Annotated in this window: 55 protein-coding genes (2 of these 55 cut by a window edge); 18 read left to right on the top strand and 37 right to left on the bottom strand. The window is 66.8% G+C overall.

What is annotated here, in order from left to right:
• Positions 1-1,792 carry the 3' portion of an EAL domain-containing protein gene (locus ACQY46_RS05080; RefSeq protein ID WP_428699203.1) on the top strand. Its footprint begins 971 nt before the window's first position, so only the last 1,792 of its 2,763 coding nucleotides appear in the window; its start codon lies beyond the left edge, outside the window; it ends in the stop codon at positions 1,790-1,792.
• Between the two features lie 146 nt (positions 1,793-1,938).
• On the opposite strand, the gene pnp is transcribed toward ACQY46_RS05080, so the two are convergent.
• The 28 genes from pnp to ACQY46_RS04940 form a co-directional block, all read right to left on the bottom strand.
• Complete coding sequence (gene pnp / locus ACQY46_RS05075) at positions 1,939-4,056, bottom strand: polyribonucleotide nucleotidyltransferase (protein ID WP_428699202.1); 2,118 nt, start codon at positions 4,054-4,056, stop codon at positions 1,939-1,941.
• A 259-nt stretch (positions 4,057-4,315) separates the two neighbouring features.
• A complete protein-coding gene (gene rpsO, locus ACQY46_RS05070) occupies positions 4,316-4,585 on the bottom strand; it encodes a 30S ribosomal protein S15 (RefSeq protein WP_306028098.1) in 270 nt (89 codons plus the stop codon).
• Positions 4,569-5,561, bottom strand: a complete 993-nt coding sequence (gene truB / locus ACQY46_RS05065) for a tRNA pseudouridine(55) synthase TruB (RefSeq protein ID WP_428699201.1) — start codon at positions 5,559-5,561, stop codon at positions 4,569-4,571. The genes rpsO and truB overlap by 17 nt, the downstream gene beginning before the upstream one ends.
• A gap of 4 nt (positions 5,562-5,565) precedes the next feature.
• Positions 5,566-5,988 (bottom strand): 30S ribosome-binding factor RbfA, encoded by a 423-nt coding sequence (gene rbfA / locus ACQY46_RS05060; RefSeq protein WP_428699200.1) that lies wholly within the window; start codon positions 5,986-5,988, stop codon positions 5,566-5,568.
• Between the two features lie 132 nt (positions 5,989-6,120).
• Complete coding sequence (infB, locus tag ACQY46_RS05055) at positions 6,121-8,802, bottom strand: translation initiation factor IF-2 (RefSeq protein WP_428699199.1); 2,682 nt, start codon at positions 8,800-8,802, stop codon at positions 6,121-6,123.
• A gap of 7 nt (positions 8,803-8,809) precedes the next feature.
• Positions 8,810-9,490, bottom strand: coding sequence for an RNA-binding protein (locus tag ACQY46_RS05050; RefSeq protein ID WP_428700416.1), 681 nt, complete (start codon positions 9,488-9,490; stop codon positions 8,810-8,812).
• A gap of 43 nt (positions 9,491-9,533) precedes the next feature.
• On the bottom strand, positions 9,534-11,180 hold the full coding sequence (nusA, locus tag ACQY46_RS05045; RefSeq protein ID WP_428699198.1) for a transcription termination factor NusA: 1,647 nt from the start codon (positions 11,178-11,180) through the stop codon (positions 9,534-9,536).
• A 102-nt stretch (positions 11,181-11,282) separates the two neighbouring features.
• Positions 11,283-11,870 carry a ribosome maturation factor RimP gene (rimP, locus tag ACQY46_RS05040; RefSeq protein ID WP_428699197.1) on the bottom strand — a complete coding sequence of 196 codons (588 nt, stop codon included), beginning with the start codon at positions 11,868-11,870 and terminating at the stop codon, positions 11,283-11,285.
• Between the two features lie 220 nt (positions 11,871-12,090).
• Positions 12,091-12,777, bottom strand: coding sequence for a tRNA (guanine(46)-N(7))-methyltransferase TrmB (trmB, locus tag ACQY46_RS05035; protein WP_428699196.1), 687 nt, complete (start codon positions 12,775-12,777; stop codon positions 12,091-12,093).
• A 120-nt stretch (positions 12,778-12,897) separates the two neighbouring features.
• Entirely contained in the window at positions 12,898-14,070 is a 1,173-nt protein-coding gene (metK, locus tag ACQY46_RS05030; RefSeq protein ID WP_428699195.1) for a methionine adenosyltransferase, read from the bottom strand.
• 230 nt (positions 14,071-14,300) lie between these two features.
• Positions 14,301-14,708: a helix-turn-helix domain-containing protein gene (locus ACQY46_RS05025; protein ID WP_417770042.1), complete on the bottom strand. Its 408-nt coding sequence runs from the start codon at positions 14,706-14,708 to the stop codon at positions 14,301-14,303.
• Positions 14,709-14,916: 208 nt separating this feature from the next.
• The gene (gene lnt, locus ACQY46_RS05020; RefSeq protein ID WP_428699194.1) at positions 14,917-16,512 is read right to left on the bottom strand and encodes an apolipoprotein N-acyltransferase; all 1,596 of its coding nucleotides are present in this window, start codon (positions 16,510-16,512) and stop codon (positions 14,917-14,919) included.
• Between the two features lie 141 nt (positions 16,513-16,653).
• The gene (locus ACQY46_RS05015) at positions 16,654-17,832 is read right to left on the bottom strand and encodes a transporter associated domain-containing protein (RefSeq protein ID WP_428699193.1); all 1,179 of its coding nucleotides are present in this window, start codon (positions 17,830-17,832) and stop codon (positions 16,654-16,656) included.
• A 212-nt stretch (positions 17,833-18,044) separates the two neighbouring features.
• Positions 18,045-18,545 (bottom strand): rRNA maturation RNase YbeY, encoded by a 501-nt coding sequence (gene ybeY / locus ACQY46_RS05010; protein WP_428699192.1) that lies wholly within the window; start codon positions 18,543-18,545, stop codon positions 18,045-18,047.
• Entirely contained in the window at positions 18,542-19,579 is a 1,038-nt protein-coding gene (locus ACQY46_RS05005) for a PhoH family protein (protein WP_428699191.1), read from the bottom strand. The genes ybeY and ACQY46_RS05005 overlap by 4 nt, the downstream gene beginning before the upstream one ends.
• A gap of 109 nt (positions 19,580-19,688) precedes the next feature.
• Complete coding sequence (gene miaB / locus ACQY46_RS05000) at positions 19,689-21,167, bottom strand: tRNA (N6-isopentenyl adenosine(37)-C2)-methylthiotransferase MiaB (protein WP_428699190.1); 1,479 nt, start codon at positions 21,165-21,167, stop codon at positions 19,689-19,691.
• Positions 21,168-21,322: 155 nt separating this feature from the next.
• The gene (locus ACQY46_RS04995; RefSeq protein ID WP_428699189.1) at positions 21,323-22,177 is read right to left on the bottom strand and encodes a lysophospholipid acyltransferase family protein; all 855 of its coding nucleotides are present in this window, start codon (positions 22,175-22,177) and stop codon (positions 21,323-21,325) included.
• Positions 22,178-22,181: 4 nt separating this feature from the next.
• Positions 22,182-22,565, bottom strand: coding sequence for a Fur family transcriptional regulator (locus ACQY46_RS04990; RefSeq protein ID WP_428700415.1), 384 nt, complete (start codon positions 22,563-22,565; stop codon positions 22,182-22,184).
• Between the two features lie 165 nt (positions 22,566-22,730).
• On the bottom strand, positions 22,731-23,219 hold the full coding sequence (gene rimI, locus ACQY46_RS04985) for a ribosomal protein S18-alanine N-acetyltransferase (protein WP_428699188.1): 489 nt from the start codon (positions 23,217-23,219) through the stop codon (positions 22,731-22,733).
• Positions 23,216-23,896: a tRNA (adenosine(37)-N6)-threonylcarbamoyltransferase complex dimerization subunit type 1 TsaB gene (tsaB, locus tag ACQY46_RS04980; protein ID WP_428700414.1), complete on the bottom strand. Its 681-nt coding sequence runs from the start codon at positions 23,894-23,896 to the stop codon at positions 23,216-23,218. Before tsaB ends, rimI begins: the two co-directional genes overlap by 4 nt.
• A gap of 193 nt (positions 23,897-24,089) precedes the next feature.
• Positions 24,090-24,644 (bottom strand): NifU family protein, encoded by a 555-nt coding sequence (locus ACQY46_RS04975; RefSeq protein ID WP_428699187.1) that lies wholly within the window; start codon positions 24,642-24,644, stop codon positions 24,090-24,092.
• Positions 24,645-24,895: 251 nt separating this feature from the next.
• A complete protein-coding gene (locus tag ACQY46_RS04970; RefSeq protein ID WP_306028082.1) occupies positions 24,896-25,390 on the bottom strand; it encodes a universal stress protein in 495 nt (164 codons plus the stop codon).
• Positions 25,391-25,460: 70 nt separating this feature from the next.
• The gene (gene hslU / locus ACQY46_RS04965) at positions 25,461-26,765 is read right to left on the bottom strand and encodes an ATP-dependent protease ATPase subunit HslU (RefSeq protein ID WP_428699186.1); all 1,305 of its coding nucleotides are present in this window, start codon (positions 26,763-26,765) and stop codon (positions 25,461-25,463) included.
• A gap of 25 nt (positions 26,766-26,790) precedes the next feature.
• Positions 26,791-27,906: a hypothetical protein gene (locus ACQY46_RS04960; RefSeq protein WP_428699185.1), complete on the bottom strand. Its 1,116-nt coding sequence runs from the start codon at positions 27,904-27,906 to the stop codon at positions 26,791-26,793.
• The gene (locus tag ACQY46_RS04955) at positions 27,903-28,445 is read right to left on the bottom strand and encodes a GNAT family N-acetyltransferase (RefSeq protein WP_428699184.1); all 543 of its coding nucleotides are present in this window, start codon (positions 28,443-28,445) and stop codon (positions 27,903-27,905) included. The genes ACQY46_RS04960 and ACQY46_RS04955 overlap by 4 nt, the downstream gene beginning before the upstream one ends.
• The gene (gene hslV, locus ACQY46_RS04950) at positions 28,435-28,992 is read right to left on the bottom strand and encodes an ATP-dependent protease subunit HslV (RefSeq protein WP_428699183.1); all 558 of its coding nucleotides are present in this window, start codon (positions 28,990-28,992) and stop codon (positions 28,435-28,437) included. Before hslV ends, ACQY46_RS04955 begins: the two co-directional genes overlap by 11 nt.
• A 116-nt stretch (positions 28,993-29,108) precedes the next feature.
• Entirely contained in the window at positions 29,109-31,499 is a 2,391-nt protein-coding gene (locus tag ACQY46_RS04945) for a 1-deoxy-D-xylulose-5-phosphate synthase N-terminal domain-containing protein (protein ID WP_428699182.1), read from the bottom strand.
• Positions 31,500-31,702: 203 nt separating this feature from the next.
• Positions 31,703-32,911 carry a methionine gamma-lyase gene (locus ACQY46_RS04940; RefSeq protein WP_428699181.1) on the bottom strand — a complete coding sequence of 403 codons (1,209 nt, stop codon included), beginning with the start codon at positions 32,909-32,911 and terminating at the stop codon, positions 31,703-31,705.
• Between the two features lie 173 nt (positions 32,912-33,084).
• Between ACQY46_RS04940 and ACQY46_RS04935 the strand changes: the two genes are divergently transcribed.
• From ACQY46_RS04935 to ACQY46_RS04905, 7 genes are all read left to right on the top strand, one after another.
• A complete protein-coding gene (locus ACQY46_RS04935) occupies positions 33,085-33,537 on the top strand; it encodes an Lrp/AsnC family transcriptional regulator (RefSeq protein WP_428699180.1) in 453 nt (150 codons plus the stop codon).
• 201 nt (positions 33,538-33,738) lie between these two features.
• A complete protein-coding gene (gene phnD, locus ACQY46_RS04930; protein WP_428700413.1) occupies positions 33,739-34,647 on the top strand; it encodes a phosphate/phosphite/phosphonate ABC transporter substrate-binding protein in 909 nt (302 codons plus the stop codon).
• Positions 34,648-34,764: 117 nt separating this feature from the next.
• Entirely contained in the window at positions 34,765-35,583 is an 819-nt protein-coding gene (phnC, locus tag ACQY46_RS04925) for a phosphonate ABC transporter ATP-binding protein (protein ID WP_428699179.1), read from the top strand.
• A 3-nt stretch (positions 35,584-35,586) separates the two neighbouring features.
• The gene (gene phnE / locus ACQY46_RS04920; RefSeq protein ID WP_428699178.1) at positions 35,587-36,399 is read left to right on the top strand and encodes a phosphonate ABC transporter, permease protein PhnE; all 813 of its coding nucleotides are present in this window, start codon (positions 35,587-35,589) and stop codon (positions 36,397-36,399) included.
• A 1-nt stretch (position 36,400) separates the two neighbouring features.
• Positions 36,401-37,216 (top strand): phosphonate ABC transporter, permease protein PhnE, encoded by an 816-nt coding sequence (gene phnE, locus ACQY46_RS04915; RefSeq protein ID WP_428699177.1) that lies wholly within the window; start codon positions 36,401-36,403, stop codon positions 37,214-37,216.
• A gap of 196 nt (positions 37,217-37,412) precedes the next feature.
• Positions 37,413-37,694: a helix-turn-helix domain-containing protein gene (locus ACQY46_RS04910; protein WP_428699176.1), complete on the top strand. Its 282-nt coding sequence runs from the start codon at positions 37,413-37,415 to the stop codon at positions 37,692-37,694.
• Positions 37,691-39,424 (top strand): SulP family inorganic anion transporter, encoded by a 1,734-nt coding sequence (locus ACQY46_RS04905; protein WP_428699175.1) that lies wholly within the window; start codon positions 37,691-37,693, stop codon positions 39,422-39,424. Before ACQY46_RS04910 ends, ACQY46_RS04905 begins: the two co-directional genes overlap by 4 nt.
• Positions 39,425-39,442: 18 nt before the next feature.
• On the opposite strand, the gene modC is transcribed toward ACQY46_RS04905, so the two are convergent.
• From modC to ACQY46_RS04865, 8 genes are all read right to left on the bottom strand, one after another.
• Positions 39,443-40,552, bottom strand: coding sequence for a molybdenum ABC transporter ATP-binding protein (gene modC / locus ACQY46_RS04900; RefSeq protein ID WP_428699174.1), 1,110 nt, complete (start codon positions 40,550-40,552; stop codon positions 39,443-39,445).
• Positions 40,549-41,244 (bottom strand): molybdate ABC transporter permease subunit, encoded by a 696-nt coding sequence (gene modB, locus ACQY46_RS04895; RefSeq protein ID WP_428699173.1) that lies wholly within the window; start codon positions 41,242-41,244, stop codon positions 40,549-40,551. Before modB ends, modC begins: the two co-directional genes overlap by 4 nt.
• 21 nt (positions 41,245-41,265) lie before the next feature.
• A complete protein-coding gene (modA, locus tag ACQY46_RS04890; protein ID WP_428700412.1) occupies positions 41,266-42,108 on the bottom strand; it encodes a molybdate ABC transporter substrate-binding protein in 843 nt (280 codons plus the stop codon).
• 116 nt (positions 42,109-42,224) lie between these two features.
• A complete protein-coding gene (locus tag ACQY46_RS04885) occupies positions 42,225-42,659 on the bottom strand; it encodes a winged helix-turn-helix domain-containing protein (RefSeq protein ID WP_428699172.1) in 435 nt (144 codons plus the stop codon).
• Between the two features lie 148 nt (positions 42,660-42,807).
• On the bottom strand, positions 42,808-43,296 hold the full coding sequence (locus ACQY46_RS04880; RefSeq protein WP_428699171.1) for a DUF992 domain-containing protein: 489 nt from the start codon (positions 43,294-43,296) through the stop codon (positions 42,808-42,810).
• A 181-nt stretch (positions 43,297-43,477) separates the two neighbouring features.
• A complete protein-coding gene (gene pdxH / locus ACQY46_RS04875) occupies positions 43,478-44,113 on the bottom strand; it encodes a pyridoxamine 5'-phosphate oxidase (RefSeq protein WP_428699170.1) in 636 nt (211 codons plus the stop codon).
• Between the two features lie 100 nt (positions 44,114-44,213).
• On the bottom strand, positions 44,214-45,086 hold the full coding sequence (locus ACQY46_RS04870) for a universal stress protein (protein ID WP_428699169.1): 873 nt from the start codon (positions 45,084-45,086) through the stop codon (positions 44,214-44,216).
• A gap of 19 nt (positions 45,087-45,105) precedes the next feature.
• Positions 45,106-46,590 (bottom strand): SulP family inorganic anion transporter, encoded by a 1,485-nt coding sequence (locus ACQY46_RS04865; protein ID WP_428699168.1) that lies wholly within the window; start codon positions 46,588-46,590, stop codon positions 45,106-45,108.
• Between the two features lie 412 nt (positions 46,591-47,002).
• On the opposite strand from ACQY46_RS04865, the gene dnaK reads away from it, so the two are divergent.
• From dnaK to ACQY46_RS04845, 4 genes are all read left to right on the top strand, one after another.
• Positions 47,003-48,925 carry a molecular chaperone DnaK gene (gene dnaK / locus ACQY46_RS04860; protein ID WP_428699167.1) on the top strand — a complete coding sequence of 641 codons (1,923 nt, stop codon included), beginning with the start codon at positions 47,003-47,005 and terminating at the stop codon, positions 48,923-48,925.
• 154 nt (positions 48,926-49,079) lie between these two features.
• Complete coding sequence (locus tag ACQY46_RS04855; protein WP_428699166.1) at positions 49,080-49,973, top strand: FkbM family methyltransferase; 894 nt, start codon at positions 49,080-49,082, stop codon at positions 49,971-49,973.
• A complete protein-coding gene (gene dnaJ / locus ACQY46_RS04850) occupies positions 49,973-51,103 on the top strand; it encodes a molecular chaperone DnaJ (RefSeq protein WP_428699165.1) in 1,131 nt (376 codons plus the stop codon). The genes ACQY46_RS04855 and dnaJ overlap by 1 nt, the downstream gene beginning before the upstream one ends.
• Before the next feature lie 182 nt (positions 51,104-51,285).
• Positions 51,286-51,894, top strand: coding sequence for a class I SAM-dependent methyltransferase (locus tag ACQY46_RS04845; protein WP_428699164.1), 609 nt, complete (start codon positions 51,286-51,288; stop codon positions 51,892-51,894).
• A gap of 146 nt (positions 51,895-52,040) precedes the next feature.
• Here the strand turns inward: ACQY46_RS04845 and ACQY46_RS04840 are convergent, their stop codons facing one another.
• Positions 52,041-52,622: an NADPH-dependent FMN reductase gene (locus ACQY46_RS04840; RefSeq protein WP_428699163.1), complete on the bottom strand. Its 582-nt coding sequence runs from the start codon at positions 52,620-52,622 to the stop codon at positions 52,041-52,043.
• 192 nt (positions 52,623-52,814) lie between these two features.
• Between ACQY46_RS04840 and ACQY46_RS04835 the strand changes: the two genes are divergently transcribed.
• The 6 genes from ACQY46_RS04835 to ACQY46_RS04810 all read left to right on the top strand — a co-directional run.
• A complete protein-coding gene (locus ACQY46_RS04835; RefSeq protein WP_428699162.1) occupies positions 52,815-53,177 on the top strand; it encodes an MmcQ/YjbR family DNA-binding protein in 363 nt (120 codons plus the stop codon).
• Positions 53,178-53,462: 285 nt separating this feature from the next.
• Complete coding sequence (locus ACQY46_RS04830) at positions 53,463-54,152, top strand: GntR family transcriptional regulator (protein WP_428699161.1); 690 nt, start codon at positions 53,463-53,465, stop codon at positions 54,150-54,152.
• 30 nt (positions 54,153-54,182) lie between these two features.
• Positions 54,183-54,983, top strand: a complete 801-nt coding sequence (locus ACQY46_RS04825; protein ID WP_428699160.1) for a phytanoyl-CoA dioxygenase family protein — start codon at positions 54,183-54,185, stop codon at positions 54,981-54,983.
• Positions 54,984-55,119: 136 nt separating this feature from the next.
• The gene (locus ACQY46_RS04820) at positions 55,120-55,938 is read left to right on the top strand and encodes an SDR family NAD(P)-dependent oxidoreductase (protein ID WP_428699159.1); all 819 of its coding nucleotides are present in this window, start codon (positions 55,120-55,122) and stop codon (positions 55,936-55,938) included.
• Positions 55,939-55,996: 58 nt separating this feature from the next.
• Positions 55,997-56,569 carry a TetR/AcrR family transcriptional regulator gene (locus ACQY46_RS04815; RefSeq protein ID WP_428699158.1) on the top strand — a complete coding sequence of 191 codons (573 nt, stop codon included), beginning with the start codon at positions 55,997-55,999 and terminating at the stop codon, positions 56,567-56,569.
• A protein-coding gene (locus ACQY46_RS04810; protein ID WP_428699157.1) for a serine hydrolase domain-containing protein crosses the window boundary here: on the top strand, positions 56,566-56,646 show its 5' portion. 1,104 nt of this gene lie beyond the right edge of the window; the window shows 81 of its 1,185 coding nt (coding positions 1-81); the start codon lies at positions 56,566-56,568; its stop codon lies off the right edge, out of view. The genes ACQY46_RS04815 and ACQY46_RS04810 overlap by 4 nt, the downstream gene beginning before the upstream one ends.

Here is a 56,646-nt window from a genome sequence, read left to right as displayed (position 1 = left end):
CTCCGACCTCACATACAGGCCAGGCAAGGTGCGCGAGTTCAACGCCCTGGGCTCCGCCCTGCAGGAAGCCTTCCAGGACCTGAAGGAAACCGATGCCCAGTTCCGTGCGCTGATCGATGAATCCCTGCAAGGCGTCATTATTCACGCGGACCTGAAGGTCCTTTATGTCAACGATTCCTTGTTGCGGATCCTTGGCTACAGCATCGACGACCGCCACAAGGTGATCGGGCAACCCGTTATCAACCTGTTCGCTCCCGAAGAGCATGACAGAATGTTCTCCTACAACAAGGCGCGCGAATCCGGGGCATCCGCACCCGATGTCTACGAGGTGAAGGCAATCGCCACGGACAGCACGCGCGTCTGGGTTGAGGTTCATCTGCGCCAGACCCGCTGGAACGGCGTCGATGCCTATTACGCGACGATCAGCGACATCTCGGAACGCAAGCGCCAGGAAGAGCTGATTGTCCGACAGGCGAATTTCGACACACTGACGGGACTGCCCAATCGCAACCTGTTCCGCGACCGGCTGGTACAGGCCATGTCGCGGGCGCAGTGGGAAGGCCACATCGTCGCGCTCCTGTTCCTGGATCTCGACCGGTTCAAGAACATCAACGACAGCCTTGGCCACAGCACCGGCGACCAGCTCATCAAGGCCACCGCAACCCGCATCGGATCGGTGCTCGACGACAATGACACGGTTGCCCGCCTGGGAGGCGACGAGTTTGCCGTGATCCTCAGCAACACGCGCAGCGTCTTCGACGTCGAGATCGCCGCGGCGCGCGTCCTGGAGGAACTGTCCCGCCCGCTGGTGGTCGGCGGCAATGTCGAGGTCTTCTCGACGGCCAGCATAGGCATCACCGTCTTCCCCGCCGACGGGAACGATGACGAGCTGCTGCTCCGCCAGGCCGATACCGCGATGTACCATGCCAAGGCGGAAGGCGGGAACAAGCTGCGCTTCTTCTCCGCCCACATGAACGAGCATGTCGCGCGGGCGCTGGAGCTGGAAAGTTCGCTGCGGCGCGCGCTCGAAAAGCGCCAGCTGACGCTGAACTTCCAGCCGGTGATCGACATTGGCCGCAACATCGTGTCGGGCTGCGAGGCGCTGGTGCGCTGGAACGATCCCGAGCGCGGGGCGATCTCGCCCGCCGACTTCATCCCGATCGCCGAGAACACCGGCCTGATCGTTCCACTCGGCGCCTTCGTCCTGGAGGAAGCCTGCCTGTTCTATCAGCGCTGCATTGCCAAGGGACTGGACCTGCCGACGATCAGCGTCAACGTCTCGCCGCGCCAGTGCCGCGACGAGCGGTTCATCGACCTGGTGCGCGATACGCTGGCGCGCACGGGGATGCCACCCGACCGGCTGCATCTGGAAATCACCGAAAGCGTCATGTTCGACGAAACCGGCAGCGATCCGATCGAGACGCTGCATGCCATTCGCAGCCTTGGCATCCGGCTGTCGCTCGACGATTTCGGAACAGGGTTCTCCTCGCTCAGCAACCTGAAGCGCTTCCCGATCGACACCTTGAAGATCGACCGGTCCTTCATTCGCGACCTGGAAACCGACCGCGACGACCTCGCGCTGGTCGAGGCGATCGTCGTCATGGCGGCCAGCCTCGGCATCACCGTGATCGCGGAAGGCGTCGAGACCGAAGGCCAGTGCCGGCTTCTCGGCAATCTCGGCTGCACGCAGATCCAGGGCTTCCACCTCGGCCGCCCGATGCCCGACGAGCAGTTCCAGGGATTTCTCAGCGCGCATGGCGAAACCAGCACGCCGGTTGCCGGAACCGCCTGACACGCCCGATGCCGCCCCCGGCAACCGGAACGCCCCGCAGTTGCGCCAGCAAAAGAAAACGGGCCAGGGATTGCCCCGGCCCGTCTTGTCTTGTTCCGTTTTCAGGATGTCTCGGCGTCCGGCCCAGGGCCGGCCCTCCCGGGCGGTCAGCCCTCGGAGGCGATTTCCTTGCCGGTCTCCTGATCGACGACCTTCATCGACAGGCGAACCTTGCCGCGCTCGTCGAAGCCCATCAGCTTGACCCAGACCTTGTCGCCTTCCTTGACCACGTCGGTGGTCTTGGCAACTTTCTGCGGTGCGAGCTGCGAGATATGGACCAGCCCGTCCTTGGCGCCGAAGAAATTGACGAAGGCGCCGAAGTCGACGGTCTTGACGACACGCCCCTCGTAGACCACGCCCACTTCCGGCTCGGCAGCGATGGAGTTGATCCAGTTCACGGCCGCCTTGATCGCCTTGCCGTCCGCGGAGGCGATCTTGACGGTGCCGTCGTCCTCGATGTTGACCTTGGCGCCGGTCTTCTCGACGATCTCGCGGATCACCTTGCCGCCGGAGCCGATGACTTCACGGATCTTGTCGACCGGGATCTTCATCACTTCGATGCGCGGGGCATGCTCGCCGAGCTCGGCGCGGGCTTCCGAGAGGGCGCTCGACATTTCGCCGAGGATATGGATGCGGCCATCGCGCGCCTGATCGAGCGCAACCCGCATGATCTCCTCGGTGATGCCGTCGATCTTGATGTCCATCTGCAGCGAGGTGATGCCCGTGCCCGTGCCGGCGACCTTGAAGTCCATGTCGCCGAGATGATCCTCGTCGCCAAGGATGTCGGACAGAACGGCGAACTTGTCGTTCTCCTTGATCAGGCCCATGGCGATGCCCGCCACAGGGGCCTTCAGCGGAACGCCCGCGTCCATCAGCGCCAGCGAGGTGCCGCATACCGTTGCCATCGACGACGAGCCGTTCGACTCGGTGATCTCCGACACGACCCGAAGGGTGTAGGGGAACTCGTGATGCGGCGGCAGCAGCGGGTGCACGGCGCGCCATGCAAGCTTGCCGTGACCGATCTCGCGGCGACCCGGCGAACCGGTGCGGCCGGTCTCACCGACCGAGTAGGGCGGGAAGTTGTAGTGCAGCATGAAGGTGGACTTGTAGGTCCCCTCCAGCGCGTCGACGAACTGCTCGTCATCATTCGTGCCGAGCGTCGCGACGACGAGCGACTGTGTCTCGCCGCGGGTGAACAGCGCCGAACCGTGGGCGCGCGGCAGGATGCCCGCTTCCGACACGATCGGACGGACCGTCTTCAGATCGCGGCCGTCGATGCGCTCGCCCTTGTCGAGGATCGCGCCGCGCACGATGCCGGCCTCGGTCTTCTTGAAGAGATCGCCGACGACGACCTTGTCGATGCCGGCATCGCCGGCTTCGGCGGTGAGGGTCGCGACCACCTTGGCCTTTACGGCGTCGACGGCGGCCTTGCGCTCGCTCTTCTCGCGGATCGCATAGGCGGCGGTCAGGTCGTCGGCGGCCAGCGCCTTGATGCGCGCAGCCAGGTCCGAATGATCCGGGAGGTTCACCTCGCGCGGCGCGCGAGCGGCTGTCTCGGCCAGCTTGATGATCGCGTCGATCACCGTCTGGAAGCCCTTGAAGCCGAACATGACGGCGCCGAGCATGATGTCCTCGGGCAGTTCCTTGGCTTCGGACTCGACCATCAGCACCGCTTCGCCGGTGCCGGCGACGATCAGATCGAGCGAGGATTCCGGCATGTCGTCGATCAGCGGATTGAGGACGTACTCGCCGTTGATGTAACCAATGCGTGCGCCGCCGATCGGACCCATGAAGGGGATGCCCGAGATGGTCAGGGCCGCAGAGGCCGCCACCATGGCGAGAATGTCCGGCGCGTTCTCCATGTCATGCGACAGGACGGTGATGATCACCTGGGTGTCGCACTTGAAGCCGTCGACGAAAAGCGGGCGGATCGGACGGTCGATCAGGCGCGAGGTCAGCGTCTCGTGCTCCGAAGGGCGTCCCTCGCGCTTGAAGAAGCCACCCGGGATCTTGCCGGCCGCATAGGCCTTTTCCTGGTAGTTCACGGTCAGCGGGAAGAAGTCCTGGCCGGGCTTCGGCTCCTTGGCGGCGACGACGGTGGCCAGCACCTTGGTCTCGCCGTAGGTCGCCAGAACCGCGCCGTCCGCCTGGCGGGCAACCTTGCCCGTCTCCAGCGTCAGCGGGCGTCCGCCCCAGTCCACTTCCACGCGATGAATATCAAACATGTTCTATCCTAGCTTTCGGTCACCCGCGGCGCCCAAATGGCCTCGCGCGGGTCATTCCCATGGGGTGGCACGAGCGGCACCATGCCCTCGCACCGGTACGAGACGCGCCACGGGCAAGACAGCGGGAGGCTCGTGAGCCCGGTTTCTTACCGGGCATGCAAGCCACCTGCTATCCTGCCCCATGACCGTCACCCGGCCGCCCCTTCGGACGGCGGATACGCAAACGCGGCGCCCTTGCGGACGCCGCGTTGCCGTGTCGTCAGCGGCGCAGGCCGAGACGCTTGATCAGGTCCTGGTAGCGGCCTTCTTCGGTCTTCTTCAGGTAATCGAGAAGCGACCGGCGCAGGCTCACCATCTTCAGGAGGCCGCGGCGGGAGTGGTTGTCCTTGCCATGGCCCTTGAAGTGTTCCGTGAGGTTGGCGATCCGCTCGGTGAGAATCGCGACCTGCACATCGGCAGACCCCGTGTCACCTTCCTTGATCGCATATTCCTTGATCAGTTCCGCCTTGCGTTCAGCGGTAATCGACATCGGTTGTCCTTTCGACGATGGTCGCGGCGGATGTGTCCTCCGCGAGATTGAAAACGCGCCGTGGCAGAAGTTCCCCGCGCTCGACCTCGCCGATCGCCACCAGCTCTCCGTGAGTGGTAACTGAAACGAGACCGGTAGACGCCGGGGCATCCCGCCCGCGCAGCAAAACACCCTGCCCTCTTCTGAGGCGGGCGGCGTCCTGCCGGCTGACGGCCAGCGCCGGGATGTCGTCCAGCGCGGTCGCAACAGGCAAAACAAAATCGGCGTGGGCCCCGGTGAGGCCCCCGCCGGGCGCACATTGCCCCAACTCTTCGAGAGTTTCCAGCGGAATCATGTCCGCCTCGTCAAAGGGACCGACGACAAGACGCCGCAGACCGGCGACATGGGCACAGGTTCCCAGTCGGCGCGCCATGTCGCGCGCCAGGGCACGCACATAGGTCCCCTTGCCGCACTCGGCCTCGAAGATCGCATGGTCGGCGTCCGGGCATTCGACCAGGTCCAGCCGGTGAACCTCGATGTCACGGGCTGCCAGTTCGACCGTCTCGCCGCCACGCGCCAGATCGTAGGCGCGCGCGCCATCCACCTTGATGGCGGAATATTTCGGCGGAACCTGGCTGATCGTGCCCCGGAACTCGGGCAGGATCGCCGCGATGTCGGCGGCTGTCGGCCGGATTTCGCAGGTTTCGACCACCTCGCCCTCGGTGTCGTCGGTCTCCGTCGCCTCGCCCCAGCGGGCGGTGAACCGATAGACCTTGCGTCCGTCCATGGCGAAGGAGACCGTCTTCGTCGCCTCGCCGAAAGCCACCGGCAGCAGGCCCGAGGCGAGCGGGTCGAGCGTGCCCGCATGGCCGACCTTCTCGGGATGAAAGATCTTCTTCAGGCGGGTGAGCGCGTCGTTGGAGGTGATCCCGACCGGCTTGTCGAGGACAAGCCAGCCGTCGATGCGGTTGCGGTTCGCCTTGCTGCGCCGTCCCATCGCGTCAGTGCCCGTCCCGGTCCTGGCCGTCCTCGTCCTCGATGTCGCGGCGCACGTCATCGCGGCGCAGCAGCGAGGTGATGCGGTCGTCGTCGTCGAAACGCGTATCGATGACAAAGCGCACGTCGGGAAGAAACTTCATCGTCAGCCGCCGGCCAAGCTCGCGGCGGATGTGGCGGGAGCTGCGGTTGAGCGCCGCGACGACCTTGTCCGCATCCTTGCCGCCAAGCGGCATCACCAGGCAGTTCGCCAGCCTGAGATCAGGCGTCATGCGCACCTCCGGCACGGAGACGATGGTGCCGTCGAGGACGGGATCGGCAAGCGTGCCGCGCGCCAGAATGTCGGAGACCTCCTTGCGCACGAGTTCACCGACACGCAGCTGGCGCTGCGACGGCATCCCGGCGGGGGTCTTGTTCGAATTGGCCATGGAACCGGTCCAGTTGGGTTAAGGCGGCGCATTGCCTCAAGCGGCCGCGCCGGCGGCGGGAAGCGCATCCCGGCGAAACGGAAAACGCCGGCGGGGGGACCCGCCGGCGCGAAACGGATGTGGCGGGCGCCCTTACAGGGTGCGCGCGATCTCCTCGACCCGGTAGCACTCGATGACGTCGCCCGGGCGCATGTCCTGGTAGCTGACGAAGTTCATGCCGCACTCCTGGCCGGACTGAACTTCCTTCACCTCGTCCTTGTAGCGCTTGAGCGTGCCGAGCTTGCCTTCGTGAATGACGACATTCTCGCGGATCAGGCGCACTTCCGCGCCGCGCTCCACGATGCCCTCGGTCACCCGGCAACCGGCCACCTTGCCGACCTTGGTGATGTTGAAGATCTCCAGGATCTCCGCATTGCCAAGGAAGGTCTCGCGGCGCTCCGGTGAAAGCAGACCCGACATCGCCGCCTTCACGTCATCCACGAGATTGTAGATGATGTTGTAGTAACGGATCTCGATGCCCTCGCGCTCGGCCGCTTCGCGCGCCTGCTTGTTGGCACGCACGTTGAAGCCGATGATCGGTGCGCCGGATGCGGCGGCCAGCGTGACGTCGCTTTCGGTGATGCCGCCAACGCCGGCATGCAGCAAGCGCGCCTTGACCTCGTCGGTGCCGAGCGCCTCCAGCGCGCCGGCGATCGCTTCGACCGAACCTTGCACGTCGCCCTTGATGAGAAGCGGCGTTTCCTTGTGGCCGCTCTCCTGCAGGCGATTCATCATCTGCTCGAGCGAACCGCGCGCACCGATGTCGCGAATGCTGGTCTTCTCGCGCTTCTGGCGCTGACGGTACTCGACGATCTCCCGGGCCCGCGCCTCGTTCTCGACGACGGCGACCATGTCGCCGGCCTCGGGCGTGCCGTTGAAACCGAGCACCTCGACGGGCTTCGACGGGCCGGCTTCCTTTTCCTGCTGGCTGTTCTCGTCGAGCATGGCGCGCACGCGGCCCCACTCGGCGCCCGCCACCAGGATATCGCCGACCTTGAGCGTTCCCTTCTGCACGAGGACGGTCGCAACCGGGCCGCGCCCCTTGTCGAGCTGCGCCTCGATGACGATGCCTTCGGCGGTGCGGTTCGGATTGGCCCTGAGCTCCAGGACCTCCGACTGCAGCAGGATCATCTCCAGCAGCTTGTCGAGATTGGTGCCCTTGGCTGCGGAAACCTCGACATCGATGACGTCGCCGCCCATCGACTCCACCACGATATCTTCACGCAGGAGATCGGTGCGGACCTTGTTCGGATCAGCCGACGGCTTGTCCATCTTGTTGATCGCCACGATGATCGGCACGTTCGCCGCCTTCGCGTGAGCAACCGCTTCCTTGGTCTGCGGCATGACGCCGTCGTCGGCGGCCACCACGAGGATGACGATATCGGTCGCCTTGGCGCCGCGCGCACGCATCTGGGTAAAGGCTGCGTGGCCGGGCGTGTCGATGAAGGTGATCTTGTTGCCGTCGCGATCGACCTGGTAGGCGCCGATATGCTGGGTGATGCCACCGGCCTCGCCCTGCACCACGTTGGAGCGGCGCAGCGCGTCGAGCAGCGACGTCTTGCCGTGGTCGACGTGGCCCATGATGGTCACGACCGGCGGACGCTGGATCAGCGTGTCGTTGGCATCGGCCGCGGAGAACAGGCCTTCCTCGACGTCGGATTCGGAGACACGCTTGACGGTGTGCCCCATCTCCTCGGCGATCAGCTCGGCCGTGTCCGCATCGATCACATCGTTGATCTTCAGCATCTGGCCCTGCTTCATCAGCAGCTTGATCACGTCGACAGCCCGCTCGGCCATGCGGTTGGCCAGGTCCTGGATGGTGATCGCCTCGGGCAACACCACCTCGCGGGAGATCTTCTCGCGAACCACCTGCTGACCGGCACGCTTTTCCTTCTCGCGGCGGCGGCGCAGCGAGGCAAGGGAACGGCTGCGCCCCTCGTCATCGCCGGTGGCCGACGAGATCGTCAGCTTCGAACGACGGCGATCGTCGCCGGTGCGGACCGGGGTGGGACGCTCGGGCGCCGCCTTGGTGCGCTTGACCGCCTTGACGGTCTTGCGGGCATCGCCTTCGCTTTCGGCAGCACGGGCCGGTGCCGCAGTGGCGGCGGCAGGCTTGCGGGCCGGGCGATCGTCGGTCGCGGCCGGCTGGGTCGAGGCACCGTCGGACACGACGGCAGCCATGGCCGCTGCGGCATCGGCGGCGGAAACCTTTTCGCGTGCCTCGTCGCCTTCGGCCGGGCCACGAAGAGCTTCCTCGGCGGCGCGACGGGCGGCCTCTTCGGCCTCCTGCTTGGCACGCGCGGCTTCCTCGACCTTGCGGCGCTCGTCCTCGATGGCGCGCAGCCGGTCTTCTTCCTCGCGGCGCTTGCGGTCCTCGACGTCGCGGCGCTGCGCCTCGACCAGCGCGGCCTGGCGGGCCGCGGCTTCGTCGTCTGTCAGGGTGCGCAGAATGTTGCCGCCACGCGGACGCTGGCCGGACGCGGCACGGCGTGCCGCCGCGCCGTCGGCGGCGGCGTTGGTCGGGCCGGGTTCGATATCGGCGCGACGCGCAGGAGCCGGCGGCGCCTTGGCGGCCGGTTCGGCCTCGTGCTCGGGCTTGGCCGTCTCGCCCGGCAGGACGACGCGGCGCTTCTTCTTCTCCACCACGACCGCCTTCGTGCGGCCGTGCGAGAAGCTCTGACGGACCGTGCCCTGTTCAACGCCGGAGCGTTTCAGGCCCAGTGTCTTGCGCTCCATGCTGATCGTCTTGTCGCCGGGGTTTTTCGTTTCGCTCATATCGCCTTCAGTCCTGGATCACCGCATTGCCCGCACCGTCATTTGCCGCCGGAACGCCGTGCGTTCCGGAAACAGGGTCATTGTCGGAACCGGAACGAAAACGCTCCAGTTCTTCAATCCGGACGAGAGCATTCTCGCCTGCCCGACCTGCAAGCAGTGCAGCATGTATCACATTTGACCGACCCAATGCCAAATCCAATTGAGTCGACGTAAAACAACCGATCATCCGGCAGGTGCCGGCGTCGGCAAATCGTGCCCGCGCGATCGCCGCGAGCTTGCGTGCCCCGTCGTCGCCGCCATCGCGCGCCTGGACGAGACCAATCACTTCCTGTCCGCGCAAGGCCGCCTCCACCTTGGAGAAACCGGCAAGGACCTCGCCCGCCTTCCTGGCAAGCGAAACCGCGTTGAGCGCGGAACGTTCGAGCAGGGTGTCGACCTGCCCGGCAAGATCACCCTCGATCCGCACGCTCCCGTCCTTGAGGGCGCGCGGAAAGACCTTTTTCTTCTGCGCCGCGGCAACCGCGTCCCGGCTTGCCGTGATCCAGACCCCCCGTCCGGGCAGCCTGCGCTTCAGATCCGGCACCAGGACACCGTCCGGCCCCGCCACGAAGCGGATCATTTCCTCGACCGGTCGGACATTGCGCGTCAGGGCGCAGCTTCGTTCCAGCGGTTCGTTTCGCCTCGGCACCGTCTTGCTCCGCCGATCGCTTCCGATCCGGCCATTTGCTTGCTCAGACCTCGTGCACCACGCCCGAAGCCGCGATGCCGGACTGCTCGTCCTCGTCACCGGCCGCGTCTTCATCGGCCGGCGCCTCGTCCTCGACGAGATCCTCTTCGGAGATCCAGCCGGCCTCGACACGGGCCGCCATGATCATCGCCTCGGCATCCGCGCGACTGACATCGAAGCCGGTCAGCGTGCCCTCGTGGCGCGTGGTCTCGCCATTCGCCCGCTCCGTCCAGCCGACGAGATCGTCGGTGGCGCAGCCGGCAAGATCCTCGACCGACTTCACGTCATCCTTGCCCAGAGCGACGAGCATCGCCGTCGTCAGGCCATCGATGGCGCGCAAGTCGTCGGAAACACCCAGCTCGCGGCGCTCTTCGTCGAGCTTCGCCTCGATCTCTTCGAGATATTCGCGGGCACGGGCCTGGATTTCGTCCGCCGTCTCCTCGTCGAAACCCTCGATCGTGGCGACTTCGTCGCGTTCGACATACGCCACTTCCTCGACGGAGGCAAACCCTTCCGAGGCGAGAAGCTGGCCGACGAACTCGTCGACATTGAGCGCGTCCATGAAAAGCTGCGTGCGGTCAGCGAATTCCTTCTGGCGGCGCTCGGACTCATCCTGCTCCGTCATGATGTCGATTGCCCAGCCGGTGAGCTGGGAGGCGAGGCGTACATTCTGTCCGCGACGGCCGATCGCCAGCGACAGCTGCTCGTCGGGAACCACGACCTCGATGCGCTCGGCATCCTCGTCGAGCACGACCTTGCTGACTTCCGCCGGCTGCAGCGCATTGACGATGAAGGTGGCGTTGTCCGGGTTCCACGGAATGATGTCGATCTTCTCGCCCTGCAGCTCCCCGACCACCGCCTGGACGCGGCTGCCGCGCATGCCGACACAGGCACCGACCGGATCGATCGAGCTGTCCTTGGAGATCACGGCGATCTTGGCCCGCGAGCCCGGATCGCGGGCAACGGCCCGGATCTCGATGACGCCGTCATAGATCTCCGGCACTTCCTGGGCGAAGAGTTTCGCCATGAACTGCGGATGGGTGCGCGAGAGGAAGACCTGCGGGCCGCGCTGTTCGCGGCGCACGTCGTAGATATAGGCGCGAACCCGGTCGCCGGTGCGGAACAACTCGCGCGGGATGAGCTCGTCGCGGCGAACGATCGCCTCGCCCCGACCGAGGTCGACGATGACGTTGCCGTACTCCACCCGCTTGACGACGCCGTTGACGATCTCGCCGATGCGATCCTTGAACTCGTCGAACTGACGGTCGCGCTCGGCCTCGCGGACCTTCTGCACGATCACCTGCTTGGCGGACTGCGCGGCAATGCGGCCGAAATCGAGCGGCGGCAGCGGCTCGGCGATGAAGTCGCCGATCTGCGCCATCGGATTGCGGCGCAGCGCCTCTTCCCTGCCGATCTCCGTCGAGGTGTTCTCGACCTCCTCGGCCACGAGCAGCAAGCGCTGCAGCTTGATCTCGCCGGTGCGCGGATTGATCTCGGCGCGGACTTCGGTCTCCGACCCGTAGCGCGAACGCGCCGCCTTCTGGATCGCATCCTCCATCGCCGCGATCACGATGCCGCGGTCGATCGACTTCTCCCGCGCGACCGCGTCGGCGATCTGCAGCAGCTCAAGCCGGTTCGCACTGATTGCCATCTCAGTCCACTCCTCTCGCGCCGGTCTCGCCGGCGCATCCTGTCATCACTACGGCGCGGCATCCGGCCGTCGCCCGCTAAATATCGCAAGACCCTATGAGGGTCAGGCGCCCTCCACGTCGCCGGAACCGTTCGCCGCGGCGCGGCGGCGCGCCGCCTTTTCCGCTTTCAGCGAGGCCTCGACCAGTGCATCCGTCATCATCAGCCGCGCTTCGGCCATGTCGGCCAGCGAGAGGCGGATGTCGGGATCGCCGTCATCGGGCAGGTCCTCGAGCCTGAGCACCAGGTCCCCGCCATCGACGTCGCGGATCTCGCCACGGAAACGCTTGCGGCCGTCGCGCGGCACCGCCAGCTCGAGCTTCACCAGGTGCCCCTTCCAGCGAATGAAATCGACGGCGCGCACCAGTGGCCGGTCGACGCCCGGCGACGAGATTTCGAGATTGTATTCCTGGCTGATCGGATCCTCGACATCGAGGATCGGCGTAATCGCCCGGCTGACGGTCTCGCAGTCGTCGACGGACATGGTTCCGTCGGGGCGTTCCGCCATGATCTGCAGGGTCATGCCGTCGACGCCCGACAGCTTGACGCGCACGATGCGGAAGCCGAGGTCGACAATCGCCGGCTCGATCATCGCCGCGATGCGTGCCTCCAGCCCGTTTTCCCGGACGATCCGCGTTTCCTGATCCTGCACCAGAACCTCTTTCTTGCCCGCCCCGCGCGTTGCGCGGCCTGCCCCAGGGCATCGTGGCAGTCCCGATAACGGGTCGCCAAAAACAAAAAGAGCGGGTCCCCGGGAGGGCCCACTCTCATACTGCTCATGCGAGCCGATAGAGAATTTATTTGTCCGTACTATACAGCCGCGTGTTCTCAAAGCAAGCCAAATCGCCCCTCGGGGCACGGAGCGCCCCGCCTCAGCGGCGCCGAAACTCCAGATAATGGCCCTTGCGCCCCTCGCGGAACGCCTTGTCCTCGTAACGCGTTCCCGACCAGGGCTGCCAGGGCACCAGCCAGTCGGCGGCGCGCTCCGCCGTCCACTCGAACGCCGGATGCGCGGCCAGATGGGCAAGCGTCCACTCGACATAGGTGTCGATGTCGCTGGCGAAGCGGAAGCAGGCTCCCGGCCGGAGTACCCGGGCGATGCGGTCGAGATTGACCGGATTGACGAAACGCCGCTTCCAGTGTCGCCGCTTCGGCCAGGGGTCCGGATAGAGCTGGTAAATGCCGTCGAGCGAGGCCTCCGGCAACCAGTCGAGCAGCTTGATCGCGTCGTCGCCATAGACCCGCACGTTGCCGAGTTCGGCGGCCTCGATGTCGGCAACCGTCTTGGCAAGGCTGCTGACGAAAGGCTCGACGCCGATGAACCCGGTTCGCGGCAGCCGGCCCGCCTCGTGCAGGAGATGTTCGCCGCCGCCGAAGCCGATCTCCATCCAGACCCCGTCCACCGGCGACGTAAACATGTCGCGCAGGTCCGCGGGCGCGGGGTGGCCGAGATCCGGCTGCAGACGCCCGATCGCCGCCTCGAAGATCTCGCGGCGGGCCGCGCGCAGCGGCTTGCCGACGCGGCGGCCGAAAAAGGAGCCCTTGCTGTGGTCGATCATGCTCGTTGCTTCCAGGCAACCCCGCCGCCGCTGACACCGGGCGGGGAAAACGCAATCCGCCCGGCACGCTGCGCGCCGGGCGGCATGTTCAACTTCAAGGTCTGTCCAGCACGTGCCGGATCAGGCGACCGCGTCGCGCAGGGCGTGAACGAGGTCGATCTTCTCCCAGGAGAAGCCGCCATCCTCCTCCGGCTCACGGCCGAAGTGACCATAGGCCGCGGTACGCGCGTAGATCGGCCGGTTGAGGCCGAGATGCTGGCGGATGCCGCGCGGCGTCAGGTGCATGACCTCGCGCAGCGCCTTTTCCAGCTTCGCCTCGTCGACCTTGCCGGTGCCGTGCAGGTCGACATAGACCGACAGCGGCTCGGCCACGCCGATGGCATAGGACAGCTGGATCGTGCAGCGGTCGGCAAGATTGGCCGCGACCACGTTCTTGGCGAGATAGCGCGCCGCATAGGCGGCCGAGCGGTCGACCTTGGTCGGATCCTTGCCCGAGAACGCGCCGCCGCCATGGGGAGCTGCACCGCCATAGGTGTCGACGATGATCTTGCGACCGGTCAGGCCGGCATCGCCGTCGGGACCGCCGATGACGAAGGCGCCCGTCGGGTTGACGTGCCAGACGGTCTCCTTGTTGATCCAGCCGCCGGGGACCGACGTGACGATATAGGGCTCGACGATGGCGCGAATGTCGTCGGAGGTGAGCTTGGGGTCCAGATGCTGCGTCGACAACACGACGGAGACCAGGCCGACCGGCAAGCCGTTCTGGTAGCGCACGGTGACCTGGCTCTTGGCGTCGGGGCCGAGCAGCGGCTCCTTGCCGGACTTGCGCGCCTCGGCGAGCAGTCGCAGGATCTTGTGCGAATAGTAGATCGGAGCCGGCATCAATTCCGGCGTCTCGCGGCAGGCATAGCCGAACATGATACCCTGGTCGCCAGCGCCTTCGTCCTTGTTGTCGGAGGCGTCGACACCCTGCGCGATATGCGCCGACTGAGCGTGCAGGTGGACGGCGACGTCACAGTTCTCCCAATGGAAGCCTTCCTGCTCGTAGCCGATGTCCTTGATGGCCATGCGGGTCAGATGGGCAATGTATTCGTTTGTAATTGTCGCCGGGCCGCGGGTTTCCCCTGCAATCACCACGCGATTGGTCGTCGCGAGTGTTTCGCAGGCAACGCGCGCTTCCGGCATCTCGGAGAGAAAAGCGTCGACGACCGTATCGGAAATCCGGTCGCAGACCTTGTCCGGATGTCCTTCGGACACGGATTCGGAAGTGAAGAGATAATCTTGACGAGCCACGTTCAACCGTCCTTCTGGGAAGATAGTAGAAAGCGGCGGGGACCCCCGCCGCCAGGCACGACACATGCCAGTGAAGACGAGTGCTCGTCAAGCGCACGAACGCCGTTCCCGGTGACGACGACGGTCCGTCACATGGATCGCCCGGCCCAGGAATGGCGGTGTTGCGCGCGATTTCCGGGCCCGACCCGCGAGCCCGGAAGAAACCTCAAGAGGCTGGCGAAACCGAAGGCTCAGACCTCTTCGCCGGCGAGCGCCCGCACCAGATCGACGACACGGCGACGCACCTTGGCATCCTCGATCCGCACGAAGGCCTTGTTGAGGGACAGGCCTTCCGATGACGACAGGAAGTCGACCACATAGGAGGCGGGCTTGGCCTCGCCGAAGCCGTTGGCCTCGTCCGGCGTTCCCGGCGCGTCCTCGAAGAAGAAGGCGACCGGCACTTTCAGCACGGTTGCGATGTGCTGGAGGCGGCTGGCACCGATACGGTTGGTGCCTTTTTCATACTTCTGAATCTGTTGAAATGTAATGCCCAGGCTTTCGCCGAGCTTCTCCTGGCTCATGCCAAGCATCATGCGGCGCAGGCGCACACGACTTCCAACATGCACATCGATGGGGTTCGGTGCTTTTTTGCTGCTCATTTTTTGTCTTCTTTCCGGCTCTGTCGGTTGCTGTGACCAAGGCGTTATTTTTCTGGCGATTCTGATCCGTTCAACGGAAGCAGGTTGTCGGGTTTCTTTTCCCAATACCGATTCCCGCCAGCGGAACGCCGCCAGTTTCATCTACCACAACCCAATCTACGCTCCGGGCTGCGACGGTTGTTATGATGCCGTGCCGCATTGCGACCCGTCAATCATTACGCGCATTCCCTACGTAACGCGTTACAAGAAGAAGGCCAACAAAAACTATTAGGAAAATTGCCAATGTGTTTTGCCCGTACCTAGCGAAAACCGTAGGTGAGATGGCGGATGGCATACGCATGTCGATCCGCCCGGCCGCCATCAGCGGGCGCATTGCCAGGACCCGGCCGTAGGCGTCCACAACCGCCGAAATGCCCGTATTGGCTGCACGTACAACCGGCAGCCCCTGCTCCACGGCGCGCATCCGTGCCTGGGCGAAATGCTGGTAGGGTCCCGGCGTATCGCCGAACCAGCCGTCGTTGGTGACGTTCAGAATGAACCCCGGACGCTCGTCGGAGCTGGTCGCGGCAGCCGGGAAGATCGCCTCGTAGCAGATCAGCGGCAGGAAGGCCGGGCCGGCGACCGGGTTCAGGACACGGTGACGAAAGCCGGCGCGAAAGGTTCCCGGCAGTTCCACAAGCTTCGTCAGACCGAACGCCTCCAGCGTCTCGCCCATCGGCAAGTATTCGCCGAAAGGAACAAGCCGGACCTTGTCATAGGCGTCGAGAATGGCGCCCTCGTCGTCGATCACGTAAACGCTGTTGTAGAAGACGCGGCCGCCCGCATCCTCCACACTGGCACGCACGGCTCCCGTCACCAGCGTGTCTCCGGGACGGAGCAGACCGGCAATGGCCGCCAGCGCGTCGGGGGCCTCGGTCAGCAGGAACGGTGGCGCGGATTCCGGCCAGACGACCAGACGCGGCAGGTCGCCGTCCGCCGTCTCGCCGTCCCACTCGCCCCGGCTTGCCTCCAGATAGGTATCGAACACCCTGGTCCGGTTTTCCGGCCGCCACTTGTCTTCCTGGGCGATCGACGGCTGCACGACGCGCAAGGCCATATCGGCGCCGGCGCCGACCTCGCCAAGGTTCGTGCGAAGGGCGCCGCCGCCGGCGACGAGCGCCATCAGAAGCACCCCGGCGACGCCGGCGCGGCGCCCGCCAGCGGTCTGGTCGGCAAATCCCGCCAGGCAGCAGAACATCGTCGCCACGATGAGACCGAGCCCGTAGACGCCGACCAGGGCAGCGGGCTGCATGAGCAGCTCCGTTCCGCCGAATGCATAGCCCCAAATGTTCCAGGGAAAGCCCGTCAGGACATGGCCGCGCAGCCAGTCGGCGAGCGTCAGGGCCAGCGCCAGCAGCAGCAGCCGACCGGGCCCGTCGCGCCATGCAAGGCCTGCAGCGAGGGTTGCCAACGCCGTGAAAAGGGCCAGCCCGGCGGGCAGGAGCACGACCGCGAAAGGGATCATCCAGGCGAAGGCGTCCGCCTCGACAAGGAAGGCCCGCCCGATCCACCACAGGCCCGCCAGATGAAACCCGAAGCCGAACCACCAGCCGACCGCCAGCGCAGGGCGCATGCGCGCCCATGGTCCCGCATTGTCGGAAATCGCCCCGTCGAGAAGCCAGACAAGCGCCGGCATCGACACTGCCAGAACGGGAAATACCCCGAAGGGCGGCATGGCGAAGGCAGCGAGGGCGCCGGCCAGGGCCGAAAGCAGCCAGCGACGCCAACCATGGGCGAGAAGGAAAACTTGCGCCAGACGCAGCACGGCATCGACTCCTGCGGTTGCGCACGGGGATGCGAGCGCGCAGGCGAATCACCCGCGCCTCAACGGACGATCCCCGCGGGGGCAACACCGGTCAAGTGCGGGCGGTCGTTCGGGTACCCGCATTCCCCGATACGGGCCGGGTCAGTTGGCGAGGTTGGGCCGGCGCTGACGACGACGCACGTCTCCATGCCGGGCTTCCGCCCTGCGCGCGCGGATCCGCAAGCGCTTGATGCGGCGTGGATCCGCATCGAGGACCTCGAACTCGTAGCCGGGAAACTCGCGAGCGGTGATCAGTTCGCCGCGAACCGGCACGCGGCCGACCAGGGTGAAGACCAGCCCGCCCAGCGTGTCGACTTCCTCGGCCAGTTCGCCGAGCTGGAAGCCGGTGCCGACCGCCGCCTCGACCTCTTCGACGGGCACGCGCGGATCGGCGATCCAGATGCCGTCCCCGGCCTTCTCGATCATCGCGTCCTCGTCCTCGTCATGCTCGTCCTCGATGTCTCCGACCACCGTCTCGACGATGTCCTCGAGCGAGACCAGGCCTTCCGTGCCGCCATACTCGTCGATGACCAGCGCCATCTGGACACGGTCCGCCTGCATCTTGGCCATCAGGTCCGTGGCCGGCATGGAGGGGGGAACGAACAGGACGGGGCGGATCAGGCCGGCATCCCCGAGCGGCAACAAAAGGTCCACCCGCGACAGGTCGAGGGCCGGCTTTTCGTTGGAAGCCGGCGTCTCCGCCCTGGTCTGCCTCTCCTCTTCCGGCCTCTCGTCTTCCGGCCTCTCGTCTTCCGGCCTGTCATCTTCCCCGGACGGAGTTTCGCCGCTGGGCTCATTGGCGGCCCTGGCGGAAAAATAGGCCATCAGGTCCTTGATGTGGACCATGCCGCGCGGGTCATCGAGACCGTCGTGATAGACGGGCATTCGCGAATGCCCGCTCTCTCGAAACACTTCCATGAGATGACCGACAAGGACGGTGTCCTCGACAGCGTCGATATCGGCGCGCGGCACCATCACGTCCTCGACGCGAACCTCGCGCAGGCGCAGGATGTTGGAGAGCAGCACCCGTTCCTCGGGCGTGAAGCTGGCGCTTCCATCGTGCTCGCGGGCGAGTTCGTCCTGCAGGTTCTGGCGCAGGGTGCCCGCCCCGTTTCCAGGCCGCCGCAGACCGCCCAGTCGTTTCAGGATCTCGACCCAGATGGAGCGCAGCGATCGCGGGGGATCACCTTCCGCCTGGGCGAAGGTTTCCCCGCCAGTGTCGGAGGCGGCCGGTTTCGGCGCCCCCGTGTCATCGGTACTTCGAGCCTTTGAATCGTTCATGTCATGTCTGCACCCGCATCGCGCGGGCGGCTCGCTCTCCGTTGTCTTGTCGTCCGCCAGTGTGGTGGATTTGAAGTTCGTTACACGGCTTGCAGCAAGCTCCGAAACGAACGTCAAATCCGAAAACCACACCAGAGACCTTAACTTGCAAGTCGCCTTCTTGAAGCTGAAGTTCGCTCAAGGCCTGCTGCCACGTGAAACGAACTCCAGATTCAGGTGACTAGCGGCTCCCGGTAGGGATCGGCGATGCCGAGCACCGCCAGAATGCGCCGCTCCAGCGCTTCCATCACCTCGGCTTCGTCCTCCATTTGGTGATCGTAGCCGAAAAGATGAAGGAACCCATGTGCCACAAGATGCGTCACATGGGCGTCAAAATCGATGTCCATCTCCGCCGCCTCGCGCGCGACGGTCTCGCGGGCGAGAATGATGTCGCCGAGCAGCGGTCCGAAAGGCGGCTCGTCCTCGTCGCCTCCGGGAAAGGAGAGGACGTTGGTGGGGGCATCCTTCGAGCGCCAGTCGCGATTGAGTTCGCGCACCCGCGCATCGTCGGCGAAGACCACCGACACCTCGGCGCCCTCGACCAGTTCGAGCCGGGCCTCGGCGCAGGCGACAGCCACAACCCTGGCGACGAGCGCCTCCAGCGCCCCGCTTTCGGGCCAGCCCTCTGCCTCGACCGCCACATCGACCTCGGGGGACTGCAGCACGGCATTCATCGCGGGGCGCCTCTGGGAGCCTGGGACGGGGCGGCCGCGGCAGCCGCCTGCTCGGCCTTCTGGCTGGCCTCGCGGCTGGCATTGTCATAGGCGCGCACGATGCGGGCGACAAGTTCGTGCCGCACCACGTCGACCTCGGTGAACCGCACCACGGCCACTCCCTCCACGCCTTCAAGCAGCGAGAGCGCCTCGCGCAGCCCGGACTGCTGCCCGGGCGGCAGGTCGACCTGGGTGGGATCGCCCGTGACGATCATCCGGGAATTCTCGCCCAGGCGCGTCAGGAACATCTTCATCTGCATGGTGGTGGTGTTCTGCGCCTCGTCGAGGATCACCACCGCATTGGCCAGGGTCCGCCCGCGCATGAAGGCCAGCGGCGCCACCTCGATCATGCCGGACTGCAGGCCGCGATCGACCTTTTCCGCGGGCATCATCTCGTAGAGCGCGTCATAGAGGGGACGGAGGTAGGGATCCACCTTCTCCTTAAGGTCTCCCGGCAGGAAGCCGAGCCGCTCGCCCGCCTCGACCGCCGGCCGCGACAGGATCAGCCGGGCCACGTCGCCGCGCTCGAGCAACGCCGCCGCATAGGCGACGGCCAGAAAGGTCTTGCCGGTGCCGGCCGGGCCGACGCCGAAGGTCAGGTCGGTCCGGTCCATCGCCCGGATATAGGCATCCTGTGCCGGCGTGCGGGCCAGCACCGTCTTGCGCCGCGTGGACACCTGGGCGAACGACAGGTGAGAACGCGGTTCGATCGTCGGAAGATCCAGTTGAGCCTCCTCTGCCACAGCCATCCGAAGGGCGCCCTCGACGTCTCCCGGATGCAGTTCGTGGCCCTGCTGAAGTCTGGCATAAAGGGATTCAAGCGCCCGGCGCGCCTGTTCGCAACCGGAATGACGGCCCTTGATCACGACCTGATTGCCCCGCGCCACGGCCTCGACGCCAAGGCGCTGCTCGATCAGGGCGAGATTCTGGTCGAATTGTCCGAAAAGATCGCCGACGAGACGATTGTCATCGAAGGCCAGAACCACATGGGTCATGTCCGAAGCGGGCACCGCAGCGCGGTAACCGCCCCGGTTTGGGGTTCGGCTCGCGCCGGTCAAACGGCTTCTCCTGGCATCCTGCCTCCTGGATTCCCGAATGCAGGCCTCATGCGCGGACCCGCTGGGGGTGTGCCTGTCCGTCATCTTGCCCTGCCATGCGGCGCGCGAATAGGGAATTCGCTTCCCGTCCGGTGATTTCCACCGTCACGATCTCCCCGATCAGGCTTTCGTCCGCGTCGATCTGCACGGGCTGCAACCAGGGAGACCGGCCGGTGACCTGGCCGGGATTGCGGCCCCGCTTCTCGACCAGCACGTCACAGGTTGTTCCCACAAGGCTTTCGTTGAACGCCTTCTGCTGATGCGCGACCAGCGCCTGCAATTCCTGCAGCCGCGCGTTCATCACGGGTTCCGGCACATGGTCGTCCATCGTCGCGCCGGGCGTTCCCGGGCGCGGGCTGTATTTGAAGGAGAAGGCGGAGGCGAAACCGACGCGTTCGATCAGGTCCATCGTGTCGCGGAAATCGGCATCGGTCTCACCCGGGAATCCGACGATGAAATCGCATGACAGGGCCAGGTCCGGCCGGCCCTCTCGGATCCGGTCGATCAGCCGGAAATAATCGTCGCGCGTATGCCTGCGGTTCATCGCCTTGAGAATGCGGTCGGACCCCGACTGCACCGGAAGATGCAGGTAGGGCATCACCTCGGGCAGGTCGCGATGGGCCGCGATCAGCGCATCGTCCATGTCGCGCGGATGGCTCGTCGTGTAGCGCAGCCGGTCGAGGCCCTCGACGCCGGCCAGCCTGTGCAGCAACTCACCCAGGCCCCAGGCGCGCCCGTCCGGCCCCGCGCCATGCCAGGCGTTGACGTTCTGGCCCAGCAGCGTCACCTCGCGCACGCCGCGCGCGGCGAGCCGTTCGGCCTCTGCAACGATCTGGTCGACGTCCCGCGAGACCTCGGCCCCGCGCGTATAGGGCACCACGCAGAAGGTGCAGAACTTGTCGCAGCCCTCCTGCACTGTCAGGAAGGCTGCGACCGGACCGCGCCGCCCGCTCGGGGCCGGCGCGGTCGACGGCGTCGACAGGTGGCGGAACTTCGCCTCGATCTCGAACTCGGTCTCGACAACGCTTTCGCCGGCCCGTGCGCGGGTGACGAGTTCGGGCAGCCGGTGATAGGTCTGCGGCCCGAACACGAGATCGACCACGGGCGCCCGCCTGGCGATCTCCTCGCCTTCTGCCTGTGCCACGCATCCGGCAACGCCGATCATCGTCTGCTTGCCGCTTTCGGCGCGCGCCGCCTTCAGCTTGCGCAGCCGGCCGAGCTCTGAATAGACCTTCTCCGCTGCCTTTTCCCGGATATGGCAGGTGTTGAGGATGATCAGGTCGGCATCCTCGACGCTATCGGTAGCGCTGAAGCCCTGCGGCACGAGGGCGTCGGTCATCCGCTCGCTGTCATAGACATTCATCTGGCAGCCGTAGGTCTTGACGAAGACCTTGCGCCCCGCGGCGCCCGGACCCGGCGAAACGCCCTCTCCGGCCTGCCCCGGTGCCGTGGCATTGCCTGCAGCGATGGAAAACTCGTCGCTCATCCTGTCTCCGCGCGGGCGCACCGCCAGTTGCCGCTGCTCATCGCCGCTGCCCGTGCCGGGCGGCCGGGTTGCGATACAGCCGGAATGTGTCCTTCACGCGATGGTTCGACGACAACGGGAGGCGGCCGCCGGACAATCGTGAAATCCGGCCTGCTTTAGCCGTTTTCGTCGCTCTTGAGAATAGCATGCGCCGCAGTGGCCCGCATCGGCCCGGCCGGCACGCTGTCTAGACGCTCCGCCCGTGCCGCGCCGGCAAGCCGGCGGACCTCGCCCTCCAGCGTCCTGGTCAGCGCCTTGCGATCGCCGCCGGGCGCCGCGCGAACCGGCTCGCCCCAGACAACCGTGACGTCGACCGCGCCCTGGCGCACCACATTCATGAAATGCGGGATCATCTCCATGTCCCCGTACCAGGCGACATGGTTGCGGAACTGGCGGCCCATCGGCAATCCGTGCAAGCGGGTATAGGCGAGCGCCAGCGGCTGGATCCAGACGTCCCCGTCATCGCCGGCCACCGCATGGCGGGCCGCGCCGATCAGGGCCGAACGGAACGGCAGGACCTCGTTGCCGCTGTTCGAGGTGCCTTCGGCGAACAGCACCATCGCGTCGCCCTCGGCAAGGCGCGTGCCGAGCTCCTCCGCCGTGCGCGCCGTGGCGCTGCGCCGCTGCCTGTCGACGAAGACAGACCGCTGCAGCTTTGCGAAGAGGCCGAAGACCGGCCAGGAGGCGACCTCCGTCTTGGCAACGAAGGACAGCGGCATGCGGCTGCCGAGCACGGTGATGTCGAGCCAGGAGACGTGGTTCGCGGTGATCAGGAGCGGGCGCCCGGTCGCCGGCCGGCCGATTTCGCGCACCTTGATGCCGACGACGGCGCACGCGATCCGGTGCCAGATCACCGGCAGCCGGCGCTTCACCGGACCGCGGCTGCGCAGGGCAAGCCATTGCACGGGAATGAGCGGCAGCGTCACCAGCGTCAGGACGGCGAGCACGGCGGCGGCGCGGACGCGCATCATGCGGTCAATCCCGGTCCTTCGGGCCGAGAGGCACGCCGTAGAGCTCCAGCCGGTGATCGACCAGCCGATAGCCGAGCGTGCGGGCGATCGCCTCCTGCAGGTGCTCGATCTCCTCGTTGCGGAACTCGATGACACGGCCGCTTTTCAGGTCGATCAGGTGATCGTGATGTTCTTCTGGAACCGTCTCGTAACGGGCCCGCCCGTCGCGAAAGTCGTGGCGCTCGATGATGCCGGCATCCTCGAACAGCTTCACCGTCCGGTAGACCGTCGAAATCGAGATGCGCGGATCGTTCTGCACCGCCCGGCGGTAGAGCTCTTCCACGTCGGGATGGTCGCTGGCGTCCTCGATGACCCGGGCGATGATTCGCCGCTGCTCGGTCATGCGCATGCCTTTGGCGACGCATTGTTCCTCGAGCGTGGACTGGGCCAGGTCGGCATTGGACGGCGCCGCGTCGGAGCGCTGGCTGCCGGGATCGGTCATCTCGCCTGTCCTCCTTGCGACCAATCGACCATGCGCGCCCGGTCGTCCGGGCACGCGAACCTTGCAAGCCGATTACGCCAGATCGACCCGCATGACAAGCGCGCCGCCGTCGCCCGTGCCGTCGCGATAATAGCCGCGCCTCTCGCCGACCTTGCGAAAGCCGAGTTTGCGATAGAGGGCAAGCGCGCCCGCGTTGCCGGCATCGACCTCGAGAAACAGGCAGGCGACCCGGTCGGCATAAAGACGCGACAGCCCGGCGCGCAGCAGCTGTTCGCCAATGCCGCGGCGACGCTGGCGCGGGTCGACGGCAATGGTCAGCACCTCCGCCTCGTCGGCTGCCACCCGCAGGATGAGAAATCCCATGATGGCGCGGCTGCCATAGGCGCTGGACCGGCGCGCCTGCAGGATCGTGACGCCGGGCTGACGGGCAAGGGCCGCAAGGTCGTCGGCGCTCCAGCCGCTCGGGAAGGAGCGCTCATGCAGCTCGGCCAGCGCGGGATAGACGTCGGGCTCGGCCGCCTCGATCACCGGAGGCGGCGCCCAGAACCACCAGAAACTCATGCGAACAATCCCTCGTCGCGCCGCGCGGGAGCGGCATCGGGCGGGCGCAGATAGACCGGCTCGGGCGGATGCGCGAGGGGATCGGCCTCGGCGCCGAGGCGGACCACGGCGGCAATGTCGGGCCAGGCCGCCTCATGGGCGACCCGCAGGTCCGTGCGCCCGCACGCGGCCACGACCTTGGCCGCCCCCGCGCCCGCGAGCAGCGCCCCGGCCGGAAGCTGCAGGCCGAAGTCCGCGGCTGCCATTGCAACCGGCGCGGCAAGCGGCATCCCGTCCGCGGCAAATCCCTGGCCGTAGATTTCCGGGCCCTTGGCCTCGAGCACGGCGAACACCGGACACGGTTCGACCGCACCCTCGCGGGCCATGTCCGCAAGCGCGTCAAGCGTGCCGATGCCGACAGCCGGCGCTCCCACGACAAGGGCAATGCCGCGCGCCGCCGACAGGCCGACCCGCAGGCCGGTAAAGGAGCCCGGCCCGGCGGTCACCGCGATCCGGTCAAGAGCCGAGAAGGGCAGGCCGGCCTCGGCCATCACCTCGCCGATCATCGCCATCAACCGTTCGGCGTGACCGCGCCCGAGAACCTCGCAGGCCGAGGTCACGCGCGCCTGCCCGCCGTCCCGGTCGAGGACGGCGACTGAGCAGGCGTCGAGCGCGGTATCGATGGCGAGCAGGCGCATGGGCAAACTAAACCGATCCCGGCCGCTATCGTCGACACGACCATTTGCTAGGGTGACTTCGGTCACATACCGGCCAGCGGCACCACGGACGGGCGCTTGCGGCAGCATCAGGCCGAAGCCGGGTGCGAGTGTTCCGGAAAAGACAAACGGCCCGGCTTCCGGCCGGGCCGTTCGGCAGCCTCGCGTCGCTGCGTCAGAGCGCGCGGACTTCCTCGACTTCCGGGACGAAATGGCGCAGCAGGTTCTGGATGCCGTGCTTCAGCGTCGCCGTGGAGGACGGGCAGCCCGAGCAGGCGCCGCGCATGGACAGGTAGACGATCCCGTCGCGGAAGCCCCGGAAGGTGATGTCGCCGCCATCCTGCGCAACAGCCGGACGCACACGCGTCTCGATCAGTTCCTTGATCGTGCCGACGGTTTCCTCGTCGCCCTCCTCGAAGAACTCCTCTTCGCTGTCGGCAGCCATCTCGCTCGCCAGCACCGGGGCGCCGGACATGAAATGCTCCATGATCGCGCCCAGGATCGCCGGCTTGATGTGCTGCCAGTCCACATCGCCCTTGGTCACGGAAATGAAGTCGTGGCCGAAGAAAATGCCCTCTACCCCGTCCACCTGGAACAGTGTCTGGGCGAGCGGCGAGGAGCCGGCATCCTCGGTCTTGCGGAAATCCATGGTGCCTTCCGGAAGCACGATGCGTCCGGGGAGGAACTTCAGGGTCGCCGGGTTCGGCGTCGCCTCGGTCTGAATGAACATGACGGTCTTCCTTTCATCGCGGGCGGCCCGCGTGTTGCGCGGGCGTGCCGGCCGGGATCTTCCGGCCCGACCTCATGAAGCCATCCGCTGATGCGGGCGGCAGGTGAGACCCGCACTTGCCTGTTCTGCATGGTGTCTGCGTCGCTCGGGTCACGCCTGCCGGGCGCCCGTCGCTTCGTTGTTGCCCTCAATATACGCTCACGAAGCGCTCGGCGCCAGATTGGAATTGTTCCAGAAAGTGCTTTTCTGCCTCAGGCCAGGGCCGCGATCGACTCGTCGTCCAGCGTGCCCGGCACGATGGTGACAGGGATCGGGAAGCTGCCCGCGCCCTTGCCGGCGATCGCGCTGACCAGAGGGCCGGGCCCTTCCGAGCCGCTGCCGGCCGCCAGCACCAGGATGGCGATATCGGCATCCTCCTCGATCAGCTGCAGGATCTCGTCCGAGCGATTGCCTTCGCGCACCACCAGTTCCGGCGTGGTGCGTGCCACCGCACGCACCCGGTCGGCGGCCTTCATCAGGCAGCTTTCAGCTTCCTCACGCGCCTCCGCGCGCATGATGTCCTCGACCCCCAGCCAGTGCTGGAAATCCCCCGGCGCTATGACGTAGAGCAGTGTCGCCACGCCGCCGGTGCGCTCGGCGCGCTTGGCGGCATAGACGATCGCCCGGTCGCATTCGCTGGTCTCGTCGACGACGACGAGAAACTTGCGCCGGTGCCCTTCCTCGAAACTCTTTCGGATCGCTACCATGGGCGCATGCTGCCACCGGCAGGGGCAACCGGCAAGCGCCAAGCCGCCGCAGGGCGAACGTGCCTTGAAATCACAGGATGAACCTCGACAGATCGATGTTCTTGGCAAGCTCGCCGATGTTTTCGCGGACGAAATCGGCGTCGATGGTGACGTTCTTCTCGGTCGCGTCGGGTGCGGTGTAGGACACCTCGTCGAGCACCCGCTCCATCACGGTCTGCAGGCGCCGCGCGCCGATATTCTCGATCGTCGCGTTCAGATCGACGGCGATGGAGGCAATCTCGTCAATGGCATCGTCTGTGAAGGTCAGCACGATCTCCTCGGTGCCGAGCAGGGCGATATACTGCTTGATCAGGCTGACTTCCGTGTCCGTCAGGATGGCGCGGAAATCGTCCTTGGTCAGCGCCTTCAGCTCGACGCGGATCGGCAGGCGCCCCTGAAGTTCCGGCAGCAGGTCGGAAGGCTTGGCCACGTGAAAGGCGCCCGATGCGATGAACAGCACATGATCGGTCTTGACCGGGCCGTGCTTGGTGGCGACGACCGTGCCCTCGATCAAGGGCAGCAGGTCGCGCTGGACGCCTTCGCGCGAGACGTCGCCGCCGGAGCGTTCGCCGCGCACGCAGATCTTGTCGATCTCGTCGAGGAAGACGATCCCGGCATTCTCGACCAGATGGATCGCCTCCTCGACCACCTTGTCCTCGTCGAGGAGGGCGTCGGCCTCCTGTTCGATCAGGACCGCATAGCTCTCGCGCACAGAGATGCGACGCGGCTTGGTCTGGCCGCCAAACGCCTTGCCGAGCATGTCGGAGAGGTTCATCACGCCAACGCTGCCGCCCGGCATGCCCGGCATGTCGAAACCCGGCATCTGCGGCTGGGCGCGGACCTGGATCTCGATTTCCTTGTCGTCGAGTTCGCCATCGCGAAGCTTCTTGCGAAAACTGTCCTTCGTCGAAGGGCTGGCGTTCTTGCCGACCAGAGCCTCGAGCACGCGTTCCTCCGCCTGCAGGTGGGCCTTCGCCTCCACCGACTTGCGCTTGGCCGTGCGCACCAGCGCGATGCCGGCCTCGACCAGGTCGCGGACGATCTGCTCGACGTCGCGGCCGACATAGCCGACCTCGGTGAACTTGGTCGCCTCGACCTTGACGAAGGGCGCGTTGGCGAGCTTGGCGAGACGGCGGGAAATCTCCGTCTTGCCGACGCCTGTCGGGCCGATCATCAGGATGTTCTTCGGCATCACCTCCTCGCGCAGGCTCTCGTCGAGCTGCTGGCGGCGCCAGCGGTTCCTGAGCGCGATGGCGACGGCGCGCTTGGCGTCCTTCTGGCCGACGATGTAGCGATCCAGTTCGGAGACGATCTCGCGGGGGGACAAAGTGGTCATGACCGTGTCTTTCTCTCGATGAAACTCAGTCGAAGGCCGGCACGAGCCGTGCCAGGGATGTGTCGCGCAGGGGCCGGCCCAACGTCCGGCGCACCACCCGCCAGGCAGATCCGAGCAGAAGGATGAAGCAACCGAGCAGGATCAGCGTGACGGCCGTTGCCGTGGAACCGGAGATATCGGCCTCGGCCATCAGCGTGCCGATCGCCACGCCGAAATAGCCAAGTCCGGAGACGAGGATCGCGCGCCGGTCGACGATAACGGCGACAAGGGCAAGGGCCGCAAAGAGGGCAATGACGATCATCGCGTCCCCCTGGTCGAGCGCGTCCACACCGGATGTCGTCAAGGCAAGAATGGAGTGGACGATCAGGGGCGCGGCCAGAAGATGCAGCCAGAAGGCCTTGTCGCTGGCCACGGTGACGCGTTTCGGGTCGCGGGCGTCGTAACGCATGGCCGCGACGAAGGCCGCAAGCCCGGCGGCGAGCGTGAACCATGCCGTGTGTGCCTTGAGTGCACCCGGAACCGCCACCTCGACAAGCACGGCAACGAGAAAGAACACCGTGCCGGCGACAACGGCCACGCCGACCGGGACCCTGAAGCGCCAATAGTGGAGCGCCCCGCCGCCGATGCCGAGAAGCGTCGGCAGGATCAGCAAGGGCGAACCGGGTTCCTGGGCGAAGGCAAGGTTCAGCGAGAGCGCTCCCGTGGCAAGGCCGATGCATGCAACCAGGAATGCCGGCGCGAAGGCAATCGTCAGCACGAAGGAAGGGAGCGCCAGCCGCATGCGCCTGGCAAAGACCTCCGAAAGTCCCCAGATGGCGACGGCAACAGCTCCGGCGGGCAGCGCCAGCGGCACGGGGTAGTCCAGGCCCAGCGGGATGGAATAGCGCAGGGCAAACCACAGGCCGAACAACAGGATGACGATGCCGATGGAGATGAAGATGTCATGGAAACCGCGTGCGAAACGGACCTCCTCCGCATCGGCGTGGCTGACGCTCTCGCCGGCGCCCTCGGGCACGGGAGCGGTCCAGAAATCGGCGAGGCGCTCGGCCTGCGGCTGTGTCAGGATGCCGGCGCCGACCGCCGCACCCAGACGAGCCGGATCGAGCGGCCCGGCGTTCACAGGTGTCGCTTCCGCTGTCATGCGCATCCTTCCTCGGTTCCTGCAACATGTTCCATGACCAGGGCATCGCCGCTTCTGCCGAGCAGCCGTTCGACTGGCCGGAAACCGGCCTTTTCGTAGGCGCGGCAGGCTCGGCCGTTGGCGGGATCTGGATCGATGATGATCCGCTCGAAGCCGCGCCGGCGCAGGCCGGCGACGAAATTCGTCAGTGCCGCCGTGCCGAGGCCCCTGGACAGGTCCCCGGCCTCGCCGATCGACAGGTCGAGGCCGACCGTCTCCTCGGGCAGTTCCGCCAACCAGGGACTGTCGGCGACGATCTCCGGCGCCCGATTGTCGGCAAGATACCAGAGCTGGATATAGCCCGTATCACGGCCGTCCAGGGTGAAGAGGTAGGGCTCGGTCGTGTCGCGTCCCTCGATCATCTCGCGAATACGGCCGAGCTCGATCTGCGGATCGCCCCACCACTTGCGCCAGTGCGGGGCCTCCATCCATTCCGCCAGCAGCGGCAGGTCGGCCGCCGTCACCGGACGAAACCCGATGCGGGCCGAGTCAATCGGCATCCAGCGTCTCGATGGTCAGGTTGCCGTTGGTGTAGACGCAGATCTCGCCGGCAATCGCCATCGACTTGCGGGCAATGGCCTCGGCATCGAGATCCGTGTCGACAAGGGCACGCGCGGCGGCGAGCGCGTAATTGCCGCCCGAGCCGATGCCCATGACCCCGCCTTCGGGCTCCAGCACGTCACCGGTGCCGGTCAGAACCAGCGAGATTGACTTGTCCGCGACCAGCATCATCGCCTCGAGCCGGCGCAGGTAGCGGTCGGTGCGCCAGTCCTTGGCAAGCTCGACGCAGGCGCGCATCAGCTGGCCGGGATACTGCTCGAGCTTGGCTTCCAGCCGCTCGAACAGGGTGAAGGCGTCCGCCGTCGCGCCGGCGAAACCGGCGATCACGTCGCCCTTGGCGAGCGGGCGCACCTTGCGCGCCGTGCTCTTGATCACCGTCTGGCCGAGCGAGACCTGGCCGTCGCCGGCGATCACCACCTTGCCGCCCTTGCGCACGCTGAGGATCGTCGTGCCGTGCCAGCCCGTCGGGTCGCCCTGTGACTGCATCGCCTGTCGTCTCCTGCCAGCATCTTGTGGAGAGTGGTCGCCACCCTCTTCGGACTGCCTATGTAAGCCGCCGGGACGCGTTTGCAAATCCCGTCAGGCCTGCAGGAGGATGCCGGTCAGAGCGGATTGACGAGGCGCACCGGCCGGCCGGGGGCAAGCTCGGAGGCGGCCGCAACGATCGCATCGGCATCGATGCCGAAGTGATGGTAGAGATCGGCGACCGTGCCGGTCTGGCCGAAATGCTCGACGCCCAGCGCCGCCGTGCGGTGGCCGCAGACAGAGCCAAGCCAGGCAAGCGTCGCCGGATGGCCGTCAAGCACGGTGATCATCGTGCAATGGGACGGCAAGCCGGACAGCAGGCGCTCGATATGGCTCATCGCGCCGCGATGGCCGCGCTTGCGCATGCGCATCGCGGCGTGCCAGCCGGCATTCAGCCGGTCGGCGGAGGTGACGGCGAGCACGCCGATGTCGCGCCGGTCGGTGCCGATGCGGCCCGCCGCCTCGATCGCCTCGGGCGCGACCGCACCCTGATAGGCGATCACCACCTCGCAATTGGGGCCCGGCTCGCGCAGCCAGTAGGCGCCGTCGATGACGCCGCGCCGGAACGCCTCGTCCTCGCGCCGCAGGGGCTGCTCCAGCGCCCTTGTCGACAGGCGCAGATAGACCGAGCCGCCGGTCTCGTCGCGCAGCCAGGTGCGCTCGTCATGGACCGCGTCGCCGTCGCGCTGCAGGTAGTCGAAGCTCCAGTCCATGATCAGCGACAGTTCGTCGAGCCAGGCCGGCTCGAACGAGGCGAGCCCGTCCTGGCTCATGCCGATCAGCGGGGTCGCGATCGACTGGTGGGCTCCGCCCTCGGGCGCCAGCGACACGCCCGAAGGCGTCGCCACCACCATGAAGCGGGCATCCTGGTAGCAGGCGTAGTTGAGCGCATCGAGGCCGCGCGAAATGAACGGATCGTAGAGCGTGCCGACCGGAATGAGCCGCTCGCCGAAAAGCGAATGCGACAGGCCGGCCGCGCCCAGAAGCAGGAACAGGTTCATCTCGGCGATGCCCAGTTCGATGTGCTGGCCTTCCGGCGAGAACGCCCATTTCTGGGCCGAGGGAATGCGCTCGTCGCGGAACGTGTCGGCAACCGCGTCGCGGGAGAACAGGCCGCGGCGGTTGACGAAAGGTCCGAGATTGGTCGAGACGGTGACGTCCGGCGAGGTGGTGAGAATGCGCGCGGCCAGCGGATGATCGGATTTCGCCAGTTGGTCCAGCACCTTGCCGAAGCCGGCCTGGGTCGACAGCACCTTGTCGTCGAGCCCCACCGGCCCCGGTGTCGCCACCCGGTCGGCCTGGAAGCGGCGGCGGCCGGCGGCGAAGAACGGCGTGTCGCCGATCACCTCGTGCAAGCCGGCCTCGTCCAGATCGAGGCCTTCGGCCATCTCCCATTCATGGCCGGAGCGCACGCCCATCTGGGTGCGGAACCCGTCCATCTGGGTCGGGGTCATCAGGCCGGCATGATTGTCCTTGTGGCCGGCAAGCGGCGTGTTCCAGCCCTTGATCGTGTAGGCGACGAAGGCGACCGGGCGGTCGTGCTTTGCCTGTTCCTTGAAGGTTTCGCCAAGGGTTTCAAGGCAGTGACCGCCGAGATTGGTCATCAGCTCCTGCAATTGCGCGTCGGAGCGGCTCTCGATCAGCGCGCTGACGTCGCCCTGGTCGCCAATGTCGTCGAGAAGCCGCTTGCGCCACGCCGCGCCGCCCTGGAAGGCCAGCGCCGAATAGAGCGCGTTGGGGCAAGTGTCGATCCAGTCGCGCAGGGCTTCGCCGCCCGGCTCCCCGAAGGCGGCCCGCTGAAGGGCGCCGAATTTCAGCCGCACGACGTCCCAGCCGAAGGCTCCGAAGATCGCCTCGATGCGGCCGGCAAGGCCTTCGCGGACGACGCCGTCGAGGCTCTGGCGGTTGTAGTCGATGATCCACCAGGTGTTCCGGAGGCCGTGCTTCCAGCCCTCCTGCAGGGCCTCGTAGACATTGCCCTCGTCGAGTTCGGCATCGCCGACCAGCGCGATCATCCTCCCCTCGTCGCGCGGGCTAGCCCAGGGCTTGGCCGCCAGATAGTCCTGAATCATCGAGGAAAAAGCCGTGATCGCGACGCCGAGCCCGACCGAGCCGGTGGAGAAATCCACGTCGTCGACATCCTTGGTGCGGCTCGGATAGGACTGCGCGCCGCCATAGGCGCGGAAGGCCTCGAGCTTCTCGCGCGTCTGGTTGCCGGCAAGGTACTGCATGGCATGGAAGAGCGGCGAGGCATGCGGCTTCACCGCCACCCGGTCTTGCGGGCGCAGGCAATCGAAATAGAGCGCCGTCATGATCGACACCATCGAGGCGCAGGACGCCTGATGGCCGCCGACCTTCATGCCATCGCCCTTTTCGCGCAGGTGGTTGGCATTGTGGATGGTCCAGCATGCAAGCCAGAGAAGCTTCTTCTCGATGGCCTTCAATGCGGTCTTGCGGGACGTGTCCATGAACGCTTGCCCTTCTCGGATGATGGCTCGGATGACAGCTGGAGTGACGGACGGCGCGGCCGCCCGAACGGTGGTTCGAGCGACCGAGGATAAGGTCGATCCGGTGCAATTTCAGTCCGATTTCGACAAGTTCGGCGTCAAAAGTTCGAAAGATTGATTCAGAAATTATCGAAATTGACGAAAATTATTTCCCTGAACCCCGTTCAGGCAGCGGCTTTTTGCAATCCCCGCAGGGCCTGTTCCAGATCGGCGAGGATGTCGCCCGGCGTCTCCAGCCCGACCGAGAGGCGGATCAGCCCGTCGGAAATGTCGTGGGCGTGACGCTCCTCGGCCGTGTAGGTCGAATGGGTCATGCTGGCCGGATACTGGACGAGGGTCTCGGCGTCGCCGAGGCTGACGGCGCGGCGCGCCAGCTGCAGGGTGTCGAGGAAGCGGATGCCCGCCTCCATGCCGCCGACCAGCTCGAAGGCGATCATGCCGCCGAAGCCGGGCATCTGCCGCGCGGCCAGCTCGTGCTGGGCAAAGCTTGCAAGCCCGGGATAGTGGACGGCGGCAACGGCAGGATGCGCCTCGAGCAGTTCGGCCGCGGCCATGGCGCTGGCGCAATGCCGCTCCATGCGCAGTTCCAGCGTCTTCAGCCCGCGCATGATCAGATGAGCGGTGAGCGGGGCCATGACGGCGCCGGTCATGTCCTTCAGCCCGACGAGACGCACCGCCTGCATGTCGGCGCCGTTGCCGACGGCGATGCCGGCGACGAGATCGCCGTGACCGCCGAGATACTTGGTCGCCGAATGGACGACGATGTCGGCGCCGAGCTCAAGCGGCCGGGTCAGGAGGGGCGTTGCATAGGTGTTGTCGACGACGGTCTTCGCGCCGGCCTCGCGGGCAATCGCGGAGATGGCGGCAATGTCGACGAGGCGCATGTTCGGATTGGCCGGCGTCTCGAAATAGACGATGCGGGTGCGGTCGGAGATCGCCGCACGGAGGTTTTCCGGATCGCGCATGTCGACATGGGTGACGGTCACGCCGAACTTCGCCAGCCCGTGGCGGAAGAAGGCGAAGGTGCAGCCATAGAGCGTCCTGTCGACGATGATCTCGTCGCCGGGCGAGAGGAAGGTCCACATCACCGCGGTGATCGCACCCATGCCGGAGGCGAAGGCGATCGCCGCCTCGCCGCCCTCCAGCACCGCCATGCGGTCCTCCAGCAGGGACAGGGTCGGGTTGGAGATGCGCGAGTAGACATGGCCCGCCCGTTCGCCGGCAAACATCTCGCCGCCGGCCCCGGCCGTCTCGAAGGCAAAGGTCGAGGTCATGTGCACCGGCGGGGTCAGCGCGCCCTCATGGGCAAGCGGATCGTAGCCGTGATGAATGGCGCGGGTGGCGAAACCGAGCGGACGGTTGCTGCGGGTCATGGCGAAGGCTCCTTTACCGGATGGCGGGCGGCGAGCGCGCGGGACGGCTCCGCCCCCTTGTCTCCCTGCCGAACTGCTGATGGCAGTCTAGGGTTTCGCGAAGGGCGATTTCTGGCGTATTTTGCCTTCATGCTCCTTCAGATTGGCAGTTCCTGCCAGCAAGAGGTCGAAACATGGACGAAATCGATCGCCGGATCCTGCGCGAATTGCAGAAAGACGGACGCCTGACCAACCAGGAGCTCTCCGAACGGGTGGGCCTGTCGCCCTCCCCCTGCCTGCGCCGGGTGCGGAACCTGGAGAAGTCCGGCGTCATTTCCGGCTATGCGGCCATTGTCGACCCTGAGGCCTACGGGCTGCCGGTGACGGTGTTCCTGCAGGTGAAACTCACTCCGCATACCCAGGAGACCGTCGCCACGTTCGAACAGGCGGTCGCCGGGATCGAGGAGATCATGGATTGCTATCTTCTGGCCGGGGATCGCGACTATCTGCTGAAGGTCGTGGTTGCCTCGCTCGCCGACTACGAGGGCTTCATGCGGCGGCGCATCCACAAGATCCCTTGCATCGCCTCGCTGGAATCGAGCTTCGCCTTCGGCACGGTCAAGCATGCCCAGGCGCTGCCGGGGTGAAACGGCCCGCATCCCGCTCCGGCAGGTGCAAGCCAAGGTCTTGACGCGGCTAAGTTTGTCCTCCAGCCTTCTACCAGGCTGCTCAGCAGACATCCGGACGACAACGGATGCGCATCGCACCCCAGTGGAGGAACTGACATGACCATGCACCTGACGAAAGTCGCCGGTGCGGCCGGCGTTGCCGCACTTCTCACCGCGCTCATGGCCGGCGCGGCGCAGGCCGAGTTCAAGCTCGACAGCCGCTACAGCGATGCCGATGGCGACCTGATCGCCGACATCCCGTCCGATCCCGCCCAGCAGGTCGATCCCTCGACCCTGATCTTCGCCTATACGCCGGTCGAGGACCCTGCGGTCTATGCGGAAGCCTGGGCCGATTTCCTGACGCATATGGAAAGCGTCACTGGCAAGAAGGTGCAGTTCTTCCCCGTCCAGTCGAACGCCGCCCAGATCGAGGCGATGCGCGCCGGCCGCCTGCACGTCGCCGGCTTCAACACGGGCTCCAACCCGCTTGCCGTCGCCTGCGCCGGGTTCCGCCCCTTCACCATGATGGCCAAGGCCGACGGCAGCTTCGGCTACGAGATGGAAATCATCTCCTATCCCGGCTCCGGCATCGAGAAGCCCGAGGACATCAAGGGCAAGACGCTTGCCTTCACCGCCGAGACCTCGAATTCCGGCTACAAGGCTCCCTCCGCGCTGCTCAAGGCCGAGTATGGCCTCGTCGCGGGAACCGACTATGAGCCGGCTTTTTCCGGCAAGCACGACAACTCGGTCCTCGGCGTCGCCAACAAGGACTATCCGGCGGCAGCCATCGCCAACTCGGTGATGCACCGGATGATCGACCGCGAAGTGGTCAAGGCGGAACAGATCGTCTCGATCTACAAGTCGCAGACCTTCCCGACCACCGGCTACGGCGTCGCCCACAACCTGAAGCCGGAGCTGCAGGAAAAGATCAAGGAAGGCTTCGCCACCTTCAAGTGGGAAGGCTCGTCGCTGGAGAAGGAATTCTCCAAGTCGGGCGAGGCGCAGTTCATCCCGATCACCTTCAAGGACAACTGGTCGGTGATCCGCCAGATCGACGCGGCCAACGACGTCTCCTACAACTGCCAGTAAGGGCAGCGCTGCAACTGAACGGGTGCGCGGGCGGCCTTCCGCCCGCGCATTCCCGTCGTTGTCGCGCTTTTCTTGCCCCCTCTTCCTCCGTGCCATTGCCACATTGCAGGACATCGCATGCTGACAGTCGATGCGCTCACCAAGACCTACAAGACCGGCGACAAGGCGCTGAAGTCGGTCAGCTTCACCGTGCCCAAGGGACAGGTGGTCGGCCTGATCGGTCCGTCGGGCGCCGGCAAGTCGTCGCTGATCCGCTGCATCAACCGCCTTGTCGAACCGAGCGAAGGCCGGGTGCTGCTCAATGACCTGAACATCACCGGACTGCCTGCAGGCGAGTTGCGCCGCGCCCGGCGCCGGATCGGCATGATCTTCCAGGAATACGCCCTGGTGGAACGGCTGACGGTGATGGAGAACGTGCTGTCGGGCCGGCTCGGCTATGTCGGTTTCTGGCGCTCGTTCCTGCGCCGCTATCCCGGCAACGACGTGGAGAACGCCTTCCGCCTGCTCGACCGGGTCGGGCTGATCGACCACGCCGACAAGCGCGCCGATGCGCTCTCGGGCGGCCAGCGCCAGCGTGTCGGCATTGCCCGCGCGCTTGCCCAGGACCCGGAACTGCTGCTGGTCGACGAGCCGACCGCCTCGCTCGACCCGAAGACCTCGCGACAGATCATGCGCCTCATTGTCGAGATCTGCCAGGAGCGCGAACTGCCGGCGATCATCAACATCCATGACGTCGTGCTGGCGCAGCAGTTCACCCAGCGGATCATCGGCCTCAGGGCCGGCGAGGTCGTCTTCGACGGCGCTCCGGACCTCCTCGACGAAAACGTGCTCACCCGCATCTACGGCGAGGAGGACTGGACCGCCATGCGCCGCGCGGCGGAAGAGGACGACCATGCGGAGCGCGACGCGGCCGAGCGCATGGCCGGGATGATCTGAGCCATGAGCGCAACCGCCACGACCTATCCCCGCCGCTGGCGCCGGCCGGCGACGATGATCCCCGATCCGCGCTGGCGCTACGGCATCTATGCCGCCATCCTGATCTACCTGGTGCTCGCCATCGGCTCGGTCGACGTCAACTGGGCCCGCGTGTGGGACGGGCTCGACCGGGGCGGCCGCTTTGTCATGGGCTTCCTCAAGCCCGACTTCACCAGCCGCTGGAAGGATATCAGCAACGGCATGGTGGAAAGCCTGACGATGACGGTGACGGCAACCGTCGCCGGCGTGCTGATCTCCGTGCCGATCGGCATCGGGGCGGCGCGCAACATCGCACCGCCTGCCGTCTACTACGCCTGCCGGGGACTGATCGCGCTGAGCCGCTCGCTGCAGGAGATCATCATCGCCATCCTGCTGGTCGCGATGTTCGGTTTCGGTCCCTTCGCGGGTTTCCTGACCCTTACCTTCGCCACGATCGGCTTCCTGGCGAAACTCCTGGCGGAGGACATCGAGGACATCGACGAGACCCAGGCCGAGGCCATCCGTGCCACCGGCGCCTCCTGGTGGCAACTCGTCAACTACGCGGTGCAGCCGCAGGTGATGCCGCGCCTGATCGGACTGACGCTCTACCGCTTCGACATCAATTTCCGCGAGAGCGCCGTCATCGGCATCGTCGGGGCGGGCGGCATTGGCGCGACGCTGAACACCGCCATCGACCGCTACGAATATGACAGCGCCGGAGCGATCCTCTTGATCATCATCGCCGTGGTGATGTTCGCCGAATATTCCTCCAGCTTTATCCGCAAACGGGTGCAATGACATGCCGGTGACGCAAACCGAAAACGGCCCGGTCTGGAGCCTGCGCACACCGCGCGCGCGGCTTGCCCTCTGGTGCGGCTGGTTCGCGCTCGTCGCGCTGACCGTCTGGTGCTGGCAGATCATGACGAAGGACACGATCTGGCTTTTCGTCATGGATGCGCCGCAGCAGGCGGCCGATATCGGCTCGCGCATGTTCCCGCCGCGGCTTTCCTATATCGAGAAGCTGCTCTGGCCCTTGTGGGACACGCTCAACATCGCGACGCTCGGCACCATGCTGGGCGTCGTCATCGCAATGCCCGTCGCCTTCCTGGCGGCGCGCAACACAACGCCGAGCCTGCTGATCGCCCGGCCGGTGGCGCTGTTCATCATCGTCGCCTCGCGCTCGATCAACTCGCTGATCTGGGCGCTGCTGCTGGTCTCGATCCTGGGGCCCGGCCTGCTCGCCGGCATCATCGCCATCGCCCTGCGGTCCATCGGCTTCGTCGGCAAGCTGCTCTACGAGGCGATCGAGGAGACGGATGCGAGCCAGACGGAGGCGATCGAGGCGACCGGCGCCAGTGGCGGCCAGGTGTTGATCTACGGCTACTGGCCGCAGATCGCGCCGGCCTTCTGGGGCATTTCCGTGTTCCGCTGGGACATCAACATCCGCGAGAGCGCGGTGCTCGGCCTTGTCGGCGCCGGCGGCCTCGGCCTGCAATTGCAGGCCTCGCTCAACGTGCTGGCCTGGCCGCAGGTGACGATGATCCTGCTCGTCATCCTGGCGACGGTCGTGTTCAGCGAATGGGTGTCGGCCAAGGTCCGTCACGCGATCATCTGAAAAGGACCGCCGGTCCACGCGCCTTGCCGGGCGCACAGCGCCGGGCCCGGCAGCAGGTCCGGCAACGGGTCCGGCAACGAGTTCGGCGTATCCTGTTGCCGCCTCCGCGAGGCTTCGTGTTTTCCCGTATTGATATCTGAGATATCTATTTGAGAGACTGGGATATCGATAATCCGCTTTGAGGCCGTATCCCGACATGATCACCGCCGCCCAGATGCGCGCCGCGCGGGCGCTGCTCGGCATCGACCAGAAGACGCTTGCCGAACGCGCCGGCGTCTCCGTGCCGACGATCCAGCGCATGGAAGCCAGTTCCGGCAATGTGCGCGGCGTCGTCGACAGCCTGACCAAGGTGGTGGAGGCACTGTCGCGCTCCGGCATCGAGCTGATCGGCGAAGGCGCGCCCTCCGCCGGCTCGGGGCGCGGGGTGCGGCTCATGGAGGTCTCGCCGCCCGCCGGACCCACGGGGCCGAGACCATGACGGCACCGGCCCCCTCCCCCACGAGCGGTCGCGCGGCCGGAGATCGCGCACCGGGCTTTGCCGAACTGTTCCTGCCGAAACTCGTCACCGTGCTGCGCGAGGGCTATACCGGCGCGCATCTGAAAGCCGACGCGATTGCCGGACTGACGGTGGCCATCGTCGCGCTGCCGCTGTCCATGGCGATCGCCATCGCCTCGGGCGTGTCGCCCGCGCAAGGGCTGACGACAGCGATCGTCGGCGGGTTCCTCGTCTCCGCGCTCGGCGGCAGCCGCTTCCAGATCGGCGGGCCGGCGGGCGCCTTCATCGTGCTGGTGGCGACGACGGTTGCAACGCACGGGATCGAGGGACTGGTGCTCGCCACCTTCCTGTCGGGCCTGATGCTGATCGCCGCCGGCCTGATGCGGTTCGGCACCTATGTGAAATTCGTGCCCTATCCGGTGACGGTCGGTTTCACCGCCGGCATCGCCGTCATCATCTTCGCCAGCCAGGTGAAGGATCTCCTCGGCCTGCATCTGTCGGGTCCTGAACCCGGGCCGCTTGCGGAAAAGCTGCCCGTGCTTTGGGCCGCGCTGCCGAGCATCTCCCCGGCGAGCGCGGTGCTCGCCGGCGCGACGATTGCCGTGATCGTGCTGCTCAAGCGCTGGCGTCCGTCCTGGCCGGGCCTGCTCGTCGCCATCGCGCTGGCCGGCACGGTGACGGCGCTGGCCGGACTGCCGGTGGAGACGATCGGCTCGCGCTTCGGCGGCATCCCCTCCGCCCTGCCGATGCCGGCACTGCCCGATTTCAGCCCGGAGCGGATCCTTGCCGTGCTGCCGAGCGCCCTCGCCTTCACGCTGCTCGGCTCCATCGAATCCCTGCTCTCGGCCGTCGTCGCCGACGGCATGAGCGGACGGCGGCACCGCTCCAATTGCGAGCTGGTCGGCCAGGGCATCGCCAATGCCGGCTCGGCGCTGTTCGGCGGGTTCTGCGTCACCGGCACCATCGCCCGCACCGCCACCAATGTGCGCTCGGGCGCGCACGGACCGGTGGCCGGCATGCTGCACGCGCTGTTCCTGCTCGCCTTCATGCTGGTCGCGGCACCGCTGGCCGCCTATATCCCGCTGGCGAGCCTTGCCGGCCTGCTCGCCGTCGTCGCCTGGAACATGATCGAGCGGCACGCGTTCGCGACGCTTCTGCGCGCCTCGCGCGGCGATGCGCTGGTGCTGCTCGCGACCTTTGGCCTGACCGTGTTCCGGGACGTGAGCGAGGCGATCATCGTCGGCTTCGCGCTCGGCTCGGTGCTGTTCATCCACCGCATGTCGCAGGTCACGGCGGTCGAGACGCACCTGCCCTTCGTTGCCGAGGACCAGGCCGACACGCCCGATGGCGGGCGCCGGCCCTATGACGAGGCAAGCGCCGTCGACCCGCAGGTGGTCGTCTACCGCATCTCGGGCGCCTTCTTCTTTGGCGCGGCCGCCTCGATCGCGGCGGTGCTCGAGCGGATCGCCGACAGCCACAGGGCGCTGGTGATCGACTTCGCCGCCGTGCCGTTCCTCGATTCGACCGCCGCGCACAGCATCGAGAGCCTGGCGGCCAAGGCCTCGCGGCGCGGCGTCGCGGTGGTGCTGAGCGGAACCGCGCCCGAAATCCGGCGCCAGCTTGTCGCGCAGGGGCTGGAGGCGCCGCTGGTCACCTATGCGGCGACCCTCGACGAGGGCCTGCGGCACGCCCACGCGGCGGTCGCCGGCTGAGGCACGCCGCCGGGCCCGTCAGTCGTCCCGGTCCTCGATCCAGACATCGCCCTGCGCCACCGCCACCGACTTGAGGATGGCGTGGCAGGCAAGGCCGGGGGCAAGGCCCAGCGCCTCGGCCGAGCGGCGGGTGATGCGGGCAAGCAGCCGCTCCTCGCCGGCGCGCAGCTGGACGACGACGCCCGGCCCCTCGCCCATGCGCAGCGCGGCGACCTCCACGGACAGGATGTTGAGCGCCGAGAGGCCGACCGGTGCCTGGCGCGACAGGATCACGTCCTGCGCGTGGATGCGCACGCGCACCCAGGTGCCGACGGTCGCCGCGACCTGCGGCAGGAACAGCGGCCCGGCGGCAGTTTCCAACTCGCTCAGCCCATCGGCATGGTGGTGCAGAACCCTTGCCCGAATGACGGCGCCGGCATCGCGAATGCCCAGCGTCGGCACCGCGCGCGGGTCGCTCAGCACCTCGGCCGGCGTGCCGGTGCGCACCACCTGGCCGTTGTCGAGCGCAACGACCGTGGTGGCGAGGCGCGCCACCTCGGCGACCGAGTGGCTGACATAGAGGATCGGCACCTCGGTCTCGTGGGCGAGGCGTTCGAGAAAGGGCAGGATCTCCGCCTTGCGCGCCTCGTCGAGCGCGGCGAGCGGTTCGTCCATCAGCAGCAGCCGGGGGTGGCTGAGCAGGGCGCGGCCGATGGCGACGCGCTGCTTCTCGCCGCCCGAAAGGGTGCCCGGCCGCCGGTCCAGCAGTGCCTCGATGCCGAGCAGCGCGACAAGACGCGCGAACGCCTCGCCGTCCGCGGCCCTTCCCTTCCTGCCGGAGAACCAGCGGCCGTAATTGAGGTTCTGGCTGACCGTCAGGTGCGGGAACAGGCGCCCCTCCTGGAAGACGTAGCCGATGCGGCGGCGATGCGGCGGGATCCGGATGCCGGTTTCGGTGTCGAAGAGGACGGTGCCGTTGATGCGCGCATGGCCCTGATCGACGGCAAGCAGCCCGGCCAAGGCGTTGACGATGGTGGTCTTGCCCGAACCGGAGCGGCCGAACAGGGCGGTGACACCGGGCGGCGCCTCGAAGCGGGCATCGAGGGTGAAACCGGGGAAGGCATGGCGAAGGGAGACGTCGAGGCTCATGCGCCGGAAATCCGCCTGGCGACGGCGCGGCCCACCCATTCGGAGGCAAGCAGGGCCGTCATCGCCACGACGATCGACACCAGCACCAGGCGGAAGGCGGAGGTCTCGCCGCCCGGCACCTGGAGGAAGGCATAGATCGCCGAGGGCAGCGTCTGGGTCTCGCCGGGAATGTTGGAGACGAAGGTGATGGTCGCCCCGAACTCGCCCATCGCCTTGGCGAAGGCAAGGATCGCCCCGGCAATGACGCCGGGCAGGATCAGGGGCAGGGTGACGGTGGCGAAGACCATGACGCGCGAGGCGCCGAGCGTGCCGGCGGCCTGTTCCAGCTTCGGGTCGACCGCCTCGATGGCAAGGCGGATGGCCCTGACCATCAGCGGGAAGGCCATGATGCCGGCGGCAAGGGCCGCGCCCGTCCAGCGGAAGGCGAAGACAAGGCCGAAGGCGTCATGCAGGAAACTGCCGACCGGCGCGCGCCGGCCGAAAGTCAGAAGCAGCAGGTAGCCGGTGACGACGGGCGGCAGGATCAGGGGCAGGTGCACGATGCCGTTGAGAAGCTGCTTGCCGGGGAACCGCCCCCGGGCAAGCAGCATGGCAACGGCGATGCCCGGCGGCAGGCTGACAAGCGTCGCCCAGAAGGAGACCCGCAGCGACAGGCCGACCGCGCTCCATTCTTCCGGGCTCAGGAAATCCATGCGCGTTCGTTCCGCCTGCCGTCAGTCGAGGACCACGAAGCCCTGTTCAGCGAAGATCGCGGCCGCCTCGGCACCGCCGAGGAAAGCCAGGAAATCGCCCGCCAGGGGGTTGTCGCGCCCGTCCAGCACTGCCGCAGGATAGACGATCGGGGGATGCGTGTCGGCGGGAAATGTGCCGACCACGCCGACCCTCGCCTCGGCCGCCGCATCGGTCGCATAGACGATGCCGAAGGGGGCCTCGCCGGTGGCGACAAGGGCAAGGGCGGCACGCACATTGTCGGCCTGCGCGACCTTCGGCTCGACAGCGTCCCAAAGGCCGAGGCGCGTCAGCGCGGCCTTGCCGTAGATGCCGGCGGGAACCGCCTCGACCAGGGCCATGGCCAGCCTCTCCTCGCCAAGGAGGCCGGACAGGTCGAGGGCGGGCGAAATCTCCAGGGGAGCGACATTGCCGCCATGGGCGATCAGGACGATGGAATTGGCAAGCAGGTCGCGGCGGCTGCCCTCGACCAGCAACCCGTCCTTCTCCAGCCTGTCCATCCAGTCCGCATTGGCCGAGATGAAGACGTCCGCCGGGGCGCCTGCCTGGATCTGGCGGGCGAGCGCCGAACTGCCGGCGAGCGAGACGACGACGTCATGCCCGGTCCGCGCCCGCCATGCGGCCGCGATCCCGTCCATGGCGTTCTTCAGGCTGGCAGCGGCGAAGACCGTGACACTGCCGCGCTCGGACGACTGAGCCCCGGTTTGGGTCCCGGTTTGGGCAAAGGCGGCGCCGGGGCCCGTTCCGGCGAGGGTGAGCAGCAGGGCCGCCGCGACGCACAGGCTGCGGATAACCGGAAACCGGCCGGTGGATGACGGGACACACATTCCGGAACGGCGCGCGGTCATGGCAAGCTCCTCACACGAAGGGACAGGCGCGGGGGGACCCCGCAATCGATATGTTCACCCCGACATATCGAAGATCCCCGGACGTCTGGCAACCGTTATTTCCCACCGGACATATCGATGCCGCCGCGCTCCCCGGTCCCGCGCTCCCCGCTCCCGCGCTCCCCGGTCCCGCGCTCCGCGAGCAGCAAGGCGCGCAGGCCGTCGATCTCCTCAAGGCCGGCGGCGGCGGCCTTCTCCTCCAGTTTCCGGTAGAGGGCGAGCACTTTCCTGCCCGCCTCGGTCAGGCGCGCGCCGCCTCCCTGCGTCCCTCCCCTGCTGCTTTCGACCAGCGGGGCATGAAACGTCGCATTGAGGCTTTCGGCCAGCATCCAGGCGCGCTTGTAGCTCATGCCCATGCGCCGCCCGGCAGCGGCGATGGAGCCGGTCTCGGCGATGTTTTCCAGAAGGTCCGCCTTGCCCGGACCAAAGGCCACGTCCGGCTCGAACACGAGGCGCAGGCGTATCCCGGTTGTCTTGTTTCCGACTTTCATATGCGGAACGTAGACGGTTTGGCCGGCGGTGGGAATCCGGGCGATGCGCGTGGTCAGAAGGCGGCGTTCCGCCGACACGCGAAGGGCGGCGAACCGGTGGGTTCGCCGCCCTTCGAAAGTTATCGTGGCGTTCTTTCGGCGGGACGGGTCAGCCGGCGGGCTCGAGCACCAGCGTCTTGACGCCGACGGTCAGGTTGGTGCCGGTCTGCGATTCCACGCTGATCGGGTTGAGCGCGATCGACTTGTCGAGGCCGCCGAGAAGCGCGTTGGCCGTCAGCCCGACGCCGAGGCTCGCACCGGCGGTGACCCCGCCATAGCTGCCGGCAAGCGCGCCCGGATCGGTATCGGCGGCCGGGGCGAAGACGCCCCAGACAAGCGTGGCATTGTCCTGCGTGCCGATATCGAGGCCGAACTCGCGGCTCTCACCCCGGTAGAAGGTGGCAGGGCCGCCGTCAACGGGCCGGTAGCTGCAGGAAAGCGAATTGGTCCCGCCGACGATGAAGTTGCTTTCACCCGTCACGTCGCATGTCAGCTTGCCGATCTCGACGCCGGGCTTTGCCTCTTGCGCGCCCGCCAGGGACGGCGCGGCGGCAAGGGCGAGAAAGGCGGTTCCGGCAAGGCCGATGGTTCGAAGCATGCAATCCTCCAATGGCTGCGGGCGGCCCCGGGAGGGGGGCCCGCTGTTGGTTGCTGCTCCTTCAACGGGTGAGGGGAGAAAAAGGTTCCAATGCCGCCCCAGAAAGACCGACGGCGCGTTCTCCCGCTTCCTGTCGACGGTGCGCGCCGCCTGACAAGGCATTGCAGGCCGCCCTTGCGGCTTACGGATAGAGACGTTCCGTCGTCCAGCCGCCTTCGGGCGCGGGACGGCGGAAGACGTGCCGGTCGTGCAGACGGAAGGGCTTGTCCATCCAGAACTCGATATAGACCGGGCGAATGCGGTAGCCGGTCCAGTGGTCGGGACGGGGCACCTCGCCAATGGCGAAGCGGGCGGCGTTCCTGGCGACGGCCTTTTCCAGCGCGAAGCGGCTTTCCAGCGGCCGCGACTGCTGGCTGGCCCAGGCGCCGATGCGGCTGTCGCGCGGACGCGAGGAGAAATAGGCGTCGGCTTCCGCCTCGCTGACCAGTTCGACCGGCCCGCGAAAGCGCACCTGGCGACGCAGCGACTTCCAGTGCAGCACGCCGGCGGCCTGCATGTTCTCAGCCAGCTCGTCGCCCTTTTGCGACTGGGTGTTGGTGTAGAAGACGAAGCCCGCCTCGTCGAACTCCTTCAGAAGCACCATGCGCACGTCCGGCAGGCCGTTTGCGCCGCAGGTCGCCAGCGACATCGCGTTGGGGTCGTTCGGCTCGCTCTTTTCCGCGAGCGCCAGCCATTCGGCGAAGATCGCGAAGGGGTCGCCCGCGGCGACACGCGCCTCCAGTTCGTCGCGGGAAGGGCTATCGGTCTCGGCGCTCATGGCAGACATTGTCCCGTGGCTGGCTGGCGGCTGGGCCGCGCAAGATCTCTCAATCCCGGTTTATATCGCAGCCCGGCGGCTTTGCCAGCAGGGCTGCATCTCAGCGGAACAGCATGACCGGGATCTTGCAGGAGCGGATCATCTCGCTCGTGGTCGATCCGATGATCAGCGAGCGAATGCGCGAATGCCCGTAGGCGCCCATGATCAGAAGGTCGATGCCGTCGTCTTCCACCGCCTTGGAAATCACCGTGTCGGGCTGGCCGGAACGGATCTCGGCCGTGACCGCATAGCCGCCGCCCTTGAGGATCGCGGCGGCGCCGTCGAGGGAGCGGCGCGCGTCCGGCGTGTCCTGGCCGACCATCAGGAGGCGGCAGTCGAGGCCGGCAAGAATGCGGCTGCGGGCGATGTGGTCGACCGCCTTGAGAGCGCTGGTGCCGCCGTCGAAGGCGATCAGCATCCGCTCGATCGGGCGGAAGGCGCGGGCGGCGACGAAGACGGGCTTCTTCGCCACGCGGGCGATCCGCTCCAGGTTGGAGCCAAGATGCAGCCGAGCGAAATCCGCCGCCTCGCCGCGCTTGCCGATGACGATGAGATCGGCGTCGGCTTCCATTTCGGCCAGCGTCTCGACCAGATCGCCGGCGCGCAGACGGGTGCCGACATCGGCAATGCCGGCCTCGTCCAGCACCCTGGCGGCATCGTCGAGGATCGCCCGGCCGCGCGCCTGGGCGAGCTTCGCCGTGCGGGCATCGAGCTCGGCCAGTTCGTTGAGCAGCGTGGTGCGGGCCCCGAGCGCGATGTTGCCGGAAAGATTCGCCGCGCCTCCCTCCGCCTGGCGGCGGCCGAGCACATGCAGCAGCTCGACCCTCGCCTGGTGGGGGGCGGCATCGCCGGCGCGCGCCGCGATCCAGGCGGCATTCTCGCAGACGCTTCGCGAATAGACGGAACCGTCGACCAGCGCGATCAGCTTTGTCATGGGATGTCCTCCGGCCTTGTCAGTGGCCCATCAGGCGTTCGAGCGCGCCGGGCTTGTCGTGAATGGCGAGCTTGTCGACGATCGTCTCGCTCGCCTCGTTGATGCCGACGATCTCGACCTCCGCGCCCTCGCGGCGGAATTTCAGCACGATCATGTCGAGCGAGGCGACCGCCGAGATGTCCCAGATATGGGCGCGGCTGACATCAATGGTCACCTTCTCCAGAACTTCCCTGAAGTCGAAGGCGGCTGTAAAGGCCTCCGCCGAGGCGAAGAAGACCTGCCCCTCGACCACATAGGTGCGCGAACGCCCGTCCGCCGACAGGCTTGAGGTGACGCGGAAGATCTGGGCGATCTTCCAGGCAAAGAAGATGCCCGACAGGAGCACGCCGATCAGCACCCCGATGGCGAGATTGTGGGTGAGCACCACACCGGCGACGGTCGCCAGCATGACCACCGAGGACGAACGCGGATGGTCCTTGAGATTGACGATCGACGACCAGCTGAACGTGCCGATGGAGACCATGATCATGATCGCGACAAGCGCCGGCATCGGGATCTTGGCCACCCACTCGCCCAGCGCGACGATGAGGAACAGAAGGATGATGCCGGCGGAGAAGGTCGACAGGCGGCCGCGGCCGCCCGACTTCACGTTGATCATCGACTGGCCGATCATGGCGCAGCCGGCCATGCCGCCGATGAAGGCGGTGGCCGAATTGGCGATGCCCTGGCCGATGCATTCCTGGTTCTTGTCGCTCGGCGTGTCCGTCAGGTCGTCGACGATGGTGGCCGTCATCAGCGATTCCAGCAGGCCGACGGCGGCGACGGCGGCCGAATAGGGCAGGATGATCAGCAGCGTTTCCAGCGTCAGCGGGATGTCGGGAATGAGGAACACCGGCAGGGTGTCGGGCAGTTCGCCCATGTCGCCGACGGTGCGCACGTCGAAGCCGAAGGCGATGGCCGCGGCGGTCAGCACCAGGATGCAGACCAGCGGCGAGGGAACGGCCGTCGTCAGGCGCGGAAAGAGATAGATGATCGCGAGGCCGGCGGCGACCATCGCGTAGGTCAGCCAGGTGACGCCGATCAGTTCGGGCAGCTGCGCCATGAAGATCAGGATGGCGAGCGCGTTGACGAAGCCGGTCATCACCGAGCGCGAGACGAAGCGCATCACCGAACCGAGCCTGAGCAGGCCCGCGACGATCTGCAGCAGGCCGGCAAGCACCGTGGCGGCGAGCAGGTATTGCAGCCCGTGCTCCCTGACCAGCGTCACCATCAGCACGGCGGTGGCGGCGGTGGCGGCCGAGATCATGCCGGGGCGGCCGCCGACGATCGCGGTGATCACGGCGATGGAGAAGGAGGCATAGAGGCCGACCTTGGGATCGACGCCGGCGATGATGGAAAAGGCGATCGCCTCGGGAATGAGGGCAAGCGCGACGACGAGGCCGGCAATCACGTCCTTGCGGACATTGCCGGTCCAGTCCTGCGCATAGTGGGACAATGAGAACATCAGGCCATCCGGTCTGGTGCCGCGCGGCGCGTCGCGGGTCGGTGCGTGTCGTGGAGAAACGAGCGGCATCCGTCGCCACGCGGGAAGGCGCACAGGATGCGGCCGCGCTCCGGCGGATCAGGTTCACGCCGCTTCTAGGCCGGTTCCCGCTGCGACGCAACACGGGCGGCCCGCCGCGGCGGCGGAGCGGGGACCGGGGAAGCCTTGCGCGCCGCCAGCCTTGCGGTGCGCCACCGCTCAACATATATAGCGGTCACGTTCCGCTCCCATGCCGCGCGACCCTGGGTTCACGTCATGCGGGGAGCAATTCACGACGTATCGACACAAGACGCGTAACGACAAGACGTACGAGAAGAGGGACCGGTCCGATGCCGTAACGGGTCCGACCGGTCTGCTGGAAAGGAAGGGCAATATGGCAAAGGTCATCGGTATCGACCTCGGCACGACCAACTCGTGCATCGCCGTCATGGACGGCAAGGCTCCCAAGGTGATCGAGAATTCCGAAGGCGCGCGGACCACTCCGTCCATGGTCGCCTTCAACGACGACGGCGAGCGGCTCGTCGGCCAGCCGGCCAAGCGCCAGGCGGTGACGAACCCGACCGGCACGGTGTTCGCCGTGAAGCGCCTGATCGGGCGGCGCTACGAGGACCCGACGGTCGAGAAGGACAAGAAGCTTGTCCCCTACTCGATCGTCAAGGCCGACAATGGCGACGCGTGGGTCGAGGTGAGCGGCGAGAAATATTCTCCCTCGCAGGCCTCCGCCTTCATCCTGCAGAAGATGAAGGAAACCGCCGAGAGCTATCTCGGCGAGCAGGTGACGCAGGCCGTCATCACGGTTCCCGCCTATTTCAACGACGCCCAGCGCCAGGCGACCAAGGATGCCGGCAGGATCGCCGGTCTCGAGGTGCTGCGCATCATCAACGAGCCGACGGCGGCGGCGCTCGCCTACGGTCTCGACAAGAACGACGGCAAGACCATCGCGGTCTATGACCTTGGCGGCGGCACGTTCGACGTCTCGATCCTGGAGATCGGCGACGGCGTGTTCGAGGTGAAGTCCACCAATGGCGACACGTTCCTCGGCGGCGAGGATTTCGACATGCGCCTGGTCGACTATTTCGCCTCGGAGTTCAAGAAGGACCAGGGCATCGACCTGAAGAACGACAAGCTCGCGCTGCAGCGCCTCAAGGAGGCGGCCGAGAAGGCCAAGATCGAGCTCTCGTCCTCGTCGCAGACCGAGATCAACCTGCCGTTCATCACCGCCGACGCGTCCGGTCCCAAGCACCTGACGATGAAGCTGACGCGGGCGAAGTTCGAAAGCCTCGTCGATGATCTCGTGCAGCGCACGATCGAGCCCTGCAAGGCGGCGCTCAAGGATGCCGGCATCGCCGCCGGCCAGATCGACGAGGTGGTTCTCGTCGGCGGCATGACGCGCATGCCGAAGATCCAGGAGGTGGTCTCCACCTTCTTCGGCAAGGAGCCGCACAAGGGCGTCAACCCGGACGAGGTCGTTGCCATGGGCGCGGCGATCCAGGCCGGCGTGCTGCAGGGCGACGTCAAGGACGTGCTGCTGCTCGACGTGACGCCGCTGTCGCTCGGCATCGAGACGCTGGGCGGGGTGTTCACCCGCCTGATCGACCGCAACACGACGATCCCGACGAAGAAGGGCCAGACCTTCTCGACCGCGGAAGACAACCAGACGGCCGTGACCATCCGGGTGTTCCAGGGCGAGCGCGAGATGGCGGCGGACAACAAGATGCTGGGCCAGTTCGACCTGGTCGGCATTCCCCCGGCGCCGCGCGGCGTGCCGCAGGTCGAGGTCACCTTCGACATCGACGCCAACGGCATCGTCAACGTCTCGGCCAAGGACAAGGGCACCGGCAAGGAACAGCAGATCCGAATCCAGGCGTCCGGCGGTCTTTCGGACGCGGACATCGAGCAGATGGTCAAGGACGCGGAAGCCCATGCGGACGACGACAAGAAGCGCAAGTCGCTTGTCGAGGCCCGCAACCAGGGCGAGGCGCTGGTCCACTCGACCGAGAAGTCGGTGAAGGACTATGGCGACAAGGTCTCGGCCGAGGACAAGGGCGCCATCGAGGCGGCTCTCGCCGAACTGAAGACCGCGCTCGAGGGCGAGGACCTGGAGCAGATCCAGGCCAAGACCCAGGCGCTGGCCGAAGTCTCGATGAAGCTTGGCGAGGCCATGTACAAGGCCGCCCAGGCCGAGGAAGACGGCGCGGAGGCCGGCGAGACCGGCGAGGCGCCCAAGGCCGATGACGATGTCGTCGATGCGGATTTCGAGGAAGTCCGCGACGAGGACGACAAGAAGTCCGCCTGATTGCTGAACGCAAGGGGCACGGAGCCGCCAGCCGGCGCCGTGCCCTGTTGCCGTTTCGCGATCACGTCCGGCCGTGCGGCGGAGGGATGTTTCCGTTCCCCGCACACGCCGTTCCTCGAAACCGATCATTGACGCTGGAGTGTGATACCCGGGCATGAGGCTGCGTTCGCTCGATCCGCCATTCGGCGCCCATGCCCTGTCCGCCCCGCGCGAGGCGCTGCGCCGGCTTGCCGGCGCGATGCCGGAGAACCGGCTGGGCCGGATCGGCGTCTCGCTGATCCGCAAGCTTGCGACCGGCGGCGCGCCCGGCCCCTTCGACGTCGAGGTGTTTCCCTCGATCCGCGCCCGGCTCTACCCGACCTCCAATCGCTGCGAGAAGCGCGCCGTCGCCGGTGCCCAGCTGTTCGACAGGGCCGAGCGGGCGGCCCTGCGCGACGTCTTCGCCGCCTCGCCCTCCTCCCCGTTCGTGTTTCTCGACCTTGGCGCCAATGTCGGCCTCTACAGCCTGTGGATGGTCAGCACCGCGCGCGCGCTGTCGCGCGAGGTGGTGGTGCTCGCCGTCGAGCCGGACGCAGGCACGCGGGCGCGGCTGGAGGCCAATCTTGCCGCCTCCGGCACCGACTGCGTGATGGTTGCCGACTGCGCCGTGGGCGAACATGCCGGCCGCGGCGCGATCCTCGCCCACGAGGGCAATCGCGGCGAGCACAGGGTGCGCTCCGCCGGCAAGGAAGACGCCGGGAGTTTCGAGGTGCTGCCGATCCACGAGATCTGCGCGCGGCGCGGAATCGCCCGCATCGACGCGATGAAGGTCGATCTCGAAGGCCATGACGAGGCGGCGCTGCGCGGCCTGTTCGCCAACGGGCCGGCGGACCTGCGCCCGGGCTTCATCGTGGTCGAGGCCGGCAAGGAGAAGGCGTTGCCGGGCGTCGTCCGCATCTGCCTCGACAATGGATACGAACTCGCCCGCCGCACCCGCCTCAACGCGCTGCTTCGGCGCGTCGAGCCGCAGGATGCCGACACGGCCGGGCGCAGGGATGGAACAGCCTGATGGACAAGCGCGACTATTACGAGGTGCTGGGTGTTGCCCGCGATGCCGACGAGAAGGCGCTGAAGAGCGCCTATCGCAAGCTCGCGATGCAGTTCCACCCGGACCGCAACCCGGGCGATGCGGAGGCGGAAAACCGCTTCAAGGAAGTCAGCGAAGCCTATGACACGCTCAAGGACGCGCAAAAGCGCGCGGCCTATGACCGGTTCGGCCATGCGGCCTTCGAAAACGGCGGCTTCGGCGCGCGTGGCGGCGGCGGCCATCCCGGCGATTTCGCCTCGGCCATGTCCGACATTTTCGACGAGTTCTTCGGCATGGGCGGCGGTCGGCGGGGCGGTGGCCGCGACCGGGGCGCGGACCTGCGCTACAATCTCGACATCTCCCTGGAAGAGGCCTTTGCCGGCAAGGCGGTCGAGATCGAGGTGCCGACCTCGATCTCCTGCGAGGCCTGTTCCGGATCCGGCGCAAAGCCCGGCAGCGCACCCACCATCTGCCGCACCTGCGGCGGCTCGGGACGGGTCAGGGCCTCGCAGGGCTTCTTCACCCTGGAGCGCACCTGCGCGGCCTGCCAGGGACGTGGCCAGGTGATCGCCGATCCCTGCACCGAGTGCTCGGGCGCCGGGCGCAAGATCGTCAACCGGATGCTGTCGGTCAACATTCCCGCCGGCATCGAGGACGGCACGCGCATCCGCCTTGGCGGCGAGGGCGAGGCGGGCCTGCGGGGCGGCCCCTCCGGCGACCTCTACATCTTCCTGTCGATCCGCCCGCATGCCTTCTTCCAGCGCGACGGCGCGGATCTCTATTGCCGGGTGCCGATCTCGATGACGACGGCGGCCCTTGGCGGCCAGTTCGAAGTGCCGACGCTGAGCGGCGAGACCACGCGGGTCAAGGTCCCCGAGGGCACCCAGACGGGCAAGCAGTTCCGCCTGCGCGGCAAGGGCATGCCGGTGATGCGCTCGCAGCAGTTCGGCGATGCCTATATCCAGGTGACCGTCGAGACGCCGGCCAACCTGACCAAACGGCAGCGCGAGCTGCTGGCGGAGTTCGAGCAGGAATCCTCCGGCGACACGCATCCGGAATCGCACGGCTTCTTCGCCCGGGTGAAGGACTTCCTCGACAATCTCGGCAATTGAGGCGGTCCGCTTCGCGGAGCGCCGCGTAAAACCGAAAAGTGTCGTATTGCCGGGAGATACGCTCCCGGGTCGTGGCCGCGCCATGAATTCGCCATGAGGCGCGACCACCTTGCTGTGCCAACCTGAGCGGCCACAGGCCCCGGACGGCATGTTGTTTTGACGTTTTCAGGGTGGATTTCAAAATGCTCGATGTTTCCGCGCGCAAGGTCAAGGGCTTCTCGGCGAAGCTTGCCGACGAGATCCGCTTCATCCGCAACTGGGCGGAAAACCCGCTGACCACCGGCGCCGTGAGCCCATCCGGGCCGGACCTGACGCGGCGGATGGCAAGCTTCATCGAGCGAGACAGGCCAGGCGCCGTTCTGGAACTGGGACCGGGCACCGGTGTCGTGACCCACGCGATCCTGGAACGCGGCATCGCGACCGACCGGGTGATCGCGCTGGAGTATAACGAAGACTTCTGCCGGCTCCTGCGCCGCCGCTATCCCGACATGGCCGTCGTCGAGGGCGACGCCTATCAGCTGCGCAAGACCCTTTCGGACATTCCCTCCGGTTCGCTCGCCGGCATCGTCTCGTCCCTGCCGCTGTTCTCGCGTCCCAAGGCGGAGCGCCGCGCCCTGCTCATGGAAGCGTTCGAGCTGCTGCAGCCGGGCGCGCCGTTCATCCAGTTTTCCTATGCGCTGGTGCCGCCGGTGGAGCCGGAGCCCGAGAATTTCACGGTGCAGCGCAGCGGCTGGATCCTGAAGAACCTGCCGCCGGCGCGCGTGTGGGTCTACCGGCGCACCGTCGTCTGAGACCAACGCAACGGCCCGGGCTTGCGCGACGAACCGTGCCGCGCTGCCAACCCGGCTCCCTTCCCCGTCTGCTGCAACCTCTCTGGCCGAGGACCTCTCTGGCTGCAACCTCTCTGGCCGACGACCTGTTGGCCGCCACCCGGCGTTCAGCCGTGCAGCTTCACTTCCCTGATCAGGCGGTCGACCATCGCCTGCAGCAGTTTTGCCGTGCGCTCGTTGACGGGCTCGCCATGCTCGTCGAAGGCCGAGGCCGCGTTCGGCACCATGCCCATGTCCGGGATCACCAGCGCGCCGAGGCCGACTTCAAGGATCGTGCGCAGGCCGATCAGGCCGCGAATGCCGCCAAGCCCGCCCGGCGATGCCGCCCCCAGTGCGAAGACCCGGTTCCTGAAGGCAGCAGCCGGCGGCTCGCCCTCGTCCGACAGGCGCGACACCCAGTCGAGCGTGTTCTTCAAAAGCGGCGTGATGGCGGTGTTGTATTCCGGCGAGGCGATGAAGACGCCGTTGTGCCTCTGGAACACCGCCTTGAGCTTGCGCGCCGTCTCCGGCGCCCCTTTTTCCTTCTCGGTATCACCGTCGTAGATCGGCATCGGATAGTCGGCGAGCGAGATCTGCGTCACCTGCGCATCGGCAAGGGCGGCATATTTCGCCACAAGACCCGCGAGCTGCGTGTTGTAGGAACCTGAACGGACAGAGCCGGACAGGACGAGAATGCGGACGTCTTGCATGAAGCCTCTCAAGGTCAGACCGGATGGCGTCCGGTGCTGGTTGCGTTACCCGCCATATATGCGCAAGCTCGACAAACGCCAGAGCCATGGCGACATGATTCCCCCCTGTCACCTCGTTCCGGCGCGCGTCCGATGTCCCGGCCGGCTCTGCGCAAATATCGCTTTCACACCATCGGGAACGAGGCAGACAGGATGACGCGTGCGGATTTCGACGCCTATTGCGCGACATTGACGGCAACGACCCATGTCGTCCAATGGGGCAATGCCTCGGTCTGGAAGGTCGGCGGCAAGATCTTCGCCGTTTGCTCGAACTGGGGCGAGGGCGCCAGCGAGGCGATCGCCTTCAAGTGTTCCGAGCTCAGCTACAAGATCCTGACAGAGCTCGAAAATGTCGTGCCGGCGCCCTATCTCGCCCGCGCCTCCTGGGTGCAGGTGCGCGGCGGCGCGCCGCTCGATGACGAGGACCTGCGCGCCCATATCGCCGAGGCACACCGGATCGTCGCGGCGAAACTGACCCGCGCCCTTCGCAGCGAACTCGGGCTCCAGGGCAGCTAGGGTCAGGATCCGAGACCCGCCCGGCGTTTCGGCGGTTCCGGACGCTATTCAACTTTGCCTCCATCTCCTTGCCGGCGTTGCCTGGCTCCTTCCTGCGGGCTCCGCCGCGCGGCGCAAGCGCTTTCGCGTGCGCCGACAGCTGTTGCCGCTCTTTCCGGTCGATCGGAATTCGGAATTCCATGCTTGACGACCTATCATCATGCGTGCTTGAATTCGGAATTCCAAATTCCAGAGCGGTCGGTCAGCGGGATCGACCGGAACGGCGAACGAGGGACGCAAGACCGGATGGAACTGATCGACCCGACACCGATCCTCGTCGACCGCGTCTACGACAAGCTGCGCCACGCGATCGCGACCTGCGCGCTGGCGCCGGGCGAGCGGATCCGCCAGGCGGAGCTTGCCGACCGGCTCGGGGTCTCGCGCCAGCCGGTCAGCCACGCGCTGCAGCTTCTGAAGCGCGACGGGCTGGTCGAGGAAACCGGCCGCAAGGGGCTGAAGGTCACCGAGATCGACCCGGCGCATCTGCGCGACGTCTACCAGGTGCGCGCGGCGCTCGATGCCTTGGCCGCAAGGCTTGCGGCCGAACGCGTGGCGGCGGGGGAGATGCCGACGGCGGCGGCACCCGCCCTTGCCGCGATCCTCGACAAGGCCTGCGCCTTTGGCGACAAAACGCCGACGGACGAGCGCATCGCCCTCGACATCGCCTTTCACAACCAGATCATCGCCATGTCCGGCAACCGGCGGATCGCCGAAACGCTGGAGCCGCAATTCGCCCACATGATGCGCTCGATGCGGCTGGTACTCGACATTGGCGGATTTCGCGCCAAGGCCTGGCAGCAGCACGGCGAGATCGCCCGGCTGGTGCTGGCCGGAGACACGTCCGCCGGAGAGGCGGCGCGAGCCCATGCGGAAATCGCCGGGCGCGAGACGGAAGCCCGGCTGCGCGAAGGCCGGGCACTGAGGCATTCGGCCTGAGAGCCGAAGCCGACACAGGAGGAACCACCCATGAAACTGACAGACGAGCAGATTGCCGAGTTCAACCATCAGGGCTTCCTGTTCCTGCCGGAAGCCTTTTCGCCGGAAGAGGTCGAGGTGATGCGCGAGGCCGCGGCCGGCATCTTCGACGAGGACCGCAAGGAGATCTGGCGCGAGAAGGACGGCACGCCGCGCACGGCCTTTGCCTGCCACACCTATAACGAGGCGTTCCGGCTGCTCGGCCGGCATCCCCGCCTGATCGAGCCGGTGGAGCAGATCTTCGGCGAGCAGCTCTACATGCACCAGTTCAAGGTCAACGCCAAGGCGGCCTTCACCGGCGACGTGTGGCAGTGGCACCAGGATTTCCCGACCTGGCACAAGGACGACGGCATGCCCGAGCCGCGGGCGATGAACATTTCCGTCTTCCTCGACGACGTGCTGCCGATCAACGGGCCGCTGATGGTGATCGCCGGGTCGCACACCCACGGCCAGCTGAAATCCGAATACGACACCACAACGACCAGCTACGGGCTGTGGACGCTCGACAATGACACCGTCACGGAGCTTGCCGCCAAGGGCGGGATCGCGGCGCCGACCGGCAAGGCCGGCGGGCTGCTCATCCATCACGGCAATCTCGTGCACGGCTCGTCGGGCAACATCACCCCCTACCCGCGCAAGATCGTCTACCTGACGCTGTCGACGGTCTCCAACGCGATCCGCAAGCCGACGCGGCCGGAGTTCATCGCCCATCGCGACTTCACGCCGATCGAACCGGTCGCAGACGACGCGCTGGCCCGCTACGCGCGCGCCCATCGCGAGGCGGCGGAATAGGCTCCTCCCACAGGAGACAGACGCCGCGCCCGGAAGGGCACGGCTCCCAAGTCCCACGGAGCAGGATCCGGGCGGCACCGTGCTGCCCGGGTCCGTTTTCACAACCGGCCAACGGCCCTTTCCCGGGAAATCGCAGATGACAGACCGCACGCCCTCCCCGTCAACGGGCCGGCTCGCCGGCAAGATCGCCATGGTGGTCGGCGCCGGCTCCTCCGGCGAAGGCTGGGGCAACGGCAAGGCCGCCGCCGTGCTCTTTGCCCGGCAGGGGGCGACGATCTTCGCGGTCGACCGCGACGCGCACGCGGCGATGGCGACCCGCGACATCATCGAGGCGGAGGGCGGCACCTGCGAAACGAGCGAGGCCGACGTCTCGCGCGATGCCGACGTCGCCGCGATGGTTGCCGCCTGCCTCACCCGCTTCGGCCGCATCGACATCCTGCACAACAATGTCGGGATATCGGAGACCGGCGGCCCGGTGGAAGCCAGCGAGGACAGCTGGAACCGGGTCATCGCGATCAACCAGACCAGCGTCTTCCTGACCTGCAAGCACGTGCTGCCGGCCATGATGGAGCAGCGCGCCGGCGCCATCGTCAATGTCGCCTCGATCGCCGCCTCGCGCTATATCGGCTTTCCCTACGCGGCCTATTCGGCCTCCAAGGGCGCCGTCGTCGCGATGACCCGCAACATCGCCCTGCAATATGCCTCGCACGGCATTCGCGCCAATTGCGTTTCGCCCGGCCTGATGAACACGCCGATGATCCGCAAGCCCCTTGCCGGAGCCTATGGCGGCGAGGAGGAGATGATCGCCAAGCGCGACGCGCAAAGCCCGACCGGCCGCATGGGCGATGCCTGGGACACGGCGCATGCCGCGCTTTTCCTTGCATCCGACGAAGCCCGCTACATCACCGCGCATGAGCTGGTTGTCGATGGCGGCCTGACGGCGAGTTGCGTGTGACCATCCGGCGGGCTCAGGCGTCTTGACATTTCAGTCCCAAATGAGACATCAATGTCTCATGACACAGACACCCCCGCTTCGCCCCGCCACCCGCGACGCCATCATCGAGGCGGCCTTCAGGACATGGAGCGCCGATCCGGCCGCCTCGCTGGAGGAGATCGCTGCCCTTGCCGGTGTCGGCCGCGCCACGCTGCATCGGCATTTCGCCGGCCGCGACGACCTTCTCGAGCAGCTCGGCCTGCTGGCCCGTGCCGAGATGGAGGAGCGGGCGAACGCGGCCTGCATCGGCGCCACGTCGCACACGGACGCGCTGAGGCGGATCATGGCGGCGATGATCGCGCTCGGCGACCGCCACTGGTTCCTGGCACGCGCCTTCCCGCCCGCGGCCGCAGGCGCCGGCGCCGCGCGGGAGGAGCGCCGCACGGAGGCGCGGTTCCTCTCTGTGATCGCCGAGGCAACGGCCGAAGGGACGTTTGATCCCGACTGCCCGCCCACCTGGATCGCCACGAGTTTCGACCACCTCATCCACGCGGCCTGGGGCGAAGTGCGGGAGGGGCGCCTCACCCATTCCCAGGCGGCCGAACTGGCCTGGTCGACCCTGACCCGGGGACTGGAGCCCGCAAGCCGTTGACCGCCACCCAGATCGCCCTAGCCGTCCTTGCCGCTCTGGGAACGCTTGCCCTGGCGGCCGCGAGCCTGTTCATCTTT

Source organism: Stappia sp., from assembly GCF_965276915.1.
Taxonomy (GTDB): Bacteria; Pseudomonadota; Alphaproteobacteria; order Rhizobiales; family Stappiaceae; genus Stappia.
This window is presented reverse-complemented; position numbering and strand designations above follow the sequence as displayed.

Coding starts and splice junctions, on each gene's coding strand:
- pnp (WP_428699202.1), bottom strand. CDS start 4,056: ATGTTTGATATTCATCGCGTGGAAGTGGACTGGGGCGGACGCCCGCTG.
- rpsO (WP_306028098.1), bottom strand. CDS start 4,585: ATGTCGATTACCGCTGAACGCAAGGCGGAACTGATCAAGGAATATGCG.
- truB (WP_428699201.1), bottom strand. CDS start 5,561: ATGGGACGGCGCAGCAAGGCGAACCGCAACCGCATCGACGGCTGGCTT.
- rbfA (WP_428699200.1), bottom strand. CDS start 5,988: ATGGCCAATTCGAACAAGACCCCCGCCGGGATGCCGTCGCAGCGCCAG.
- infB (WP_428699199.1), bottom strand. CDS start 8,802: ATGAGCGAAACGAAAAACCCCGGCGACAAGACGATCAGCATGGAGCGC.
- nusA (WP_428699198.1), bottom strand. CDS start 11,180: ATGGCAATCAGTGCGAACCGGCTTGAGCTGCTGCAGATCGCCGACGCG.
- trmB (WP_428699196.1), bottom strand. CDS start 12,777: ATGATCGACCACAGCAAGGGCTCCTTTTTCGGCCGCCGCGTCGGCAAG.
- ACQY46_RS05025 (WP_417770042.1), bottom strand. CDS start 14,708: ATGAGCAGCAAAAAAGCACCGAACCCCATCGATGTGCATGTTGGAAGT.
- ACQY46_RS05015 (WP_428699193.1), bottom strand. CDS start 17,832: ATGAACGATTCAAAGGCTCGAAGTACCGATGACACGGGGGCGCCGAAA.
- ybeY (WP_428699192.1), bottom strand. CDS start 18,545: ATGAATGCCGTGCTGCAGTCCCCCGAGGTCGATGTGGCGGTCGAGGCA.
- ACQY46_RS05005 (WP_428699191.1), bottom strand. CDS start 19,579: ATGACCCATGTGGTTCTGGCCTTCGATGACAATCGTCTCGTCGGCGAT.
- miaB (WP_428699190.1), bottom strand. CDS start 21,167: ATGAGCGACGAGTTTTCCATCGCTGCAGGCAATGCCACGGCACCGGGG.
- ACQY46_RS04995 (WP_428699189.1), bottom strand. CDS start 22,177: ATGATGCGCGTCCGCGCCGCCGCCGTGCTCGCCGTCCTGACGCTGGTG.
- ACQY46_RS04990 (WP_428700415.1), bottom strand. CDS start 22,565: ATGCGCATGACCGAGCAGCGGCGAATCATCGCCCGGGTCATCGAGGAC.
- rimI (WP_428699188.1), bottom strand. CDS start 23,219: ATGAGTTTCTGGTGGTTCTGGGCGCCGCCTCCGGTGATCGAGGCGGCC.
- tsaB (WP_428700414.1), bottom strand. CDS start 23,896: ATGCGCCTGCTCGCCATCGATACCGCGCTCGACGCCTGCTCAGTCGCC.
- ACQY46_RS04975 (WP_428699187.1), bottom strand. CDS start 24,644: ATGTTCATTCAGACCGAGGCGACGCCGAACCCGGCGACCCTGAAGTTC.
- ACQY46_RS04970 (WP_306028082.1), bottom strand. CDS start 25,390: ATGGTAGCGATCCGAAAGAGTTTCGAGGAAGGGCACCGGCGCAAGTTT.
- hslU (WP_428699186.1), bottom strand. CDS start 26,765: ATGACCACTTTGTCCCCCCGCGAGATCGTCTCCGAACTGGATCGCTAC.
- ACQY46_RS04960 (WP_428699185.1), bottom strand. CDS start 27,906: ATGACAGCGGAAGCGACACCTGTGAACGCCGGGCCGCTCGATCCGGCT.
- ACQY46_RS04955 (WP_428699184.1), bottom strand. CDS start 28,445: ATGCCGATTGACTCGGCCCGCATCGGGTTTCGTCCGGTGACGGCGGCC.
- hslV (WP_428699183.1), bottom strand. CDS start 28,992: ATGCAGTCACAGGGCGACCCGACGGGCTGGCACGGCACGACGATCCTC.
- ACQY46_RS04945 (WP_428699182.1), bottom strand. CDS start 31,499: ATGGACACGTCCCGCAAGACCGCATTGAAGGCCATCGAGAAGAAGCTT.
- ACQY46_RS04940 (WP_428699181.1), bottom strand. CDS start 32,911: ATGACCCGCAGCAACCGTCCGCTCGGTTTCGCCACCCGCGCCATTCAT.
- ACQY46_RS04935 (WP_428699180.1), top strand. CDS start 33,085: ATGGACGAAATCGATCGCCGGATCCTGCGCGAATTGCAGAAAGACGGA.
- phnD (WP_428700413.1), top strand. CDS start 33,739: ATGGCCGGCGCGGCGCAGGCCGAGTTCAAGCTCGACAGCCGCTACAGC.
- phnC (WP_428699179.1), top strand. CDS start 34,765: ATGCTGACAGTCGATGCGCTCACCAAGACCTACAAGACCGGCGACAAG.
- phnE (WP_428699178.1), top strand. CDS start 35,587: ATGAGCGCAACCGCCACGACCTATCCCCGCCGCTGGCGCCGGCCGGCG.
- phnE (WP_428699177.1), top strand. CDS start 36,401: ATGCCGGTGACGCAAACCGAAAACGGCCCGGTCTGGAGCCTGCGCACA.
- ACQY46_RS04910 (WP_428699176.1), top strand. CDS start 37,413: ATGATCACCGCCGCCCAGATGCGCGCCGCGCGGGCGCTGCTCGGCATC.
- ACQY46_RS04905 (WP_428699175.1), top strand. CDS start 37,691: ATGACGGCACCGGCCCCCTCCCCCACGAGCGGTCGCGCGGCCGGAGAT.
- modC (WP_428699174.1), bottom strand. CDS start 40,552: ATGAGCCTCGACGTCTCCCTTCGCCATGCCTTCCCCGGTTTCACCCTC.
- modB (WP_428699173.1), bottom strand. CDS start 41,244: ATGGATTTCCTGAGCCCGGAAGAATGGAGCGCGGTCGGCCTGTCGCTG.
- modA (WP_428700412.1), bottom strand. CDS start 42,108: ATGTGTGTCCCGTCATCCACCGGCCGGTTTCCGGTTATCCGCAGCCTG.
- ACQY46_RS04885 (WP_428699172.1), bottom strand. CDS start 42,659: ATGAAAGTCGGAAACAAGACAACCGGGATACGCCTGCGCCTCGTGTTC.
- ACQY46_RS04880 (WP_428699171.1), bottom strand. CDS start 43,296: ATGCTTCGAACCATCGGCCTTGCCGGAACCGCCTTTCTCGCCCTTGCC.
- pdxH (WP_428699170.1), bottom strand. CDS start 44,113: ATGAGCGCCGAGACCGATAGCCCTTCCCGCGACGAACTGGAGGCGCGT.
- ACQY46_RS04870 (WP_428699169.1), bottom strand. CDS start 45,086: ATGACAAAGCTGATCGCGCTGGTCGACGGTTCCGTCTATTCGCGAAGC.
- ACQY46_RS04865 (WP_428699168.1), bottom strand. CDS start 46,590: ATGTTCTCATTGTCCCACTATGCGCAGGACTGGACCGGCAATGTCCGC.
- dnaK (WP_428699167.1), top strand. CDS start 47,003: ATGGCAAAGGTCATCGGTATCGACCTCGGCACGACCAACTCGTGCATC.
- ACQY46_RS04855 (WP_428699166.1), top strand. CDS start 49,080: ATGAGGCTGCGTTCGCTCGATCCGCCATTCGGCGCCCATGCCCTGTCC.
- dnaJ (WP_428699165.1), top strand. CDS start 49,973: ATGGACAAGCGCGACTATTACGAGGTGCTGGGTGTTGCCCGCGATGCC.
- ACQY46_RS04845 (WP_428699164.1), top strand. CDS start 51,286: ATGCTCGATGTTTCCGCGCGCAAGGTCAAGGGCTTCTCGGCGAAGCTT.
- ACQY46_RS04840 (WP_428699163.1), bottom strand. CDS start 52,622: ATGCAAGACGTCCGCATTCTCGTCCTGTCCGGCTCTGTCCGTTCAGGT.
- ACQY46_RS04835 (WP_428699162.1), top strand. CDS start 52,815: ATGACGCGTGCGGATTTCGACGCCTATTGCGCGACATTGACGGCAACG.
- ACQY46_RS04830 (WP_428699161.1), top strand. CDS start 53,463: ATGGAACTGATCGACCCGACACCGATCCTCGTCGACCGCGTCTACGAC.
- ACQY46_RS04825 (WP_428699160.1), top strand. CDS start 54,183: ATGAAACTGACAGACGAGCAGATTGCCGAGTTCAACCATCAGGGCTTC.
- ACQY46_RS04820 (WP_428699159.1), top strand. CDS start 55,120: ATGACAGACCGCACGCCCTCCCCGTCAACGGGCCGGCTCGCCGGCAAG.
- ACQY46_RS04815 (WP_428699158.1), top strand. CDS start 55,997: ATGACACAGACACCCCCGCTTCGCCCCGCCACCCGCGACGCCATCATC.